This is a genomic window from Kitasatospora sp. NPDC058048, assembly GCF_042885555.1.
Taxonomy (GTDB): domain Bacteria; phylum Actinomycetota; class Actinomycetes; order Streptomycetales; family Streptomycetaceae; genus Kitasatospora; species Kitasatospora lactacystinica.
The window spans coordinates 1-54,607 of record NZ_JBHVRT010000048.1 but is presented as its reverse complement, the minus strand read 5'-3'; the positions used below and the strand labels follow the sequence as shown (position 1 = coordinate 54,607).

Here is a 54,607-nt window from a genome sequence, read left to right as displayed (position 1 = left end):
CGCGACCCGAAGAAGTACCCGGTCTGCCCCATGTGCAAGGAGATCTACGACGGCATCGGCAAGCCGCAGGGCGGCGACGGCGACAACAAGTAGTCCGCGGCGCCGCGCACAACGCCGTTTTGCATAGCACCAGGGTTTCCCCGGTGGTCTATGCCAATCGCCGGGGCGTGGGCAGGATGTCGGAATGGACCTCATTCCCGCACCGTCGAGTGCCGTTCGCCGCCCGGACGAGGACTACCCGCTCGACGCCGCCACCACGCTGACCGCACCCCCCGCGCTGGCCGACGCCGAGCGTTGGCTGCGGACCGCACTGTCCGCCGCCACCGGGCTGCCGCTCGGCCCGGGCCGGCCGGGTTCGGGCATCGAGCTGGCCGAGGACCGGGCGCTCGCCGCCGAGGCGTACCGGATCACGGTGCGCCCCGGCCACGCCCTGCTCGCCGCGGGCGGCCCGGCCGGAGCGCTGTGGGGCGCGCAGACCCTGCGGCAGCTGCTCGGGCCGGACGCCTACCGCCGCTCGCCGCTGCGCCGCGAGGGCTGGGTCCTGCCCGGCGCCGACATCGCGGACGCCCCCCGGTTCGGCTGGCGCGGCGCGCTGCTCGACGTCGCCCGGCACTTCCTGCCCAAGTCGGACGTGCTGCGCTTCGTCGACCTGCTGGCCGCACACAAGCTCAACGTGCTGCACCTGCACCTGACCGACGACCAGGGCTGGCGGGTGGAGATCAAGCGCTACCCGAGGCTGACCGGGCGCGGCGCCTGGCGGGAGCGCTCGATGGTCGGCTACCGGGCCGGGCAGCGCCGCGACGACCGCCCGCACGGCGGCTACTACACCCAGGACGACCTGCGCGAGATCGTCGCCTACGCGGCCGCCCGCGGGGTCACCGTCGTCCCGGAGATCGACCTGCCCGGCCACACCCAGGCCGCCGTGTCCGCCTACCCCGAGCTGGGCAACACCGATGTGGTGGACACCGCCGCGCTCGGGGTCTGGACCGACTGGGGGGTGAGCCACAACGTGCTCAACGCCTCCGAGGAGACCCTGCGCTTCTTCGAGGGCGTGCTGGAGGAGGTCCTGGAGCTCTTCCCGTCCGAGTTCATCCACCTGGGCGGCGACGAGTGCCCCAAGGAGCAGTGGAAGGACAGCGCCGCCGCGCAGGCCCGGATACGCGAACTGGGCCTGGCCAACGAGGACGAACTGCAGAGCCACCTCATCCGGCACTTCGACGGCTGGCTGGCCGACCGCGGCCGCCGGCTGATCGGCTGGGACGAGATCCTGGAGGGCGGGCTCGCGCCGGGCGCCGCCGTCTCCTCCTGGCGCGGCTTCGGCGGCGGGGTCGCCGCCGCGAAGGCCGGGCACGACGTGGTGATGTGTCCCGAGCAGCACGTCTACTTCGACCACCGGCAGGCGGACGGACCGGACGAGCCGATCCCGGTCGGATTCGTGCGCACGCTGGAGGACGTTTACCGGTTCGAGCCGGTCCCCGAGCAGCTGGACGAGGCCGCCGCCCGGCACGTGATCGGTACCCAGGCCAACCTGTGGACCGAGTTCATGGACAGTGCCCGGGACATCGACTACCGGGCCTTCCCCCGGCTGGTCGCCTTCGCCGAGGTCGCCTGGTCGGAGCTGCCCGCCGAGCCGGCCGAGCGGGACTTCGCCGGCTTCGAGCAGCGGCTGGCGACGCACCTGAGGGCGCTGGACGCGCTCGGCGTCGAGTACCGCCCGGCCGACGGTCCGCACCCGTGGCAGCGCCGCCCCGGGGTGCTCGGCCGGCCGATCGAGGGCCCGCCGCCGGTGCGGTAGGGGGTGTCCCGCGGGTCCTGCCGGACCCGGCGAAGACCCGCGGGAAACGCCCCGGTCCTACCCGTGGGGAACTTCTGAGCGGTCGTCCGACGTCAAGAACTGATGAACATCTGCCCTGGCCCGGAGCGGGTCGGGGCAGATACCGCCCGGTATCAGTCCCAATCGGGCAGTCCCGTTCACCGGTCCCGAAATGATCATCGAGCATTGTGTGCCAGAGTTGCCCAACCCGGCCCGATCGCCCGTACCCTACGGGCCAGGCCGGGCTGCTGACGCAGGACAGTACGGCCGAAGGCCGGCGGGCGGCAGGCGATCGATGAGCAAGTGGAGCACGGTGGGACCCAGGTGAACCGGACGATCATGCTGCCGGCCTCCCTCGACGAGGCCGTCGACGCGCTGGCCGCCGCCCCGGCCGCGGTACCGGTGGCCGGAGCCACCGACCTGATGGAGGCCGTCAACGCCGGCCGACTGCGCCCCGCCGCCCTGGTCGGCCTCGGCCGCATCACCGAACTGCGCGGCTGGCGCTACGAGGACGGCGGCACCGCCGTGCTCGGCGCCGGACTCACCCACGCCCGGATGGACCGCCCCGACTTCGCGGCGCTCATCCCCGCGCTCGCCGACGCCGCCCGCACCGCCGGCCCGCCGCAGGTCCGCAACGTCGGCACCCTCGGCGGGAACATCGTCACCGCCGCCCCGGCCGGCGACACCCTCCCGGTGCTCACCGCGCTGGAGGCCAGCGTCACCCTGGCCCGGGCCGGCGGCACCCGCGAGGTGCCGGTCAGTCACCTGCTCACCGGGCTCGACCCGGTGCGCCCCGGCGAACTGCTCACCTGGGTGCGCGTCCCGCTGCTGCACGCCCCGCAGGTCTTCCTCAAGGCCACCGGCCGCAGCGGACCGGCCCGCGCCACCGCCTCCGTCGCCCTGGTCCTCGACCCGGCCCGGCGCTCGGTGCGCTGCGCCGTCGGGGCCGTCGCGCCGGTGCCGCTGCGCCCGCTGGAGGCCGAGGCCTGGGTGGCCGGCTGCATCGACTGGGACGGCAGCCGGGAGATCGACCCGGCCGCGACCGCCGCCTTCGGCGAGTACGTGGCCGCCGCCTGCGTCCCCGACAACTACGGCGCCGAGGGCGCCTGGGAGGCCGTGACCGAGGGGCCGACCGCGGCCGCGGTTCGGTTGCGGCGTACCGTATCGGTGCTGGCCCGACGGGCACTGGGAAGGGCGCTGAAGTGACCACAGACCCCATCGAGACCCTGGACGCCGACCCGCTCGGCCTCTCCCCGCAGGTCAGCCGCGAGCTGCGCCCGTGCGCCTCGTACACGCTGCGGGTCAACGGTTTCGAACGGCCCGTCACCGACGCGTGGATCGGCGAGAGCCTGCTCTACGTGCTGCGCGAGCGGCTCGGCCTGGCCGGCGCCAAGGACGGCTGCGAACAGGGCGAGTGCGGGGCCTGCTCGGTGCAGGTGGACGGCCAGCTGGTGGCCGGCTGCCTGGTGCCCGCCGCCCTGGCCGCCGACAGCGAGATCAGCACCGTCGAGGGCCTGTCCGCCGCCGGCGGCGCGAGCGCCGTCCAGCAGGCGCTGGCCGCCTCCGGCGCCGTCCAGTGCGGCTACTGCACCCCCGGCATGGCGATGGCGGTGCACGACCTGCTCCAGCGCAACCACCGGCCCACCGAGGTGGAGGCCCGTCAGGCGCTGTGCGGCAACCTCTGCCGCTGCACCGGCTACCGGGGCGTGCTGGCCGCCGTCCAGACCGTCGCGGACGCCCGCGCGGCGGAGGCCGAGGAGGCGGAGGAGGCCGCCGCGCTCGCCGAGGCCGCCGCGCAGGCCGCCGGGCCCGCTCCCGCGGGGCCGGCCGAGCCGGTCGCCGAACCGCCCGCCGACGTGCCGGTGGACGCGCCGGTCGAACCCGGGCAGGCCGTCGAGCCGCCGGTCTACGCCGACGCCGACGCCTGGATCGAGCACGTCCCGCAGCAGCCCGTCGAGGCCCACCCGGTCGCCCACCCCGCGGAGCAGTACCACCCGGAGCAGCACGCCGCCGAGCAGCACCACCCGGCGCAGCCCGCCGTGGAACAGCACGCCATGGAACAGCACGCCGTCGGGCAGGCCCCGGCCGGGCTGCCGTACGGCGACCCCCAGGGCGGCTACGACACCGGCGTGTACGACACCACCGTGCTGGCCCCGATCCGGGACGACATCCCCGCCCGGATCCCCGCCCAGGCCGCCGACGACCAGGTGTACTACCCGCCGCAGGGCTACCCCGAGCAGCCGTACCAGGCCACCCCCGCGCACGGCACCTACGTGCCCTACCCGGACGGCCACCAGCAGCAGAACGGCTACGACACCGGGTACGACGCCCCGGTCTACGAGCCCACCCCCGCGCACGGGACCCCGCTGCCCGGCTCCGTCTACGACGGCACGCCGCCGCACGGCACCCCGTACGCCGCCCCGCACCCGCACGGTGCCCCGGCCGAGGGCGGCGCCCCGGCCGGTGTCCCGTACGGTGCCACCCCCGCCCACGGCATCCGGCTCCCCGAGGACGACCACGCATCATGACGTCGCCTACCGACATCGGCGCAGCACTCCAGCAGGACGGCGGCGAGGGCGGCGCACCGGAGCCGATCGGCCTGGGCAGCTCCCCGCTGCGCAGCGACGCGCTGCCCAAGGCGCTCGGCATCTACCCGTACGCGGCCGACCTGTGGGCCGAGGGGCTGCTGTGGGGCGCGGTGCTGCGCTCGCCGCACCCGCACGCCCGGATCCGGGGCATCGACACCTCGGCCGCGCTGGCGCTGCCCGGCGTGCACGCCGTGGTCACCGCCGCCGACCTGCCGCCCGGACCGGACGGCACCCCCGACGGCGCCCCGGCCGGGCCGATCGTCGCCGACCGGCCGGTGCTGGCCGCCGGCGTGGTGCGCCACCACGGCGAGCCGATCGCCGCGGTGGCCGCCGACCACCCCGACACCGCCCGGCTGGCCGTCGGCCTGATCGCGGTCGACTACGAGCCGCTGGAGGCCGTCACCGACCCGGAGCAGGCCTTCACCGCGCCGCCGCTGCACCCGGACGGCAACCTGTTCCGCCACCTGCCGCTGCGCACCGGGGACCCGGACGCGGTCGGCGAGATCGTCGTCGAGGGCCTCTACCAGGTCGGCCGGCAGGACCCGGCCCCGCTCGGCGCCGAGGCCGGGCTGGCCGTACCGCGCCCGGACGGCGGCGTCGAACTGCACCTGTCCTCCACCGACCCGCACGGCGACCGCGACCGCACCGCCGCCTGCCTGGGCCTGGAGCCGGACCGGGTCCGGCTGGTGGCCACCGGCGTGCCCGGCGCCACCACCGACCGCGAGGACCTCTCCTTCCAGGTCACCCTGGCCCTGCTGGCGCTGCGCACCGGCCGCCCGGTGAAGATGACGCTCACCCGCGAGGAGTCCTTTCACACCCACACCTCGCGCCACCCCGCGCTCCTGCGCTACCGCCACCACGCCGACGCCGAGGGCACGCTGGTGAAGGTCGAGGCACAGATCCTGCTGGACGGCGGCGCCTACGCGGACGTCTCCGCCGAGGCGCTGGCCGCCGCGACGGCCTTCTCGGCCGGTCCGTACGTCTGCCCGAACGTCTTCGTGGACGCCTGGGCGGTGCGCACCAACAACCCGCCGGCCGGCCGGATGCGCGGCGAGGGCGCCCTGCAGGCCTGCTTCGCGTACGAGTCGCAGCTGGACCAGCTGGCCGCCCGGATCGGCGTGGACCCGGTGGAGATCCGCCGCCGCAACGCGATGTCCACCGGCGACCCGCTGCCCACCGGTCAGGCCGTCACCTGCCCGGCGCCGGTGCGCGCCCTGCTGGACGCGGTCGCCGCCGAGCCGCTGCCGGCCCTGCCGGTGGACGACCCGGACGCCGAGTGGCTGCTGCCCGGCGGGCCCGGCGGCGCGGGCGACCCGGCGGCGGTGCGGCGCGGGATCGGCTACGCCGTCGGCATGGTGCACATGCTGGGCGCCGAGGGCGAGGACGAGGTCTCCACGGCGACCGTGCGGGTCAGCGGGGACCACGCCACGGTGATCTGCGCGGCGGTCGACGCCGGGCAGGGCTTCGCCACGCTGGCCCGGCAGATCGTGCAGACCGTGCTGGGCGTCAGCGAGGTCTACATCGCCCCGGCCGACAGCGACCAGTCGATCGCCGGGCCGTCCGCCCGCGGCCGGCACACCTGGGTCTCCGGAGGCGCCGTCGAGCGGGCCGCGCTGATGGTCCGCCACCAGCTGCTGCAGCCGATCGCGGCGAACTTCGGGATGTCGGCGGAGCTGCTCCAGATCGCCGACGGCAAGATCACCTCGTACGACGGGGTGCTCGGCATGCCCGTCGCCGAGGCGCTGGAGGGCAAGGAGCTCTGGGCCACCGCGCAGTGCCGCCCGCACCCCACCGAGCCGCTGGACGAGGCCGGGCAGGGCGACGCCTTCGTCTCCATCTCGTTCTGCGCGATGCGTGCGGTGGTGGACGTGGACATCGAGCTGGGCGCCGTGCGGGTGGTCGAGATGACGGTCGCCCAGGACGTCGGCCGGGCGCTGAACCCGCGCCAGATCGAGGACCGGATCGAGGCGGGGGTGGCCCAGGGCGTGGGCCTGGCACTGCTGGAGGACCTGCGGACGGAGGGCGGGGTGCTGCTGAACCCCTCGCTCACCGGCTACCGGCTGCCCACCGCGCTGGACACCCCGGAGGTGCGGATCGCCGCGCTGCTGGAGGAGCGCGACGTGGTGGCCCCGTTCGGCGCGAAGGCGGTCGGAGCCGTGCCCGCGGTGGTCGCCCCGGCGGCCGTCGCCGCGGCCGTGCGCGCCGCCACCGGCCTGCCGGTCGGCCGGCTGCCGATCCGGGCGGAGGACGCCGTCACCGCCTGACCGGGGACTCCCGGGAAAGACCGGGGGCTCCCGGGAAAGGCGTAACGCAGGGAAAGGAAATTGCCGGCCGACTTTCGGAGTCGACCGGCAATTTCCTTTTCCGGTGAGGCCATGGCGGGAATCGAACCCGCGTGCACCGCTTTGCAGACGGTTCCCTAAGCCACTCGGGCACACGGCCAGTGAATTCATAGTGGCCGATCCGGGGGAGAGGGGTCAATGCCCTTTTGTAAATTCTGTATGGCAAGGTGTGCTACCGTCGGGGACAGGTGGCGGTATTTCCGCCACCCCGGACGAGCGCGTCGTACCCGGTGACGACAAGACGGCGCAGTTCAGCGGCAATCCGGCCGCTGTGGACTGCGGAGGTAGCACCGTCATGGCCTGGCTCGTTCTGATCGTCTCGGGTGTCCTGGAGACCATTTGGGCGGTCGCCCTGGAATCGTCCAAGGGCTTCACCCGCCTCGTTCCCAGCCTCGTCTTCGGCATCGCACTGCTGTTCAGCATGGGCGGCCTGGCGTACGCGATGCGCACCATTCCGATCGGAACCGGCTACGCCGTCTGGGTGGGCATCGGAGCGGTCGGCACCGCGGTCTACGGCATGGCCGTCCTGGGGGATCCGGTGACCATGGCCCGGATCGCCTGCCTGCTGCTGATCGTCTCCGGCGTGGTGGGCCTCAAGGTGCTGCACTGACCTCCGCCGCGGTCCGGGCCGGGGGCCCGTCCTGGGTCCCGGGCCCGTCCTAGGGCCTGCGACCGAGGAGATCACCGACCGGGGTCAGGGGTCATCGGGGCAGACGGCTCTTACGATGTTACGTATGACCACTGCCTCCCCCACCTCGGTCGACCCCGTACCGATACCCCTTGACGACGACCCCGGTGGTGGGGTCCTCGGCGGCCGCTACCGTGCGCTGACGCTGGGGATCGTCTCGGTGGTCCTGGTGATCGCCTTCGAGGCGACGGCCGTCAACACCGCGATGCCGACCGCCGCTCGCCAGCTGAACGGGCTCGGGCTGTACGCGTTCGCCTTCTCCGGCTACTTCACCACCACCCTGTTCGCCCTGGTCGTCTCCGGCCAGTGGTGCGACCGGAGCGGCCCGCTGCGGCCGCTGTTCAGCGGCATCGCCGTGTTCGGCGTGGGGCTGGTGGTGTCCGGGACGGCACCCGGGATGTGGGTGTTCGTGGCCGGGCGGGCCGTCCAGGGCCTCGGTGGCGGGCTGGTGATCGTCGCCCTGTACGTGGTGGTCGGCCGGGCCTACCCGGAGCGGCTGCGGCCCGCGGTGTTCGCGGCCTTCTCCTCGGCCTGGGTACTGCCCTCGATCATCGGTCCGCTGGTCTCCGGGGCCGTCACCCAGCACCTGGGGTGGCGCTGGGTGTTCCTGGCCGTGCCGGTGCTGATCCTGCTGCCGCTGGCCGTGATGGGCCCGGCACTGGCCCGCTCCGAGCGCGAGCACCCGGTGGCCAGGGGCGCGGCCTTCGACCGCCGTCGCACCCTGCTGGCCGCGATGGCGGCGGTCGGCGCCGGCCTGCTGCAGTACGCGGGCCAGCGGCGCGACCTGATCGGGCTGGTCCCCGGGATCGCCGGGGCGGCGCTGCTGGTGCCGGCGGTCCTCGGCCTGCTGCCGGCGCGGACCCTGCGGGCCGGCCGGGGACTGCCGGCCGTGATCCTGCTGCGCGGGGTGGCCGCGGGGGCGTTCTTCGCGGCCGAGGCCTTCATCCCGCTGATGATGACCACCCAGCGCGAGCTCTCGCCGACGCTGGCCGGCCTGACCCTGACCAGCGGCGGCCTCACCTGGGCGCTCGGCTCCTGGCTCCAGGGCCGGCCCGGGGCGGAGCGCTACCGCACGGTGATGATCCGGGGCGGCTTCGTGCTGACCGCGGTGGCGATCTCGGGTGCCGCGCTGGTGCTGTTCCCGGCGGTGCCGGCCTGGGCCGCGTCGGTGGCCTGGGGCGTCGGCGGCGTCGGGATGGGGATGGCGATCGCGAGCGTCAGCGTGCTGATGATGAAGCTCTCCACGCCGGAGGACGCCGGGGCCAACTCGGCCGCGCTCCAGATGAGCGACGCGCTGGGCAATGTGCTGCTGACCGGTCTGGCCGGGGTGATGTTCGCGGCGCTGGGCGGCGGCTCGCTCGCCGCCGCCCACGGGGGCGGCGGGGAGGCCGGCTCGCCCGGCGCCTTCGCGGTGATCCTGCTGTCGATGGCCGGGGTGGCGCTGCTCGGCGCGGTGCTCTCCGGGCGGGTGCGGACGAAGGCCTGACGGTCAGCCGGCGGTGGCGCCGGCAGGGGCCGTGGCGGGGGGCGTGGCGGGGGGCGCGGCCCCCGCCGGGGCGCCGAGGAAGGCCTCCCAGCCGCCGGCCGGGGACTGCCCCGGGGCGAGGGTCTGGAGCTTGCGCAGCACCGCCGGGTCCTGGGCGTCCAGCCAGTCGACCAGCTGCCGGAAGGAGACCAGCCGGACCTCCGGCTTGTCCGCGATGGTCCTGAGGACGTCCTCGACGGCGTTCATGTAGATGCCGCCGTTCCACTCCTCGAAGTGGTTGCCGATGACGTACGGCGCCCGGTTGCCGTTGTAGGTGCGGTCGAACCCCATCAGGTAGGCGTCGCGGGCCTGGGTCTGGAAGCTGGGGTGGAGCGCCGGGTCGGCCTTGGTGTTGGGGCCGCACTGGTTGTACATGATGTTGTAGTCCATCGAGAGCACCTGGAAGGTGTGCCCGGGGAACGGGATGGACTGCAGCGGGAGGTCCCACAGCGCGCCGCCCTGGATCTTCTGCGGCCACACCTGGGTGCCGTTGCCGCTGCTGTCGTAGCGCCAGCCGCGCCTGACCGCGGTGGGCAGCAGGTTGCGCTGGCCCTCCAGGCAGGGGGTGCGGCTGCCGATCAGCTCCTTGCGGTAGTCGAAGGGCAGCGCGGGCAGGTCGGTGAAGCCGGTGTTGGTGCGCCAGTTCGTCACGAAGTCCATCGCCTGCTGGATCTCGCTGTCCCACTCCTCCGGGGACCACGCGCCGACGCCCGTGGAGCCGCAGAAGTGGCCGTTGAAGTGGGTCCCGATCTCGTGGCCCTCCAGCCAGGCCGCGTGCACGTTCTCCAGGGTGTCGCGGATGTGCTGGTCGCTGAGGTAGCCGATGTCGGAGGCGCCGGCCTTGTGCTGCGGCGGGCGGTAGAGGTCCTTCTTGGACTCGGGCAGCAGGTAGAGGCCGCTGAGGAAGAAGGTCATCTTCGCGTCGTGGTCCCGGGCCAGCCGGCGGAAGCGGGCGAACAGGCCGTTGTCGAGCTCGCCGGCGCCGTCCCAGGAGAAGACCACGAACTGCGGCGGGCGCTGGCCGGGCTGCAGCCGGTCGGGGACGGGCTGGTGCGGCTGGGCGCCGGTGTCCGAGGTGGAGCCGTCACCGATCAGGACCGGCTGCGGCCGGGGGAGCGGGGCCGGGGCCGGAGTGGCGCCCTGCTCGTCGGCCGCTGCGGTGGCCGGCGCGGCGCTGCCGGCCGCCCGCTCCTCGCCGGTGGCGTGGTTGCTGCCGCACCCGGCCGCCAGGGTGGCGGCGGTGGCGGCGCCGGCCGTCAGCAGGGTGCGGCGTGAGAGGGCTTCCATGGTCACTCCGTTCGTGGGGCGTGCGGGCGGCGTGCGGGAGTGCGGAGTCCGGTCGGACAAGTGGGTGATACAACCCGTAACCGGGTCAGCATGGCACGAGGGCGGGGCCGGTCGAAGAGGCGCAGCGCGAGCTCGTGAGTGATCGCTCGAACGACGCAACCGATCGGGTCCGTTGAACCGTCGGTAGCTCGTGTCGGGCCTGCACCCGCGGCGATCGTGCGCGGGGGGCGGTCGTCGCGCTCCGCGACCGGGCGCCCACGCGGCGCAGAAAAGAGGCCGTCCGCCCTGCCGATCGGCGGGTGCCGGTACGACCGTCGTATGGACGTGCCTTACAGTCCGTTCCGGTTGAATTGTTCCCAGGAAACTCCCAGGAAGAGGGGTTCCGTCGGCAGAGGGGAGCGCCCATGGGCGTCCAGCAGAGCAGGGGCCCGTGGCCGGGCACCCTGGCGGCCGGGGCCGCGCTGGTCCTCGGTGCCTGGCTGCTGCACGACGGAGGTTCGTCGCTGCCGCCCGCGCCGGGGGCCGGCCAGGCCCAGGCCGGGATCGCGCCGGTCTCGATCGTGCCGCCGCTCGGCCCGTCCGTGCCGACCAGGATCCGCATCCCGGCGGTGCGGCTGGACGCCCCGGTCACCGCGCTCGGGCTGGACGGCGCCGGACGTCTCCAGACCCCGCCCGAGGCGGACCGCAACCTGGCGGGCTGGTACCGCGGCGGGGCCAGCCCCGGTCAGCGCGGCACCGCGATCCTGGCAGGACACGTCGACAACAAGGCCGGCCCCGCGGTCTTCTATCATCTGGGCGCGCTCCGTCGCGGGGATCGGATCGAGATCGCCCGGGCGGACGGCGCCACCGCCGTCTACCAGCTCTACGCCATCGAAGTGCACGACCGAAAGGACTTCCCGGACGACCGGGTCTATCGTCAGGCCGCTGACGCACAGCTGCGGGTCATCACCTGCGGCGGTTCGTACAGTGAGGAACACGGCTACGACGGCAACGTCGTCGCCTACGGTTTCCTGGCCGACACCACCCCGCCGGGCAAAGCCGCATGACCACGCTGACCCTTGCCTCCCGCTGGAACCCGATCGACTGGCCGCTCACCGAGGGCCTGATCCCGCACGCCGTGCTGGCGGCAGGCTGGGCGGCGCTGTTCGCGCTAGCCATCGGCCGCGGCCGCAGCTGGTGGCGGGTCCGCCTACCCGCCGCGCTGTTCACCGCGGCCGCGCTCAGCTGGCTGCTGGACGTGGTCGTCGACGGCTGGTGGCACCCCTTCCCCGAGGGCACTCCCCGGTACGTCACCTGGTGGATAGCCGTCGCCCTGCTCGGGCTCTGCCTGGTCGGCTACCGGCTGCGCCGGCTCACCTGGCGGCGCCGGGGGCTCGCGCTGGGCCTGAGCGGCCTGGTGCTGCTGATGTCCTCCTCCGAGGTCAACATCGGCTTCGGCCAGTTCCCGAGCGGGCGCGTGATGCTGGCGCCCTGGCTGACCAGGACCGACGGGCTGGTCGCCACCAAGGCGGGCCAGATCATGAGCGCCCCGCCCGGCAAGTCGCTGGAGGAGGTCTGGAAGCCCCCGGCGGACCTGCCCGAGAAGGGCACCGTCTCGGTGGTGCCGATCCCCGGCACCAGGTCGGGCTTCAAGGCCCGCGACGCGTACGTCTACCTCCCGCCCGCCTACCAGGCCACCCCGCGGCCGCTGCTGCCGGTGGTCGTGATGATCACCGGCCAGCCCGGCGTCCCGGGGGACTGGGTGCTCTCCGCGCAGATCAATGAGGCGCTGGACGCCTTCGCCGCGGACCACGGCGGCCTCGCGCCGATCGTGGTGATGCCCGATCAGCTCGGCTCCACCTGGGCCAACACGCTCTGCCTCGACTCCAAGATCGCCAAGACCCAGACGTACCTGGCCGTGGACGTGCCGGACTGGGTCCACCAGAACCTCCAGGCCGCGACCGGCCGCACCGCGTGGGCGATCGGGGGCGCCTCGATGGGCGGCACCTGCGCCCTCCAGCTCGGCGTCAACGCGCCCGACGTGTACGGCACCGTCCTCGACATGTCCGGGCAGGAGGAACCGACCCTGGGCAGCCGGGAACAGACCGTCAAGGCCGCCTTCGGCGGTGACGAGAAGAAGTTCGACGCGGTCGATCCGCTCCAGGTGATGGCCCGCAGGAAATTCCCGGACACCAACGTCGCGTTGGTCGTCGGCGAGACCGACGAGGAGTTCAGACCGCAGATGGAGAAGGTCTACCGGGCCGCGCAGGCGGCCGGAATGAAGTCCAAGTTCGACCTGATGCCGGGTGGCCACGGCTGGGTCGTCTTCCGCCCCGGCATCGTCCAGCAGCTCCCGTGGCTCGCCCAGCAGACCGGGCTGACGCGGTGACCGGGGCGGGGACCGCGCTGGCCACCGTCGGCGAGCAGCGCAAGCCGGGGCCGGACGCGGAGCGCACGGCCGAGCGCGGTACCGACCGGGCCCCGGTCACCCGCACCGCGGAGCCGCGCCCGCAGCGGGTCCGGCGGGCGGCCAGGGCGCTCGGCTCCCGGCTGCGCTCGGCGCCGCTGACGCTGACCCTGCTGGCCGGGCTCTGGCTGCTCGGCGCGGCCACCGGGAGCCTGGGCCACGGCCCGTCCGACCGGCTGCTGGACCGGGCCGGGATCGGCCTGCCCACGCTGGCCGAGGGCCACTGGTGGACGCCGGTCACCTCGATGTTCTGGTGCTCCGGCAGCGGCTCGTACGTGTTCACCAGCTTGCTGCTGCTCCTGGTCGGCCCGGCCGCCGAGCACCGGCTCGGGCGGCCGCGCACCCTCGCGGTGCTGGTCGGCGGGCAGGTCGTCGGCACCCTGCTGGGCACCGCGCTGGTCGCCTTCGGCTCCTCGGCGGGGGAGCAGTGGACCGCCTCGGTGGCCGACCAGATCTCGGTCGGCCCCGGCGTCGGCGTGTTCGCGCTGGCGGGGGTGCTCGGGTACCGGCTCACCGTGCTCTGGCGCCGCCGGCTGCACCTGCTGGTGCTGCTCGTCCCGTTGGTGATGACGCTGTACGTGGGCCACCTGCAGAGCGTCCAGCGGTGCGCCGCCGCGCTGGCCGGGCTCGGCCTGGGCGCGCTGGTCAGCCGGGGCCGCCCGCACCTGCGCACGCACCGCTCCTCGCACTCCGAGACCCGGGTGCTGGTCGCGCTCTGCCTGGTCGCCGCCGCCTTCGGGCCGCTGCTCGCCTCGCTGTACGACAACGCCAGCGGACCGTTCAACACCTTCTCCGAGCTGTACTTCTCGCACCGGCTCAGCCCGGACGAGGTCGCCGACTTCTGCGCGCTGTCGGCGCACGACTGCGCCCGCGCGCACGCCGTCGTGCGGATCTTCGACACCCCGGGCCGGATGATGGCCGCGCTCTTCCCGGCGCTGCTGCTGGTGCTCGCCGAGGGGCTGCGCCGGGGGCTGCGGCTGGCCTGGCTGGTCACCGTGGCCACCGAGCTGCTCTGGGCGGCGCTGCTGTGCTGGCTGTACCTGGACGCCGGGCCGGTGAGCCGGGACGTGGTGCAGTACTTCGTCGAGGCGCTGCTGCTGCCGCTGCTGACCACCGCCCTGCTGGTGGCCACCCGCAAGCGCTTCCCGCTGCGGCTGTCCGGCAGCTCGGTGCGCCGGCTGGCCCTGGTGCTCGGCGGCGCGGCGTTCGCCTCCGCGGCCACCTACGTGGGGGTCGGGCGGCTGGCGGCCGGGGAGTTCGAGCCGGGGGCGACCGCCCGCCGGCTGGTGGCCGGGCTGCCGGCCCAGTTCCTGCCGCCCGCGTACAACGACCTGCTGCCGGACTACCCGATCGCGGTCGGGCCGGTGGCGCGTTTCCTGGAGACGTACTGCGGGCTGGCGTTCTGGGCGGTCGCGCTGGCCGTGCTGCTCTCCGTCTTCCGCCGTCCGGTGCTGCACACCGACGCGGCGGCGGCCGGCCGGGCGAGGGCGCTGCTGACCGAGCACGGCGGCGGGACGCTCTCGTTCATCGCCACCTGGGACGGCAACCACTACTGGTTCGACGAGCAGGGCCGGGCGGCCGTCGCCTACCGGGTGGTGGGCACCGTCGCGCTGACCACCGGCGACCCGTTCGGCGCGCCGGAGGACCGCGCCGGGGCGGTGGCCGGCTTCGCCCGGTACTGCGACGCGCGCGGCTGGACGCCGTGCTTCTACAGCGTCTGCGGCGAGACCAGGGACGCCGCCGCGCAGCTCGGCTGGCGCTCGCTGCAGGTCGCCGAGGACACCGTGGTGCCGCTGCCCGAGCTGGCCTTCACCGGCCGCAAGTGGCAGGACATCCGCACCGCCCTCAACAAGGCCGGCAAGCAGGGCATCTCCGCGGAGTGGTGGGCGTACCACGAGGCGCCGCTCGCCCTGCGGGAGCAGATCCGGGCGATCTCCGAGGAGTGGGTCTCCGAGAAGGGCCTGCCGGAGATGGGCTTCACGCTCGGCGGCCTGGCGGAGCTGGACGACCCGGACGTGCGGGTGCTGATCGCGGTGGACGAGCAGCGGGTGGTGCACGGGCTGACCAGCTGGATGCCGGTGTACGAGGACGGCGTGCCGGTCGGCTGGACGCTGGACTTCATGCGCCGGCGCTCGGACGGCTTCCGCGGCGTCAGCGAGTTCCTGATCGCCTCGGCCGCGCTCGGCTTCAAGGAGGAGGGCGCGCGCTTCCTGTCGCTGTCGGGCGCGCCGCTGGCCCGCACCGGGCAGGACGAGGAGCCCACCGGGCTGCAGCGGATGCTGGACTGGATGGGCAAGGTGCTGGAGCCGGTGTACGGCTTCCGCTCGCTGCTGGCCTTCAAGGCGAAGTTCCAGCCGGAGTACCGGCCGATGTACATGGCGTACCCCGACCCGGCCGCGCTGCCCGGCATCACCCGGGCGATCGGCAAGGCGTACCTGCCGCACCTGACGGCGGCCCAGGGCGTCCGGCTGATGCGCAAGCTCTCGAGCTGATCCGCCCCGAGGCGGGCGGGCGACCGCACGGGCTTCCCGGGCCCCGGACCCGGGTTGCCGCCGACGGACGCGGGTGGCCGGAAGCGCGGGGGCGCTTCCGGACGCCACCGCCCGTCAGCCGAGCAGCTGGGCGAGCGCGCGGTCGGCGTCCAGGTGCAGGTGCTCCTCGCCCTCGGGGACGAGCAGCCGGCTGCGCCACAGGAAGCGGCGCAGGTCGGTCGTGTCGAACTGGAGCAGCGCGGTGCCCTCGGGGGCCCGCAGCTCGACCATGGTGCGCCGGCCGACCGCGGGCCGGACGTGGACGTCGCCGACGCCGGCCGGCAGCTCGATGCCGGCCGAGAGCAGCTGGCGCGCGAAGATCCAGACGATGTCCTCGGAGTCCCGGCGTTCGGCGGGCTCGTCCAGCGAGAACTCGGCGGGGAAGGCCATCCGGACGGCCAGCGGGTCCTCCGGCAGGTAGGAGAGCACCACCCGCAGCCGGACCGAGCGGTGGGGGGAGAGGATCAGACGGGCCTGGACGGGCTCTTCGACGGTGCGCACGGGTGGGTCCCTTCGGTTCGGTGCGAGGCCGCGGTGCGGCAGGTGGGGTCGGTGCGGCCTCACCCTGGTGAGAGTCCCGGGACGGGTGGCGATTACCGGGTTTCACGAGATATCGGATGTGATCCGGGTCACATCGATTTCCGGCCGTGCGGGCCGGGCGCGGCGCCTCGCCCGGAGGCCCGAACGGCGTCGGACCCGGTACGCTGGGCGGGTTGCCCGATCGCCGCCCGACCGCGGGGCGAGGCCGCTAAACCGCCTCTGACCTGCGATGATCCCCCCTCGGAGACCGTGAGTACTGCCGCCGCCTCCTCGATGCCGCTGTTCTCCGACGCACCGGAGTCGCAGGCGCCCGCCCGATCCGCCGGCCATGGCGCGCCCGCCGGTTCGCACCACCTCTCCCCGGCCTTCCCCGGCCGCGCCCCGTGGGGCACCGCGGGCAAGCTGCGGGCCTGGCAGCAGGGCGCGCTGGACAAGTACATCGAGACGCAGCCGCGCGACTTCCTCGCGGTCGCCACCCCGGGCGCAGGCAAGACCACCTTCGCGCTCACCCTGGCCTCGTACCTGCTGCACAACCACCTGGTGCAGCAGGTGACCGTCGTCGCGCCGACCGAGCACCTGAAGAAGCAGTGGGCCGAGGCCGCCGCGCGGATAGGCATCAAGCTGGACCCGGCGTACTCCTCCGGGCCGCTGTCCCGGGAGTATCACGGCATCGTGGTCACCTACGCGGGCGTCGGGGTCAACCCGATGCTGCACCGCAACCGCACCGAGGCCCGCAAGACCCTCGTGATCATGGACGAGATCCACCACGCCGGTGACTCCAAGTCCTGGGGCGAGGCCTGCTTCGAGGCCTTCGAGCCGGCCACCCGCCGACTGGCGCTGACCGGTACGCCGTTCCGCTCCGACACCAACCCGATCCCGTTCGTGGCGTACGAGGCGGGCGGCGACGGCATCCGCAAGTCCGTCGCCGACTACACCTACGGCTACGGGCACGCGCTGGCCGACCACGTCGTCCGCCCGGTCATCTTCCTCAGCTACAGCGGCAACATGCGCTGGCGCACCAAGTCCGGCGACGAGCTGGAGGCCCGGCTCGGCGAGCCGATGACCAAGGACCTGATCGCCCAGGCCTGGCGCACCGCGCTGTCCCCGCAGGGCGAGTGGATCCCGGCCGTGCTCCAGGCCGCCGACCGGCGCCTCACCGAGGTCCGCAAGGCGATCCCGGACGCCGGCGGGCTGGTCATCGCCACCGATCAGAACGTGGCCCGGGCCTACGCCAAGATGCTGCGCGAGATCAGCGGCGAGAAGGTCACCCTGGTGCTCTCGGACGAGGCCGAGGCGTCCAAGCGGATCTCCGACTTCGCGGAGGGGACCTCGCGCTGGATGGTCGCCGTCCGCATGGTGTCCGAGGGCGTCGACGTGCCCCGGCTCAGCGTCGGGGTGTACGCGACCTCGATCTCCACCCCGCTGTTCTTCGCCCAGGCCGTCGGCCGCTTCGTGCGCGCCCGCAAGCGCGGCGAGACCGCCTCCGTGTTCCTGCCGACCATCCCGCTGCTGCTGGGCTTCGCCAACGAGATGGAGCTCCAGCGCGACCACGTGCTGGACCGGCCGAAGAAGGAGGGCGAGGGCCTCTTCGACGAGGAGGACCGGCTGCTCGCCGAGGCCGAACGGGCCAACGACGGCCCGGACGGCGCCGGCGGCGAGGAGTTCTCCTACGAGGCGCTGGGCTCCGACGCGGTCTTCGACCGGGTGCTGTACAACGCCATGGAGTTCGGCATGCAGGCCCACCCGGGGAGCGAGGAGGAGGAGGACTACCTCGGCATCCCGGGCCTGCTGGAGCCGGACCAGGTGCAGATGCTGCTCCAGAAGCGCCAGCACCGGCAGATCCAGCGCAGCAAGACCAAGCCCGCCGAGGAGGCCGACCTGCTGGAGCTGCCGGCCGAGCAGCGGCCGGTGGTCACCCACCAGGAACTGCGGGAGCTGCGCAAGGAGCTGAACGCGCTGGTCGCCGCCTGGCACCACCGCACCAGCCAGCCGCACGGCACCATCCACAACGAGCTGCGCCGCCAGTGCGGCGGGCCGCTCACCGCGCAGGCCACCGTCAACCAGCTGAACGCGCGGATCGCGAAGATCCGGGAGTGGGCCAAGTAGCGGAGCCGCGGGCGCGCCCGGCCGTCGGAGCGGGGGCGCGTCCGCTCATCGGACCGGGGGCGCTCCCGTGCCCCGGCGCACCCGGCGAATCGCGGGGGTTTGTCCGGAATTCGAGCCAGTGTTGAAGTTGATCACGCCCGAATTTTGGACAACCACTTCCGTCGCGTCATTTCCTTCACTACCTTTCCCCCACGCTCTTCCGCCGGGCAACCCCCGCGGGACGGCGTCGCGGGGCCGTGCGCGTCAAGGACGACGCCGTGCGGCCCGAGCGCGGCCACCCCCACCTGCGCGCGACACCGACCTTGGAACGGCGCCGCCCGCCCCGCGAGCGCCGCGGAAAGGATTGCCCCGTCGTGACTGCCGAGACCTCCCAGACCCTGGACCGCGGCGTCCGGGTCCTCAAGCTCCTCGCCGACTCCGAGCGAGGGCTCACCGTGACCGAGCTGGCCGCCCGGCTGGCCGTCAACCGGACGGTGGTCTACCGGCTGCTGGCCACCCTGGAACAGCACGGCCTGGTCCGCCGGGACATCGGCGGGCGCGCCCGGGTGGGCCTCGGCGTGCTGCGCCTCGCGCACCGGGTGCACCCGTTGCTGCGCGAGGCCGCGCTGCCGGCCCTGCGCAGCCTCGCCGAGGACCTCGGCGCCACCGCCCACCTGACCCTGGTGGACGGCAACGAGGCGCTGGCCGTCGCCGTGGTCGAGCCCAGCTGGACCGACTTCCACGTCGCCTACCGGACGGGCCTGCGCCACCCGCTCACCGAGAGCGCGGCCGGCCGGGCGATCCTGGAGGCGCGCACCTTCCCCAGCCAGCGCCGGCCCGAGCAGGGCTTCGTCATCACCCGTGCGGAGGAGCAGTCCGGGGCGAGCGGGGCGGCCGCCGCACTGGTCGGGCTGAGCGGCATCGAGGGCAGCGTCGGCGTGGTGATGCTGAACGGCATGGTGCCCGAGCGGGTCGGCCCCCGGGTGGTGGAGGCGGCGACCGAGGTGGCCGACGCCCTGAGGTAGCGCCCGCACACGGTGTCGGGTGTGTTTGGATTCCCCTTGTGTCCGACACCAAGCTCCCCAAGGCCCTCACCACCCCGCGGACCCGCGCGCTCGCGCTGTGCGGGGTGCTGGTCACCGCGCTGTTCGGCGTGGCCGCCTTCGTTCCGCTGCCGTACACCCTCACCTGGCCGGGCCTGACCGCGGACACGCTGGGCTCGTACCAGGGCAAGCCGGTGCTCACCATCACCGGGGCGCCGCTGCGCACCACCGAGGGCGAGCTGCGGATGGTCACCATCACGGCGACCAACCCGGGGCAGAAGAACACCTTCTGGCGCTCTCTGCAGGCGTGGTTCGACCCCAAGGAGGCGGTGCGCCCGACCGAGACGGTCTACCCGGAGAGCAACCCGGTGAAGGCCGACGAGGCGACCGCCCAGCAGATGGCCGAGTCGCAGGACGCCGCCACCGCGGCCGCGCTGGGCTACCTCCACCTGTCGCCGGACCAGGTGAAGGTCAAGGTCGACCTGGGTGAGGTCGGCGGGCCGAGCGCCGGCCAGATGCTGGCGCTGGGCATCGTCGACAAGCTGGCCGGCGACGGCAAGGGCGGCGACCTCACCGGCGGGCTCACCGTCGCCGGCACCGGCACCATCGACAAGGACGGCACCGTCGGCCCGGTCGGCGGCGTCCCGCTGAAGACGCAGGCGGCCGCCCGGGACGGCGCGACGGTGTTCCTGCTGCCCAAGGACGAGTGCGCGGACGCCAAGGTGAACACCCCGGCGTCGCTGCGCCTGGTGCCGGTCGGCACCCTCGCCGAGTCGGTCTCGGCCCTCCAGGCGCTGAGGAGCGGCGGCAGCGTCCCCTCCTGCTGACCGGGCGCCGCCCCTCCCGCACGGGGCCGGCCCGGTCGGCGGGGTCAGATCCCGAAGGCCATCTCGGCGAAGTCCTCGCCCACCCGGGTGCTCAGCCGGGCGGCGATCCCGGCCAGCCGGTGGGCCTGGGCCATCGGCAGGGAGACCGAGATCGCGCCGATGCCGGTGCCCGCGACGACCGGTACCGCCGCACCCGCCGTGCCGAGCGCGTACTCCTGGAACTGGGTGATCGGGACGGCCCGCCGCGGGCCCTGGCGCGGCAGCAGCGGCAGGCAGGCCGGGTCCCGCAGGGTGTACGGGGTGAACGGCACCATCGGGTGGCGGGCCAGGTGGGCCCGGCGCTCCTCGGCCGTCATCAGGGCCAGCAGGGTCTTGCCGGCCGCGTGGGCGTGCGCGCCGGACCGGAAGTCGTGCCGGTCGACCAGCGGCGCGCCGGGGGCCTCGGCGGCCTCGACCAGTTCCACCTCGCCGTGCCGGTACCAGGTGAAGTAGACGGCGGCGGACAGTTCGTCGGCGAGCACGCCCAGCAGCGTCCGGAGCCGGGCCCGGCCGGTCGCCGGGCCGTCGTCCCGGATCAGCCCGGCGACCGCGGGGCCGGTCCGGTAGAGCCCGCTGCGGCGTTCCAGGTAGTGGTCGTGCACCAGGGTGCGCAGCAGGTGGTAGGCGGTGCCCAGGGCGAGGTCGGTGTCCCGGGCGAGCTGCTTGGCGGTGGCGCCCTTGGGGTAGCGGGCGGCCGCCTCCAGCAGGCGCAGGGCGCGCTGGGCGGAGGCGATGAGGGTGGGGGCGGTACCGACGGCCGCGACCGCGTTCGTCATGCCGGGGCCGACCCGGCGCGGGGCGCGGCTGCCGCGGGTATCAGCGGACCGGAGGGCGGCGCGAGAGGTAGTAGAACGTTCATACAGAAATCTTGCGGCCGTCGGCGCCTCACGCATATGCCCGAATCGGCGCGTCGGACCGATCCGATCCTCCTACTCGGCGGCGGCCTGGTCGACCAGCGGCAGGATCCGGTACGGCACCGGGTTCTCCAGCACGATCGCCGTGGACGAGCGGACGATCCCGTCGAAGCCCAGCACCCGGTCGATCACCCGCTGCAGATCGGCGTTGGACCGGGCCACGATCCGCACCAGCATGTCCCCGATCCCGGTGATGGTGTGCAGCTCCAGCACCTCCGGCACGCTCGCCAGGTGCGCCCGCACGTCCGCGCCCTGGCCCTGGGAGATCTCCAGCGTGGCGAAGGCCGTCACCGGGTAGCCGATCGCCGCCGGGTCCACCTCCGGGCCGAAACCGCCGATCACGCCCTTGGCCTGGAGCCGGTCCAGCCGGGCCTGCACGGTGCCCCGGGCGACCTGCAGCCGGCGCGAGCACTCCAGCACCCCGATCCGGGGCTCCTCGGCGAGCAGCCGGATCAGCCGGCCGTCCAGGATGTCGATGGTGTCGTTGGTGCTGCCCGCCGGGGCGGCGGAAGGGCCTTGCGGGGCGGCGGAAGATCCCTGCGGAGCGGCGGAGTTGGGCGAGCCGGGGGAGCTCGGGACGTGAGCGGGGGGCATCGACGGCACCGTCCTGTGGTGGGCATTCTGTACAGCGGCGCGGCCGATTCTCCCGTTCCGGGGCACAGCTTGACCAGGAGGAAACGGAACAGTTGCGCGCAGGTCGGACCGGCGCCACCCTCCAGCCACACCCCCGTGCGCAGGGCCCCACCCCCGGTGCCCGGGACGGCCAGGATGGTCCGTACGCCTACCGGGAGGGCAGTCATGACCGACACCGCCGCCGAACCCGTCCTGTTCGGGGCCGGCCTCGCACCGGACCCCGCGGAGGAGGGGCCGCTGCCGATGGGCCGCGCCGACGCGGTGGTCTTCGCGGTCGCCGACGCCGAGCGGGCGGCCCGCCGCTACTGCGCCGCGCTCGGGCTGCGCTGTACCGCGTACGCCGGGCCGATGACCGGGGACCCGGAGACCCTCTCGTACGTGCTCGCCGCGCCGGGGACGCGGATCGTGCTCACCTCCCCGGTGCGGACCACCGGCCCGCGCGGCCGGGAGCTGAGCGCGTACCTCGACCGGTACGGGGACGGGGTGCTGGACCTCACGGTGAGCGTGCCGGACGTCTACTACGCCTACGACTACGCGGTGGACCGGGGCGCGCTGTCGCTGGCCGAGCCCTACGAGGCGCGGGACGACTACGGCGCGGTGGTGCTGGCCACCATCGGCGTGCCGGGCGGGACCAGGCACACGCTGGTGGACCGGGCGGGGTACGTGGGGCCGTACCTGCCGGGGTACGTGCCGTGCGACGGCTTCTGACGGTGCCCGCCGTACGACCGTCCGCTGTCCGACCGCTTGCGGTGCCGCCGCGCGTCGCCTGACGGGGTGTCGGGGCGTCGGGGTCCGCGCGTCAGCGGACCACGGTCTCCACGATCGGCGCGTGGCCGTTCCAGGAGGCGAACACCGAGTTGGCCTCGTCGCCGCGGGTGAAGTCGACCCGCAGCCACTGGCCGTCGGTCCACACCTGCATCTGCCAGCCCGGGTCCGGGGCGGCGGACACCAGGGTGGCCCGGTCCGGCTTCAGGTCCAGCGCGACCTTGCCGCCGGGGATCGGGTAGCTCTTCACCGTGGACGTCGCGGCGGCGGTGGGGGCGGGCCGGCGGCCGGGCGACGCGGCGGTGCCGGCGGGAGCCGGGCCGTGCGGGGCGGTGGTGGTGGTCGGGGAGGCCGCCGGGGAAGGAGGCGTGGACGGTGCGGTGGAGCGCGGCTGGTCCGGCGTGGCGGGCGCGGAGTGCGGCGTGCCCTCGGCCTTCGGGGAGGGCAGCGCGATCGCCGTGGGCTGCTCGAACGCGGCGCCGGTCAGCACCGCGTGCACGCCGAGCCAGGACAGCGCCACCGCCGCCCCGGTGGCCGCCGCCCAGGCGCCGAGCTGTACCAGTCCGTTCCGCATCGTCCGCACATCCTGCCGTATTTCCAAACGGATGGAGACCGGCACCCCCGGTATTCGGCAGGGCAGTTGCACAATGTCCGGACCCACCCCCGAGGTACAGACCACTGACCGGCGATGGCGTACCGTGCAGGCCCATGGCAACAGTGCTCGTGGTCGAGGACGACCCCTTCGTACGCTCCGCCCTCATCCGCCACCTGACCGACACCGGTCACGCGGTCCGCAGCGTGGGCACGGCTCTGGAGGCGCTGCGGGAGGTCGCCCAGATCGGCTGCGACCTGGTGATCCTCGACCTCGGACTGCCCGACCTGGACGGCAGCGAGGCGCTCAAGATGATCCGGGGCCTGACCAATGTGCCGGTGATCGTCTCCACCGCCCGGGACGACGAGGCCGAGATCATCCGGCTGCTCAACGACGGCGCCGACGACTACTTGGTGAAACCTTTCTCCGGGGAGCACCTCAGCGCCCGGATGACCGCCGTGCTGCGCCGCTTCGGCAGCGGCGCGGCGCCCGTCGCCCAGGTGCTGCGGGTCGGCGGACTGGCCATCGACCTCCAGCGGCGGGAGGCCGCGCTGGACGGGAGCCCGCTCGACCTGACCCGCCGTGAGTTCGACCTGCTGGCCTTCCTGGCGGCCCGGCCCGGCGTGGTGGTGCCCCGCAAGGAGATCCTCGCCGAGGTCTGGCAGCAGACCTACGGCGGCGACCAGACCATCGACGTCCACCTCTCCTGGCTGCGCCGCAAGCTCGGCGAGACCGCCTCCAACCCCCGCTACCTGCACACCGTCCGGGGCGTCGGGGTCCGGCTGGAAGCCGTCGGGGGCGCGGCGGAGCACCGGACATGAGGCGGTTCGGGCGCTCGCTGCGCTGGGCCCTGATCAAGGCCGCCGTCGCCGGGACCACCATGGTCGCGCTGGCCTTCCTGATCCCGCTCGGGCTGATGGTCCAGCAGACCGCACGGGACCGGGCCTTCACCGCCGCCGAGCGGCAGGCCGCGGCGCTCGGGCCGGCCCTGGCGATCACCACCGACGAGGACGCGATCACCCGGGCGCTGGCCAGTACGGACGCCGGCGGGCAGGGGCGGATGGCGGTGCACCTTCCGGCGGCCGGGCAGCCCGCCGGGGCGGGCGGCGGCGGCGCGGCAGCCGGTGGCGGGAGTGGAGCCGGCGGCGGGAGCGGCGGGGGCGGAGGCGGCGGCGACGCGGCCCACGCCGTCGAGGGCGACGGAGGCGGCCCCGGGACGGCGGCCGCCGGGACCGGCGAGCCCGGGGGCCCGATGCTGGGGGAGGGGCGCGCCACCACGGCCGACGTGGCCACGGCCGGCGGGCAGGGCCGCTCCTTCACCGTGAAGGTGCCCGGCGGGTACGCCCTGCTCCAGCCCGTCGCGGTGGACACCGGGCGGACCGCGGTGGTCGAGGTGTTCGTGGCCGAGAGCGACCTCACCCGCGGCGTCGCCACGGCCTGGCAGGTGCTCTCCGCCGTGGCACTCGGCCTGGTCGCCATCTCGGTGCTGGTCGCCGACCGGATGGGCAGCCGCATCGTCGCCTCCGCGCGCAAGCTCGCCGCCGCCGCCCGCTCGCTCGGCGCCGGGAACCTCTCCGTGCGGGTCCCGGTGGAGGGCAAGCAGGTCGAGGGCAGCCCCGAGGAACTGCGCGAGGCCGGCCACGCGTTCAACACCATGGCCGACCGGGTGGTCCAACTCCTCGCTGCGGAACGGGAACTGGCCGCCGACCTGTCGCACCGGCTGCGCACCCCGCTGACCGTGCTGCGGCTCAACGCCGCCTCGCTCGGCGAGGGAGACGCGGCCGACGCCACCCGGCACGCGGTCGCCCAACTGGAGCGCGAGGTCGACCAGATCATCCGCTCGGCTCGCCGCGCCCCCGAGGACGCGCCCGCCGTCGCCGTCGGCTGCGACGCCGCCGAGGTGATCCGGGAACGGGTCGCCTTCTGGTCGGCGCTCGCCGAGGACGAGGGGCGCCGCTGGCAGCTGGCCGGCGCCGAGCGGGCGGCGCCGGTGCCCGTCCAGCGCGGGGACCTCGCGGCCGCCGTCGACGCGCTGCTCGGCAACGTCTTCCGGCACACCTCCGTCGGGACCGCCTTCTCGGTGGACGTGCTTGCCAGCGACTGCTCGGTGATCGTGCTGGTCGGCGACGCCGGGCCGGGGTACAGCGACCCGGCCGCCGCCCTCAAGCGCGGCGAGGGGCACGGCGGCGAGGGCTCCACCGGCCTCGGCCTGGACATCGTCCGCAAGCTCGCCGAGTCCACCGGCGGGGACGTCGCGCTCGGCCGCTCCGCGGTGCTCGGCGGCGCCGAGACCCGGCTGCGGCTGCGCACCGGGCCCCAGGAGGCGGAGCCCGCGCGGGGCGGACGGCGGCGGAGCCGGGGTGCGCTGTTCCAGAGGTGAGGGGGCGACCGCCGTCCGGGTTCCCGCCGTCAGGGTTCAGGCCGTCCGGGTTCCCGCGGTCCCGGTTCAGGCCGTTCGGGTTCCGGCCGTTCGCGCTCCGCCCGCGCCGGAGTGCGGCCGGTCAGAGCCGCTTTGTCACACTGAGTAGTTGATCGTGTCCGGTTTCGTTCGGACGGCATCCGGTATCGTCGCTGGTTGGCCGAGCCGTGGACGGAGTGGACAGTGACAGCGGTGCAAGACGAGCGCAGCCCGGTGCGGACCGCACCCGACCCCTCGCCCGCCCCCCTGTCGGACCGGCTGCGCCGGGCCCTCGGCGCCCCCGTCCGGGCGTTGCGCGAGGCTCCCCGGCGTCCGCTGCTGGCGGCCTCCGCCGTGGCGCTGCTGTCCCTGCTGGTGTACGCGGTGGTCCGCCACTTCGTCCACACCTCGATGGTGGACATGATCGTCTACCGGGCCGAGGGCGCCGCCGTGGCCAACGGCACCGACCTGTACGCGCTGCGCGTCACCGAGTGGAACCTGCCCGCGACGTACCCGCCGTTCGCGGCGATGCTGTTCGTCCCGACCACCTGGTTCCCGGTGCCCTTCCTCCGGGTCGCGATCACTCTCGGCAACGTCGGGCTGCTCGCCCTGCTGACCCACCTGTCCTTCAAGCTGGTCGGCTGGCCGCGCCGCGAGCTGCGGCCGATCGGCGTGATCCTGGCGACCGGCCTGGGGGTCTGGCTCGAACCGGTCTTCACCACGCTCCGCTACGGCCAGATCAACCTCGCGCTGGCCTGCCTGATCCTCTGGGACCTCACCCGTGCGGACGGGCGGCGGAGCAAGGGCGTGGCGATCGGCATCGCCGCCGGCATCAAGCTCACCCCCGGCCTGTTCGCGGTCTACCTGCTGATCACCGGTCGGATCCGGGCCGCCTTCGTGGCGGGCCTCACCTTCCTCGGCACCTTCCTGCTCGGCGCGCTGGTCCTGCCGGACGCCACCTGGGGCTTCTGGACCAAGTACCTCTACGACTCCTCCCGGGTCGGCAAGACCTGGATCGTCGACAACCAGTCGATGCGCGGCGCCTTCGCCCGCCTGCTGCACAGCGCCGATCCCGGCACCGTCGCCACCCTCGGGGCCGGCCTGATCGCGCTGGCGGGCCTCGCGGTCTCCGCCTGGGCCGCGCGCAGCGGCCGCTGGCTGCCCCGGGCCGAGGCCTGGGGCGTCTGCTGTGCGGCCGTCACCGCCGTCCTGATCTCGCCGATCAGCTGGACCCACCACTGGGTCTGGTGCGTGCCGATGCTCGTCCTGCTCGCCGCCGAGGCCTCGGTCGAGCACGCCCGCCCGGCCGGCGTCCGCCGGCTGCGCTGGCGGGTCGTCTTCTGGGCCACGCTGGTCGCGTTCCTGTCCTTCGCGATGTGGGCCGCGAAGCCGGTCGGCCTGGCCGTCCTCGACATGTCACCGTGGCGCCAGCTGCCGACCTCGGTCTATCCGTGGGTCGGACTCTGCTTCCTGCTCGCCGCCGCCGTCCGGATAAGGGCCCGACGGCGTTCGGCTGGCGCGCCGCTGGTCCGGCTGCCCGGACAGCGGGACGCCGGAGGGCCGGACACCGCCCGCGGTCGTCAGCAGGCCCCCGCGGCCCGCTGAGCCGGCGGGGGCGCCGCTCCTGCTTCCCGGCTCCCGTTGCCGCCGTTCGTCCTTGCGGGCGTGGTCGCGTTCCTGGGGGTGTTCGTCCGGGTGCTGGTGCTGGTGCTGGTTCGGGCGCTGGCGCTGGTTCGGGTGCTGATGCTGATGCCGGTGTACGAGCCGGTGCACGCTGCGGCGCATGCCTAGGCGAGCAGTTCGGCGAGCGAGCCGTCCATGTCCAGCGCGGCCAGCTCGCTGCCCGGCGGAACCAGCCGGTGCGCCCGCTCCAGCCAGGCCGCGACGGCCGGCAGCGGGGCCTCCAGCAGGGCGTCCCCGGCGGGTGAGCTCAGTGCCAGACAGAGCACGCTGCGCCGGCCCGAACGGGTCGGCCAGATCCGCACGTCACCCTGGCCGCACGGGCGGAAGGTGCCCTCGACCAGCAGCTCGCGGGCGAACACCCAGGTCACCGGCGAACCGGTGTCCAGGTGGAAGGTGATGTACACCGCGTACGGGTCGTGGCTGCCGTAGGACAGCCGGGCCGGGACGGGGACGCTGTGCTCCGGCGAGAGCACCAGGTTGAGCTCCAGCTCGTGCTCGACGACGCTGACGGGACGCTCCATGATCGTCTTCCTCTCTGCCTTCGGGCGGTGCCCGGTTCCGGGCCCCTGTGACCTTTGAGAGGGCGGTCCGCACCGGCTCTTACACACGTTTCCGGGATTTCTTCGGGAAGTTTGGTGAGGGTGGTGAACAGCGGGTGGCACGGCGCGCGAGCAAACGTCGTGCGCTGGGTTCCCTACCTTGAGCTACCCCCCGCTGTCCGGGGAATCGCGAACTTTCCGTCACGGCTTCGGTGAGGTACTACCCTTTGTGACTGTCCGGCGACTGTCCGCCCATCGGTGGCGCCCCCACGCGCGCCGAGCGCAGGGCGCGCGCCGGGTCGTGCGCGCGCGTGGACGCGTCTGCGGTGGTCGGGCCCGGTCGGTCCGCGCCGTCCTCGTCAGGACCTGCCAGGAAAGAAGACCCCCATGACGGACCGCCCCTTCGCCGCCGACGGCGACCCGGCCGTCGCACCCGAGCCCGGCTACTACCCCGACCCCTCCATCCCCGGCTTCGTCCGGTACTGGGGCGGCTCGGCCTGGGTGCCCGGCACCAGCCGGCCGGCGCCCGCCGGGGGCGAGGTGCTGCAGCCGCCCCGGTACGCGACGCGGCGGTCCGCCCCGGGCGGCGCGGCGGTGCGGCCGGCGCGGCCGCTGGTGGTGCCGGAGCCGGCCGGGGTCCCGGAGGTGGCAGCGACTCCGGAGCCGGTGGCCCCGGAGCGGATGGCCCCGGAGTCGGTGGTGTCGGGGGCGGTGGCGGAGGTCCGGGTCGGGCCGCCCGCGGGTGGGGGTGACACCGGGCCGGTGTACTTCGACCAGACCTCGGGCGGGGCGTCCTTCGTGCTCGGGCCGCGGGTGGCGGAGGTGATCGGCGGGCCGGTGTTCCGGACGGTCGACGGGCCGGGGGTTTCGTCGGGCGTTTCGTCGGGGGTTTCGCCGGTGGCGCCGTCGGGCTTCGTTGGCGCCGGGCTGCCAGGCCCCCTGGAGGGGCCGGTGGCCGTCGGTGCGGTGCCCGAGGCGGTCCAGGGGATGGGCGCGGCCCTGGGTCGGGATTCGGGTTCGGCCCCGGCGCCCGTGGTCGGGGAGTCCGGGTGGCAGGCCGATCCCCGGGCGCAGCCGGGCCTGATGGAGACGGGCGACGCCCCGCGTTGGGTCTCCTGGGGGGTGCTTCCGGAGGCGCTCGATGCGAAGGAGGGGGGTGCGGAGCCCGAGCGCGCTCCGGTTGCCGTCGAACTGGCCGCGGCCGGCGCTCCCGCCGCGGCGGTGACCGTGCGGGAGACGCCGGTGCCGGCCGTCCTGGCCTCGGGCCCGGTGCCGGTGGTCGGGGAGAAGGCGATGCCGGCCCCAGTCCAGTCCCCGGCTGCGGCCCCGGCTGCGGTCGCCTCGAAGCCGGTGGCTGCGGTCGCCGCGACCGCCGGGACCACGGCCGCCGCCGCCCCGCTGCCCGCCGTACGGACGGTGCGGGAGACCGCCGTCCAGCCCCGCCCGTCCGCCGCCGCCCCCGCTGTCACCGCCGCCACCGCTGCCACCGCGTTCTCCCGGGCGGCCGGCGTCGCCCGTACCGCCCGGACGGCCCGGACCGCCCGAGTCGCCGTGCCGGCCGGCCTCGGCCGCCGCCTGGCGGCGCGGACGGTGGACACCGCCGTGCTGCTGGTGGTCGCGGTCGCCGCCGGGATTCCGCTCGGCCGCTCGGTGACCGACCACCTCCAGCAGAAGGTCGACCAGGCCCGGATGGCCAGCGCCCTCAGCCGGCGTCAGATCCAGGTCTGGCTGGTGGACGACGTGGTGCTGGGCAAGATCGCCGTCCTGATCGGCATCCTGCTCTTCGTCAGCCTGCTCTACGAGGTGCTGCCGGTCGCCCGTACCGGTCAGACCTTCGGCAAGCGGCTGGCCCGGATCCGCGTGGTGGACACCGCCGCCCCGGCCGGCCGGACCAGACTGAGCCTCGGCCGCTCGCTCCTCCGGTGGGCGGTGCGGCAACTCGGCACGGTGCTGCTGCTCGGCCTGGTCTGGCCGGTGTTCGACCGGACGGCGCGGCGGGGGTGGCAGGACCGCGCGGCCCGCACCCGGGTGGTGCGCGGCTGAGGGCCGGTAGGGGCCAGTGCAAAACAGGCAAAATGTCCCAAACATCGAGAATGTGTGATGTTCTACTCGGGGTCATGAGCACCCACGACCCCTCAGGCCCCCAGCCGGAGGGGGGCGGCAAGCCCTCCTTCGACAAGCAGCCCCCGCAGTCGGGCGGCGGCACGCCGGAAGGCGAGCCGTCGGGCCCGACCCCGTCCAACGAGCCGCCCCACGAGCCGCCCCACGAGCCGCCCCACGAGCCGTCCCACGAGCCGTCCGGCGGCCCCGGCGCCTACCAGGGCAGCTACGGCGGAAGCCCGTACGGCGAGCCGACCCCAGGTCAGAGCCCGTACGGCCAACCCCCGTACGACCGGACGCCGCCCGGGTACGGCCACGGCTACGGCCCCGGCGCGTACGGCACCCCCGGCGCCGGCCCCATCCCCGGCATGCCGCCGCTCGGCACCTGGCCCAAACGGATCCTCGCCCGACTGATCGACTACCTCCTGGTGCAGGCCGTCGCCGTGATCATTGTGGGGCCCTTCGTCGACCTCGGCACGCGCAACGGCTCCACCGAGGCGTTCTGGCTCGGCTGCGCCATCTACCTCGTCTACGAGGCCCTGATGCTCAGCCGGGACGGCCAGACCCTCGGCAAGAAGGCGACGAAGGTCCGCGTCGCCATGCTCGTCGACGGGAACAAACCGACCCCGGCCGCCGCCTGGACCCGCGCAGCCGTCTTCATCCTCCCGGCCGTGCTCTGCTGCGCCGCGCTCTGGTGGATCATCGACGGGTTCTTCGGCGTCTTCGACAAGCCCTACCGGCAATGCCTGCACGACAAGGCCGCGAAGACCGTGGTGGTCACCACGGAGGTCTGAGCGGCGGCGCAGGACGCACCGGCGCCCGGCGGCGGATCAGCGCTGCCGGGCGTACGCGTGCCCGGTGGCGGCCGCAGCGGGGCGGGGCGCCCGCGCCGGGTCCGCGGCGCCCGCCTCCACGGTCGCGTCCTCCACGGTCGCGGCCCCCGCGGTGGCGGCCCTCGCGGTGGCGGCGGACATCGAAAGCACCGTCACCACGGTGCCGAGCACCAGCGCGAACCCCACCAGCACCGCGACCGCCAGGACGCCCGAAGCACCCGAAACGGCCAGCAGCACCACCGTGGTGGCGACGACGGTGAACGAGCCGAGGCAGACCTGGGCGACGGAGGGGCGCGGCATGGCGGAGGTCCTTCGCACGTCGGGGGAAACGGGCGGGAATGGAGCCGGGTTCCAGCAGTCCTACCCCGCGGGGAGACGGGTACGTCCAGGCTAGCCCCCGAACGCGGGGGCACAGGGGGCGCACGGGCTCACCCCGGGGTCGTCCGGCCCGGTCGGTACGGTGAGGCGAAACCCGTCGACACCACGCACCGCCGCACACCACCGCACCCGGGGGAACCGACCATGCCCATCCCCGCCGACTGGCCCACCACCGAGGCCGAGGCACTCGCCGAACAGGAGCGGCTGCGCCCGCTCGTCCAGGCCCACGACGACAAGGGCCCCGGCAACCCGGGCCCCGACGCGCTCGTCGCCGGCGTGGACGTCGCCTACGACGACGACCACGACCTCGTCGCCGCCGCGGCCGTCCTGCTCGACCGCGACACCCTCGCCGTCGTCGAACAGACCACCGCCGTCGGCCGGATCGCCTTCCCGTACATCCCCGGACTCCTCGCCTTCCGCGAACTCCCCGCCGTCCTCGACGCACTGGCCGCACTCACCCGCACCCCCGACCTCGTCGTCTGCGACGGCTACGGCCTCGCCCACCCCCGCCGCCTCGGCCTCGCCAGCCACCTCGGCGTCCTCACCGGACTGCGCACCCTCGGCGTCGCCAAGACCCCCTTCACCTTCGACCACCACGAACCCGACGCGCCCCGCGGCTCCTGGACCCCGCTCACCGACCCCGCCACCGGCGAGGAGGTCGGCCGCGCCGTCCGCACCAGAGAAGGCGTGAAACCCGTCTTCGTCTCCGTCGGCCACCGCACCGGCCTCGACACCGCCGTCCGCACCACCCTCCAACTCGCCCGCCACTACCGCCTCCCCGAAACCACCCGGCACGCCGACTCGCTCTGCCGACGCGCCCTCGCCGACGCCCAACAGGCCGGGACGACCGCGAACTGACCAAGCCCCGGGCGGGATTCGGGCCCGGTGTGTTAGACATGGGACACCGGGGCCCGGCCCCGACCGCCAGGGACGGACGCACGGGGGAGGCGCCGAAATGGGATCAGGGACCACCGGTACCGGATCGACCGGCGGAGCCGGACAGGGCTACCGCATCGAAGTCGAACAACTCCGCGCCTTCGCCGGCCAAGTACGGCTGCTGCTCGCCGACTTCCAGAAACACGCCGACGGCAGCGACACCCACGGCCGCAGCGGCATCGGCAAGAGCGCCTTCGGCACCTTCGCCGAAGCCACCGAGATCCACGGCCGCTACGGCACCATGCGGGACGCGCTGCGCGACGTCCTCAACCAGCTCCAGGAAGCCGTGAACGAGGCCCAGCAGAAGGCCGACCTCACCGCCACCAACTACGAGGAGCAGGACCAGCACGCCGCCGCGAAACTCAAACTCGGCGACGACGGCTGGTCCGTCGCCCACCCCTCCGTCGGCAGCCAGGCCGCGGCCCAGCAGAACCTCACCCCGTCCACCCGCGGCAACGCCACCATCTGACCGCCGCCCGCCCGGACCGAACGGAGGCCGACCGCCCGTGGTCTACACCGACTTCACCAAATACAGCCACGCCCAGCTCCGCACGATGGCACAGGCCCTCGACCCCGGCGCGGTGATGGCCGCCGGAGACCCCTGGCGCAAGGCCGCCGACACCCTCAAACAGATCCGCCAGACCCTCACCAAAGCCAGCACCGAAGCCGCCACCTCCTGGGAAGGCACCACCAGCGACGCCTTCCACACCCGCATGCTCACCCTGGCCGCCAGCATCAACAACGCCGCCGCCTACGCCAACGACGCCGCCAACATCCTCCACACCGCCTCCGAAGCCATGGCCAAGGCCAAGCGCGACATGCCCGAGGAACCCGGCAACTGGGACAAGGTCAAGGACACCGTCGGCGACGCCCTCTTCGGCGACGACGACGAACACCTCCCCCTCGCCGACCGCAAGAAGGCCGAAGCGGCCGCCATCATGCAAACCCTCGCCATGCACTACCGCATCGCCACCCCGGCCCTGAAGCCCCCGCCGCCATTGGATCTGAGACCACGACAGCCGATCCGAGACGACCCGACAGACGGGGCTCAAGGCGATCCGAGCGGGGCTGCGGCGACAGCGGCTGCGATGGTGTCGGGCACCTCGGTGGGGGCGGCGGGAGCATCGACAGGGGCAAGGACTGCTCCGCCTCCTCAGCGCAAGTCCTCCCAGCCGCCAATGACGGCTCGATTGGTGGCGAGGAGCGCCCCGGCTCCGACGGACTCGGGGATCAAGGGCGGTACGGCGCAAGCTCCTCCGAAGCCGGTGGCCTCTCCGAGTCGCGGTTCCGGAGACGGCATCTCTGGCAGGCCGGTGGTCCCTACAGGTGGAAGCATGCCGAATCCTGCGCTTGCCGGGACACAGACATCCGGAGTGGATCTCGTGCAGACCGGGGGTCCCGCCGCTGGGCCGTTCGGGGGTGGCAATGGTCCGGAGGTTCCTCGTGCGACCGGTCCGACGACCGCTTCCCCGGGTGGGCCGATCGTCGGTCCAGGGAAGCTCGGCGCCGGCGGTAGGGATATCTCGGGTGGTGCGACGCCGGTCGAGAGTTTCGGGCCGCGTGGCGCCCGGACTCTTGGCGGTTCCGGTGAGGCTTCCCCCGGCATCGGTGCCGGGGGCCGCGGAGCGCTTGGCGGAAAGCAGCCCGGGGGGTCATTGGCGCGACCCGGCGGGGCTGCCGGAGACACGGCGAAGCCTGGTGGGGTACAGGGCAAGCAGGCATTCACCGAGGGTGGGTCCGGCCTGGGAGCGCGAAGCCGACTCCGGGGGGAGTCGGGCGTTGCGAGCACGAGCGGTGTGTCTTCGGGTGTTCCGCTGAGTGGGGCGCAAGGACATAAGAAGGACCGGGGACGGGAAGGCAAGCGCCCCGACTACCTCGTTGAGGACGAGGAGACCTGGGCGTCGGACAAGCCCGCGAATCCGAACGTGGTGGAATGAAAACCGGTCCGTTAGCGGACAACGGTTCTGATCGCATCCCGCAGGTCGGCGACCTGCGGGATGCCGCGCTGAGTGGGGTGACCAGGCTTGACGAGCCGCCGGTTGACACGCGGTACGGCGGCCTTTGCTGCCGGAGCACTGATCTGGGGTGTCGCCGCGCCGGTGGCATCGGCCGATCAAATCAGGGATCAGCAATGGGCTCTGAAGTCGTTCGAGGCAGAGGCGAAAGTCTGGCCGACGAGCCAGGGCGATGGTGTGATTGTCGCGGTGATCGACACGGGAGTGAACCAGGGCCAGCCGGATCTGACCGGACAGGTGCTTCCCGGAGGCGACTTCTCCGGTGGCAATACGGACGGCCGGGTGGACAGCGACGGTCACGGCACCGGGATGGCGAGCCTGATCGCAGGGCACGGGCATGGTTCCCAAGAAGGGATCATGGGCCTTGCCCCAAAGGCGAAGATCCTTCCAGTAAAGATCAAGTCCGGTGGTGACGGCCCGGACTCCCAGGCCGCCCTGGACTCGCAGCCAACCCCTGATCCTCAGCAGAATGATTTGGCGGATGCGATTCGCTTCGCGGCGGACCACGATGCGAAGGTTGTCAACATCTCCCTCGGAGGCTATTCCCGCTACGATTCGAAGCTGCGGAAGGCGGTCAATTATGCGGTTTCCAAGGACATCGTGTTGGTCGCCAGTTCGGGTAACAGCGGGTCCGGCCTGGGCGTCGAGTACCCGGCTGCTTTCCCGGGCGTCGTAGCAGTGGGAGCCGTGGACTCCAACGGGATTGTGTGGGAGCGTTCCACGTCGGGCGTCGAGACAACGCTCACCGCGCCCGGCGTAGGGATCTACCGTTCCGCGCTGAAGTCCTCGACGGGCTACGAGCGGAGGAACGGCACTTCGGATTCCACTGCCTATGTCTCTGCGACTGCGGCGCTCATCCGTGCCAAGTACCCGAACCTGTCCGCTGGGCAGGTGATCAATCGAATGATCAAGTCGGCCACGCGCCCGGCCGATGGACTGGCGGTGCCCAACAACCAGTACGGCTACGGGCTCGTCTCGCCGGCGAAGGCCCTGGAGGCGAATCCGGCCGTGGACAACGGGTCTCGGGAGAATCCCCTGATCGGGCGAATGGAAGCGAAGGGAACGCCGCCTCCGGTGGCCGAGGAGACCGACGAGCCCTCCGTGGAGCCGATGGTCCCCGAGGGGGACCGCAGGAGCAGCGGGAGCGGGTTGGGGGTCGTGGTGGGCGTGACGGCCGGGGGTTTGGTGTTGGTGGTCGGTGGCGTCGTGGCGCTCGTGGTGCGGGCGCGGCGGCGGCGGGGGGCGGCTGGTGGGGGGTCGTATCAGTGAGTGGCGAGCCATTCGTCGCGTAGGGCGGCCATCTGGAGGATGTCCCAGTAGCGGTTGTCCCAGTGGTGGGCCTGGCGGGAGCGGCCTTCGAGGGTGAAGCCGGATTTGCGGTAGGCGTGGGCGGCGCGTTCGTTGTACTCGAAGACTTCGAGGTGGACGCGGTTGAGGCGGATGGTTTCGAAGGCGTGGCGCAGGACCAGGAGGGTGGTCTCGGTGCCGATGCCGCGGCCGGTGCTGTCCGGGGTGAGGGCGATCCGGAAGCCGGCGGAGGAGTTGTCGGGGTCGACGTCGGTGAGGGCGGTTTCGCCGAGGAAGCGGCCGGTGGTGGGGTCCTCGACGGCGAGGTCGAGGCGGTCGGGCTGGTCGGGGCGGGTGGCGCACCACTGGTGGATCCGGTCGCGGGTGAAGGTGGTGCGGGTGCCGGTGAGCCGGTTGGTCGTCTTGTCGGTGCAGAGTTCCCACATCGGGTCGGTGTGCCGTTCGTCGAGGGGGACGAGCCGGATGGTGGGGCCGTGCAGGGTGGGTTTCACGGCGAGGTCGGCGAGGTTGGTGGTGTCGGCGGTCATGGTGTCCAGGATGGCGGGCCGGTTTCTGGTTCGTCCACGTGTTTGATCCCGGTCGTGCGGGTGCGCACCGGGCTGGAGTGCGCGCGGGGATGGGGGCGCGTGATGGGGGAATGCGCCGGTGAGTACGCCGGGGGTGGCAGCATTTCGGCGATCGCTGGCGTCATTGCCACTGGTGGGGCCTGTCGGGTGGTGGAGATGCTGGGCCCATGAGCACTTCTGAGAGCACGCCGGTCGAGAGCACGTCGATCGCCGCCACCGACAGCACCGACGCCGGGATCGTCCCGGACACCAAGGACTGGACCTGGGTGTTGGAACGCCCGTGTCCCGACTGCGGGTTGGATACTCCGCGGGTGGTCCGGGAGGACGTTGCCGGGATGGTCCGGGCCAATGCGGAGGGCTGGCTGACGGTGCTGGCGGGGGAGGTGGACGGACTGCGCCGCAGGCCCGCCGCGGGGGTGTGGTCGGACCTGGAGTACGCGTGCCACGTCCGGGACGTCTTCCGGCTGTTCGAGGTCCGGCTGGGCCTGATGCTGGACCGGGAGGACCCGCTGTTCCCGAACTGGGACCAGGACGACACGGCCGTCGCAGAGCGCTACGGGGAGCAGGACCCGAAGGTGGTGGCCGGGGAGCTGGCGGAGGCCGCGGAGAGGCTTGCCGGGGCCTTCGAGAGGGTGGCCGGCGAGCAGTGGGGGCGGACCGGGAACCGCAGTGACGGGGCGCGGTTCACGGTCGAGTCGTTCGCCCGGTACCTGATCCACGACCCGGTGCACCATCTGTTCGACGTGACGGGCGAACGGGTCTGAGGCCGGACCGGGGGCGGCGGCGGGGGCGCGGGGTCACCAGCCGGAGGCCTCGCGCAGCATGGTGCGGCGCAGCCGTCCGGCCACGCTGGCGGCGTCGGTGCCGATGACGTCGGCGATCTCGGGGGCGGCGAGGCCGACGACGTAGTGCAGGATCGCCAGGTCGTCCTCGGCCGGGTGCCGGTCCGGGTCGGCGGTCACCCGGCGGGTGTGCTCGGCGACGGTGCCCCGCAGGATTTCCCAGGCGTGCGCGGTCGGGTTGGAGCTGCCCATCAACTCCCGCCAGTGCACCGCGATTTCCGCGAAGGCCTGCTGGACGGCGATGGCCGCGGCGGCGTGCTCGGTCAGCCACACGCGCGCATAGCTGAGGTACCGGGGGCGGTGGAGTTCGCAGAACGCGGTGAACTCCAGTGGTACGTCCGCCGGCTCGCCGGGCCCCGGGGGCGGCTCGGCGGAACTCTCGTGACGGTTGGTCATCTCGGCTTCTCGGAAAGGGAGATGGGTTTCTGACGGTCGATCATCTGTGCTCACTCTACGGTAGGCCCTCGGTGCGCTGGGTGACCAATCCGATGGAATGCCCGGAACCCGCCGCCGCCAGGCCGGTTCCGGTGGCGACCGAGTGCGGCGCGGCGGCGGGACGGCCGGGAAGGTGGCCGGCGAGGGCCGGCGGGGCAGTACTGCGCAGTGGCGGGGGACTCGTAGGTGCGAGCGTGTCGCAGCTGGTCAGAGCGTGTAGGACGGCTGTGGCTGCAAGGCAGTTGATGTGACACCGTAGGGCCTGAGGAGGCTGGCGTCCACGCTCAGGGCGCGAACCTGCGCCCGCACAACCACCCGCACAACCGCACTCACGATCGTCGCGGAGATCACCACGGACGGGGACACGGTCGTCATCACGGTGACGGTCGTGCGCGTGGTGTTGACGGCGTTGACGGCGTTGACGGCGTGCGCGGAGTGGGCGCGCTGCGGATGCGGAGGACGGCCGATGCGGCGGGCCGGGCACTCGGCCGCGCGTCGGGGCGGTTCCGCGGCGGCCGGGCGCCGTCGGGCACATCGACCGCGCCCCGGCGGCCTGAACGGGACCGGCCTGAACGGGACCGGTCCGAACGGAACCGGTCCGAACGGGGCCGGCCGGGGCGGGAGGGCGGGCGGGCGGAGCGACCGCCGGTCAGGAGGTCGTACGGGCCTCCGCGGGGGTGATCCGGTCGACGGCGGTGTCCCGCTCGACCTGGGTCGGGAAGGCTTCGACGGCCCGTCGCCGGGCCGCCTGTGCCACTGCTGCTGCCGCGGCCGCAGCCGCCGCGGCTGCTCCGGCGGCGGCCTCCTCGCGCTCGCGCCGGTGCGCGGCGCCTGCGGCGTGCGTCCCGGAGCCGTGCGTTGCGGAGGCGTGCGTCCCGGTGCCGTGCGTCCCCGGGGTGTGCGGCCCCGGGGCGCGCCCGCCGCCCGTGACGGCTCCGGGGGCGTGCTCCCCGGCGGGCTGGTCCGGGGCCCGTCGTCGGCGGCCGAGCGCGGCCCGGGCGGCGTGTTCCTCGGCAGCCTGTCTAGCGGCCAGGTAGGCCTGTACGGCGGCCATGCCGTAGACGGGCTGGATGAGCTGATGGCCCTTGAAGAAGGGCCTGGCCGGGGCGAACCCGGCGGCGACCACGAGGTCGCGGATCTCTGCTATCTCGGCTTCACTGCGGGCGGTGAAGCGGACCTCCCAGCCCTTCTTGTACGTATGGCCCTTTTCGCCGCTGCGGCGGGCGGGGTCCGGGCGGCGGACGTATCCGGGCAGGCGGCCGAGGCGGAGCTGGGCCGCGCGGAGGCCGGCGGTCTCGTCACGTGACATGACGTAAGCCTAGGCAATCCCCGGGGCGGGATTGACGCCTTGGGCATCCCTCGCCGTATGCCTTTGATCACTCTGGGTCAGGCGACCAGGTCGACGATCGTTTTCGATCACATATGACAACCTGATGAGCGTCAATTACTCCAAATGAGTGAGGGTATGAGGACTTTAGTGCGGGCTGATCCCGGTTTCGCGACGGTTGGGTAACAGTGCGTCAGGGGCCCGGTCGCGGGTCCCGGGGGTTGGGGATGGTGTCGGCATGAGCTACCGGATTCCGACGCCGCCGCCGTCCCTGGAGGAGCTGGCGAAGCGTCAGCAGAACGTCGTCACCGCGAGCCAGTTGCGCGCCCGGGGCGTGCCGGCCCGGATCATCACCGAGCACTGCCGCCGGGGCGGCCCCTGGCAGCGGGTGCTGCCCAGGGTCTACCTGCTGCAGGCCGCCGAGCCCACCCCCGAGCAGCGGATGTGGGCCGCGCTGCTGTACGCCGCGCAGAACGGTCGCGAGGAGGGTCGCGGGGAGGGTGCGGTGATCACCGGCACGGCCGCGCTGGCGCTGTACGGCTTCACTGTCGTGCCCCGGCTGCCCGCCGTGACGGGGGTGGACGTCCTGGTGCCTCGGCAGCGCCGGCTGAAGGACGTCGGTGAGGTCCGGATCCGGCGCACCGAACGGGAGTTGGTGGCCCGCTCGGTGCACGGGCTGGCCTGTGCGCCGGTGGCCCGGGCGGTGGCCGACGCGCTGGTCGAGTGGACGGCGGAGCCGTCGGGCGGCCCGGCTCCGGTGCGCGAGGTGCTGAGGGAGGCCCTCGCTCTGCCCGGGAACCACTGCACGGTGCGGGAGTTGGTGGCCGAGCTGACCGACTCCGGGTTGACCTGCGAGCCGCGCGTGCGTGCCGCGCTGGACGAACTGCTGGCCACCGAGCGGGATTTGGTGCTGGAGCGGCTGGGGAGCCTGGTGGACGAGTGGCTGCTGCCGGCGCCGCTGAGCGCCCCCGAGCTGCGGATGCGCGGCGGTACGTACATCGCCGTCCCGGACCTCTACTGGCCGGAGCGGGGCGTCGCGGTGGAGGTGGACTCGGAGCTGCGCTGCGTGAGCGAGGGCGAGGCCGCCTGGGTGCGCGGCGGCCAGCACCGGATGGAGTACCTGGGCGTCCGCGTGGTGTACGTCTGCGGGGCCCGGCTGGCCGCCGACCCGGACGCGGTCGGCGGCGAACTGCGCGAGGCGTACCGGGCCGGCGGGACGGACGTGGTGGAGCTGCTGGTGGTCTGAGCGGCCCGGGGAGCCGCTACGGACGGACCAGCGGTGTGCCGACCAGCTCGACCCCGGCCGCCCGCAGCTCCGCCAGCGCGGCGGCGGTGGTCTCCGCGGCGACCCCGGCGGTGAGGTCCAGCAGCACCCGGGTGGTGAAGCCCGCGCGGGCCGCGTCCAGCGCGGTCGCCCGGACGCAGTGGTCGGTGGCGATGCCGACCACGTCGACCTGGTCGACCTGCCGCTCGCGCAGCCACTCCACCGGACCGCGGTTGTTCTCGTCCAGCCCCTCGAAGCCGCTGTACGCCGCCGAGTGGGCGCCCTTGTCGAAGACCGCCTCGACCGCGCCGGAGATGACGGCGGGTGCGAAGTTGGGGTGGAAGCCCACGCCCTCGGTGCCGGCCACGCAGTGCGGCGGCCAGCTGTCGACGTAGTCCGGCTCGGCGGAGAAGTGGGCGCCCGGGTCGATGTGGTGGTCGCGGGTGGCGAGGATGTGGTGGTAGCCGGGGGAGGACTCGGCGATCAGGTCGGTGATGGCGGCGGCCACCTCGGCGCCGCCGGCGACGGCCAGGCTGCCGCCCTCGCAGAAGTCGTTCTGCACGTCGACGACGATCAGTGCCCGGTGCATGGCTCGCATCCTCGGATCTCGGGGGCCCGCGGGAGGCGGCGCCCCGGTGGGGGGAGTCCTCGGGAGTACGCGGCCCGGCCGCTGCGGGCGCGGGGGGTACTCGGGGAGCTCCGGGGGAACTCGGGGAACTCTACGGTCGACTGTAGGGAGTGGCGCGCGGGGGCGGAAGCCCCCGGGGCCGGTCCGGTGGGCCGGTCCGGCCCCGGGCTCCGGTCAGTGGGCCGGCCCGGCGGGCAGGACCAGTTCGGTCGGCAGCACCGGGTCGCCCTTGGACAGTTGGGTGGCCGACAGCGGCAGGGCGGCGCGGGCGCGCACGTGCCGTTCGCGGGCGGCGCTCAGCGGCTCCCGGCCGACGGTCTCGCCGTCGAGCACCAGCGGCACCTGCATCAGGTGCGGGCGCAGCCCGTCCGGGACGGGTCCGGTGCCGACCACCTCGGCCTCGGCGACGCCGTCGGCGTCGGGCCGGCGGGCCGCCCACTTGCGGCCGCCGATGCTGGTCTTGCCGCCGGCCGCGCGCTTGGCGACCGGCACCATCGGTCCGCCCTCGGTCTCGGCGCGGGCGACCAGCTTGTAGACCATCGCGCAGGTCGGGTGGCCGCTGCCGGTGACCAGGCTGGTGCCGACGCCGTAGCCGTCCACCGGTGCGGCGGCCAGGGCGGCGATCGCGTACTCGTCGAGGTCCGAGGTGACGATGATCCTGGTCCGGTCGGCGCCGAGCTCGTCCAGCTGGCGGCGGACCCGGTGGGCCAGCAGGGTGAGGTCGCCGGAGTCGATCCGGACGGCGCCCAGTTCGGGGCCGGCCACCTCGACGGCGGTGCGCACGGCCTCGCGCAGGTCGAAGGTGTCGACCAGCAGCGTGGTGCCCTTGCCCATGGAGGCGATCTGCGCCGTGAAGGCGTCCCGTTCGCTGTCGTGCACCAGGGTGAAGGCGTGGGCGGCGGTGCCGGTGGTCGGGATGCCGTGGGTGAAGCCGGCCTCCAGGTCGGAGGTGGCGGCGAAGCCGGCCACGTAGGCCGCTCGGGCGGCGGCGACGGCGGCGTGCTCGTGGGCGCGGCGGGCGCCCATCTCGATCACCGGGCGGCCGCCGGCGGCGGCGGTCATCCGGGACGCGGCGGCGGCGATGGCCGAGTCGTGGTTGAGGATCGAGAGGATCACCGTCTCCAGGATCACGGCCTCGGCGAAGCTGCCCTCGACGGTGAGCAGCGGCGAGCCGGGGAAGTAGACCTCGCCCTCGGGGTAGCCGTGGATGTCGCCGCGGAAGCGGTAGTCGGCGAGGAAGCGCAGGGTGGTCTCGTCGACCACGTCCTGGTCGGCGAGCCAGTCCAGCTGGGGGGTGGTGAAGCGGAAGTTCTCGACGGCGTCCAGGACCCGACCGGTGCCGGCCATGACGCCGTATCGGCGGCCGCTCGGCAGGCGGCGGGTGAAGACCTCGAAGACGGAGCGGCGGTGCGCGGCCCCGCTGCGCAGGGCGGCCTGCAGCATGGTGAGCTCATAGCGGTCGGTGAGCAGCGCGGTCGAGCCGGCCGCGCGCACGGAAGTGGCGTCCATACGGATGATGCTACTACCACTTAGCGTCAGAGTGACGATTTCTCGGCGAGCGTGCCGGGCCGGAATCGCCGGGGTGTCCCCCGGATGGCAGCATGGGGCATGAGGGGTTACGGACGACTGTGCAGCGAGGAGGACCCGGCTTGAGCGTCGCGCCCGTGGAGATCGAGCGCCCGGAGGTCGAGGGGGTGCCGGTGACCGAGCCGGACACGCCCTGGGTGACCATCGTGCACAACGACCCGGTCAATCTGATGAGCTACGTCCAGTACGTCTTCCAGGCCTACTTCGGCTATCCGAAGGACAAGGCCCGGAAGCTGATGATGGACGTCCACACCAAGGGCCGGGCGGTGGTCTCCAGCGGTTCCCGCGAGGAGATGGAGCGCGACGTCCAGGCGATGCACGGCTACGGCCTCTGGGCGACGCTGCAGCACGACTGACGCCGGACCGACCGGCGCCGGAGCGACCGGCGCACAGGCGGCCGGGGCCGGTCCGACGGGTGCCGGACCGCCGGCCGTACGACCGAAGACGACGAAGACGGGCTGACCGATACAGATGGCTGGGTTGTTCGAGAGTGCCGGCGGTGGCGGCGCGGCGATCGCGCTGGACGAGTGGGAGGCCTCCATCCTGCGCTCGCTGGAAGTGCAGTTGCTGGAGCTGATCGGCCCGGGCCCGGGCGGGGAGGGTGACGACCCCTTGGCCGCGCTGTTCGCCGAGGGCCCGACCGAGGCTCCCGCCGACCCGGCGCTGGCCCGGCTCTTCCCGGACGCCTACGGCGACCCGGGGAAGCCGGAGGACGAGGAGGCCAGGGTCGCGTCCGGCGAGTTCCGCCGCTTCACCGAGCTGGACCTGCGGGCCCGCAAGCGGGACGACGCGCTGTTCGTGGTCCGGGCGCTGGACGGCCTCGGCGACGGCGGGGTGCTCAAGCTGGCGGTGCCCGACTGTCAGCGCTGGCTGGGCGCGCTGAACGACCTGCGGCTGGCCGTCGGCGTCCGGCTGGAGGTCACCGAGGACGACGATGACGGCCTCTACGAGCTGCCGGACGGCGACGAGCGCAAGCCGCTGGTGATGGCGTACCTGTGGCTGGGGGCCCTGCAGGAGTCGCTGTTGGAGGCCATGGCGGACTGAGTCCGAGCGGATCCGTCCCTTGGGGGAGTGATCCTGCCCGATTCCGGGCAAGCCCCGGCCGTTTCGTCCAGAATGTGGACGATTGGCCGGGGCATTTCTTATGAAAATCGGGCAAACCATACCAGGTCATGCTCAAATAACGCTCAGATGGACACCGCTGTCCGAACTTCGCGTGGTACGACTTCTCCACCCCCGAGACCGACCAGGACGGTGCACAGTGGCCGAGAAGTTGTACGACGAAAGGGTCGACAGCGCGGCGGACGGCGAAGGCTACGAGCGTGGGCTCGGCAGCCGCCAGATCCAGATGATCGCGATCGGCGGAGCGATCGGCACCGGCCTGTTCCTCGGCGCCGGCACCGCGATCTCCCGCTCCGGCCCGAGCCTGATCCTCTCCTACGCCGTCGCCGGCCTGGTGATCTTCGTGATCATGCGGGCGCTCGGCGAACTGCTCACCTACCGACCGGTCTCCGGCAGCTTCGCCGAGTACGCCCGGGAGTTCCTCGGCCCCTTCGCCGGCTATGTGACCGGCTGGACGTACTGGCTGTTCTGGGTCGTCACCGGCATGGCGGAGACCACCGCCGCCGCCGTCTACGTGCGGTTCTGGGCGCCCGACATACCGCAGTGGGTCAGTGCGCTGACCTTCCTGGTCCTGCTCTACGCGGCCAACCTGATCTCGGTGAAGCTGTTCGGCGAGATCGAGTTCTGGTTCTCCATGGTCAAGGTCACCGCCATCATCGGCATGATCCTGATCGGTGTCGGGGTGCTGACCCTCGGCTTCAGCAAGGCCGGTGACACCGCGTCGCTCGGCCACCTCTGGCAGGACGGCGGCTTCTTCCCCCAGGGCATCGGCTCCACCGTGATGACCCTTCAGATCGTCATGTTCGCCTACCTGGGCGTCGAACTCGTCGGCGTCACCGCGGGCGAGAGCGAGAACCCCGAGAAGACCCTGCCGCGGGCCATCAACACCCTGCCCTGGCGGATCATGCTGTTCTACATCGGCGCGCTGGTGGTCATCCTCTCGCTCGTGCCGTGGACCGAATTCCGGCCCGGCGTCAGCCCGTTCGTCGCCGCCTTCGGCAAGATCGGCATCCCGGCGGCGGCCGGCATCATCAACTTCGTGGTGCTCACCGCCGCGCTCTCCTCCTGCAACTCCGGGATGTACTCCACCGGCCGCATGCTGCGCGACCTCGCGCTGCGCGGCCAGGCCCCGGGACGGCTCACCAGGCTCAACTCCCGCCGCACCCCGGCCTTCGCGATCACCGTCTCCTGTCTGCTGATGGGGATCGGCGTGGTGCTCAACGGCATCGTCCCGGCGCGGGCGTTCGAGTACATCACCTCGGTCGCCACGGTCTGCGGCCTGTGGACCTGGGCGATGATCCTGATCTCCCAGATCCGCTACCGCCGGGCCTGGCGGGCCGGCCACCTGCCGGGGCCCACCTTCAAGGCGCCCGGCGGCGCCTGGGTCAGCTGGGCCGCGCTCGCCTTCCTCGCCCTGGTCGTGGTGCTGATCGGCCTGGACCGGGACAACCGGATCTCGCTGTTCGTCTTCCCGTGCTGGGCCGTACTGCTGGTGGTCGGCTACCAGGTGCTCAAGCGCCGCGACCCGCGGGCCCTCCACGACGTCGCCGCGGACCGGCAGCCCGCCGGTGACGGCAACCTGCCCGCCGGCGACGGGAGCCTGGACGCCCGCTGACCGGGCCCGGACGCCGCGGACCGGCCCCGGCCCCGGTGCCACGGACCGGACGTGGACACCCGCCGGCCGGACGTGGACACCCACCGACCGCGCCTCGGACGCCCCGGCGGACAGCCGCCGGGGCGTGGCTATCCTGGCCCGCATGCTGACCATCACCCGAGAACTCCGCGACCGGATCGTGGCCCACGCCCGCGCCGACCACCCGGACGAGGCCTGCGGCGTGGTCGCCGGACCGGCCGGCAGCGGCCGGCCCGAGCGGTTCGTCCCGATGCTCAACGCCGCCCGCTCGCCCACCTTCTACGAGTTCGACTCGGGCGACCTGCTCAAGCTCTACCGCGAGATGGACGACCGGGACGAGGAGCCGGTGATCGTCTACCACTCGCACACCGCCACCGAGGCCTACCCCTCGCGCACCGACGTGAGCTACGCCTCCGAGCCGTTCGCCCACTACGTCCTGGTCTCCACCGCCGAGGGCGAGGGCGAGGACGACCCGTACCAGTTCCGCTCGTTCCGCATCGTGGACGGCGAGATCACAGAGGAAGACGTGCAGGTCGTCGAGGCCTACCCGGTCTGACCGGCACTTCCGCGGACGCGGCCCGCCGCCCCCTCCCGAAGGGGCGGCGGGCCGCTGCCGTCTCAGCCCTGGGAACGGGAACATCCGGATCCCGAGACAGCCATGTCGGAGCGGGCCCGGGAATCTATACGATGAGCCCATGCGTTCCGTCGATGTGAGCACTCAGGCCCCGGGCATCCGCCTCGTGGCGCGCCTGCACATCGACCTGTGCCGGCACGCCGGTGCGATCTGTCCCGGCACGCCCGCGCGCTCGCGCTGAGAGCCGCTTCACCACCTCCCCCGGGCCCGCCGCCCCCGGCGACGCCGAGCCCGGGGCGACCGCCCCGCCGCCTCCGCCGCGGCCCACTCACTCCACGACTCGCCCAGGAGCGCACTCATGGCCATCGAGGTCCGCATCCCGACCATCCTCCGCACCTACACCGACGGCGCCAAGGCCGTCGAGGGCAACGGCAGCAACCTCGGGGAACTCTTCACCGACCTCGACGCCCGCCACCCGGGCATCGCCGCCCGCCTGGTCGAGGGCGGCGAGCTGCGCCGCTTCGTCAACGTCTACCTGAACGACGAGGACGTCCGCTTCCTGGAGGGCATCTCCACCGCCCTCGCCGACGGCGACAGCGTCACCATCCTGCCCGCCGTGGCCGGCGGCGCCCGCTGACCTCCCGGTTCCCCCGCCCGCACGGCGGGGGAACCGCCCTCTCCACCCCACCGCCTTGGCCGGAGGCCCCCCTTGCGTTACGACAGTCCGCTCGAAGCCGTCGGCAACACCCCGCTGGTCCGTCTGCCGAGGCTGTCCGCCGCCGTCCCCGGCAACGCCGACGGCCTGGTGAGCCTCTGGGCCAAGCTGGAGGACCGCAACCCGACCGGCTCGATCAAGGACCGCCCGGCCCTGCACATGATCGAGCGCGCCGAGGCCGACGGCCGGCTCACCCCCGGCTGCACCGTCCTGGAGCCCACCAGCGGCAACACCGGCATCTCGCTGGCCATGGCCGCCAAGCTCAAGGGCTACCGGATGGTCTGCGTGATGCCGGAGAACACCAGCGAGGAGCGGCGCGAACTGCTCCGCATGTGGGGCGCCGAGATCATCCCCTCCCCGGCGGCCGGCGGCTCCAACACCGCCGTACGGATGGCCAAGGAGATCGCCGCCGAGCACCCCGACTGGGTGATGCTCTACCAGTACGGCAACCCCGACAACGCGGGCGCCCACTACACCGGCACCGGCCCCGAGATCCTCGCCGACCTGCCCACCGTCACCCACTTCGTGGCGGGCCTCGGCACCACCGGCACCCTGATGGGCGTCGGCCGCTACCTGCGCGAGAAGGTCCCCGGCGTGAGGATCGTCGCCGCCGAACCCCGCTACGACGACGTGGTGTACGGGCTGCGCAACCTCGACGAGGGCTTCGTCCCCGAGCTGTACGACGCCGAGGTGCTCACCACCCGCTTCTCGGTCGGCTCCGCGGACGCCGTCCGCCGCACCCGCGAACTCCTCCAGCAGGAGGGCATCTTCGCGGGCGTCTCGACCGGCGCCATCCTGCACGCGGCGATCGGCGTCGGGCGCAAGGCGGCGGCCGCGGGGGAGCGCGCGGACATCGTCTTCGTGGTCGCCGACGGCGGCTGGAAGTACCTGTCCACCGGCATCTACACCGCCGAGTCCACCGAGGCCGCGGTCGAGGCGCTGCAGGGCCAGCTCTGGGCGTAGGGCGCGTCCGACAATTCCCGCCGGGTGCGCCTCGAAGTGTCGGACACACCTGGGGCGCAGGGCCCGTCCCGTGGATCCTCGCCGGGCCCGCGACATCCGGGGGCAGGCCGCTAGCCGCGCGGCAGCGCCCGCTGCGCCCGGGCCCAGACCTGCCGGTCCACCGCGCCGGCCCGGCGGCGGAAGGCCGACAGCGGTACCTCGCGCAGCTCGTCGGTCTCCAGCCAGCTGGCCCGGCCCTCCCGGTCGCCCACCGTCCCGGGCGGCAGCGGCAGTACGCCCGGGCGTTCCGCGTGGTGCTTGCTGGTGATCTTGGCGACGGTGGCGGTCCGGCCGCGCACCCGCAGCACCAGGCACGGGCGGTCCTTGGACCCGGGCCCGTCCTCGAACGGCACCTGCGCCCACCAGATCTCCTGCGGCTCGGGGCCGGCCCCCGGCCGCGGCTTCGGGCCGGTCGGCCCGGCCGGGCGCGGGGCCGGGCGGGTGCGCCGCACCAGCGCCGCCGCGGCGGCGGCCAGCAGCGCGACGCCCAGCAGCGACAGGACGAGCCAGGTAGCGGTCATGCCGTTCATGCGGCGAACCGTACCGGGCCGGGGTGAACGCCACTACCGTGCCGGCCGTGACGGTCGGGCATTTGTCCGCGCATTGCTCCCGGTTCGTCACGGAACTGCCACAATGCCCGTTCTGCGCCCGGAGTCCCGGCCGGTCCGGCAAGGCTGCGTCACGAACGTCCGCCCCCGTCCCCGGAGGTGCCCCCGTGACCCGTGGCCCCGAGCTGTGGTCCTGCGCCGAGATCGCCCGCCACATCAACGTCCGGCCCGCGACCGTCCGCAGTTACCGGCGGCACCGGCTGCTGCCCGATCCGGACGTGATCGACGGCAGCGGCCGCCCGCGGTGGTACCCGTTCACCATCCGTACCTGGGCCCGCAACCGGCCCCGGCACCGCTGATCCCCGGCCCGTCAACCACCCCCGCTCCCGCTCCCGGCGTTCTGGTGATTCCGCCCACAGCCCGGCACGGGGACGGGGGCAAAGTGCCGCTCCGCCCTTACCCTCGACACACCAACGCAGTGCTACCGGCCGGTTCGCCGCGCCCGGCCTGCCGTTTTCCATGCCGTTTTCCATGCTGTCCGGTGGAGGACGGCGATGCCGTTTTCCAGCAGCAGCCAGGATGTGTCGGGGCGGAGGGGCTCGGATGAAACTGACCGTGGTGGGGTGTTCGGGGAGCTTCCCGGCCGCCGACTCGCCCTGCTCCAGCTACCTGGTCGAGGCCGAGGGCTACCGCGTCGTGCTCGACCTCGGCAACGGAGCCCTCGGCGCCCTCCAGAAGTACACCGGCCTCTACGACGTCGACGCCGTCCTGCTCAGCCACCTGCACGCCGACCACTGCGTCGACCTGTGCGCCTACTGGGTGGCCCGCAACTACCGCGCCGAGGGCTGCCCCGAACTGCTGCCCGTGTACGGCCCGGCCGGCACCGCCGAGCGGCTCGCCCGCGCCTACGACATGCCGGAGAACCCCGGGATGAAGGAGGTGTTCGAGTTCCGCACGCTCACCCCCGGCAGCTTCGAGCTCGGCCCGTTCCGGATCGTCGTCGCCCAGGTCAACCACCCCGTCGACGCCTTCGCCTTCCGGCTGGAGCACGACGGCCGCTCGCTGGTCTACAGCGGGGACACCGGCGAGAGCGCCGAACTCGTCGAACTCGCCCGCGACACCGACCTCTTCCTCTGCGAGGCGGCGTACATCGACGGGCGCGACACCTATCGGGCCGTCCACCTCAACGGCCGCGAGGCGGGCGAGCACGCCGCCGCGGCCGGCGCCCGCCGGCTCGTCCTCACCCACATCCCCCCGTGGACCGACGCCGAGCACAACCGGCGGGACGCCGCGGCCGCCTACCCGGGGCCGGTCGAGGTCGCCCGGGCCGGTGCGGTGTACGAGGTCTGAGCAGCTCGGCGGGGGTTGCGCGGAGGCCCGCGGAAGTCGCGGGAAAAAGCTCCGGCACGACCTGCAACCTCGCCGCCCCCCGTACGTCCTAGTAGGTGAGCGGCGGGAAACGCCGCCGGAACGGTCGGCCCGTCGGGCGCGGCCGCGGTCACACCACTCACCAGGCGTGCTTCGTGCTGCCCGGATCCGGCCGTGTCGGTCCGGAGCGGAAATCCAGGGGGACTCCCATGCGCAAGACCAACCGTGCCCTGAACCGGGCCCGCCGGCTCGTTCCGGCGGTCGCGCTGACCGCCGCGCTGGTCGCAGGCGGCGCCGTGACCGCGACCCCGGCGTTCGCCACCGCCGGGCCGCTCGGCCTGACCGTGCACGCCCCCGCGGTGGTCGGCTTCGCGGGCGGGCCGGTCGAGTTCACCGAGCACATCGGCAACCCGGGGGACCAGGGCACGTCCGTCGTGCTGGACTTCGAGATCGAGAGCGACCTCGGGACGCCGCCGAACGCCCTGAGCCTCGACTACTTCAGCGACACGACGGGTGGCTGGCTGCCGGTGGACCTGAAGGCGCGCTCCGAAGGGAACCGGATGGTCAACGCGGGGGGCACCGGCAAGGTGACGGTCCCGGCGGGCGGCACCGACGTCAGGCTCCGCCTCGGTGTCCCGATGGGCAAGCCGCACGACGGGGCCACCAACGGCGGCACCGGCCCGAACCTCGCCTTCCGCACCACCGTCAAGGGCTGGTGGCAGGACTCCCCGGTCGAGCCGCCGCTCAACGACACCCACGTGATCAACGTGGAGGGGATCACCAACGGCGTGTCCGGGGTCCCGGCCACCGCCGTCGCTGGCGGGGCGCCCATCGAGTTCGACGCGGTGCTCAGGAACCCGACGCCGTCCGCCTACAGCAACCTCGGCAACGTGCTGTTCACCGACCGGCACGCCAGGGTCGAGGTCCGCGGCGTCGACGGCACCTGGACCGTCCTGGCGCCGGTCACCACCGAGGCCGAGCCTCCGGCGGGCTTCTACCTGGACGGCCGCAACTCCTCGGCGGCCCCCGGGAGTTCGCAGACCAAGCGGGTCCGGGTCAGCTACCCGGCCGACATGCCGCCGGGCGCGACCGAGCTGAACCCCTGCGTGTTCGTCAACGAGGGCGACGGCATGCCCTTCCGCGGCACCACCATGTGCTCCCCCGGCGCCACCGTCCGGGTCGTCGCCCCGGAACCGAAGCCCACCACCACGCCCGCCCCGACCGGCACCCCGGAGAGCACCGGGACCCCGGCCCCGACCCCGTCCACCGGCTCGAACGGTTCGGACGGTTCGAAGCCGCAGCCGGGCGGCGACGCGCCCGCCGCCCAGCAGGCCGGCGACGTCACCAGGGCCCCGGCCGCCCCGGCCGCTTCGGTGCCCGCCGCGCCCGCGGGCGACGCCCCGGCGGCCGGTGACCGGCCGGTGGGCGGCCACCTGGCCTCCACCGGCGCCGACAGCGACCGGACCGGCCTGATCGCGGGCGTCGGAGCGCTGCTGGTGGGCGTCGGCGCGGGGGCCTTCTTCCTGGCCCGCCGCCGCCGCACCAGCTGACCGCCCGCCGTGCGCGGCCCGTCCGGGAGGCCCGGGCGGGCCGCGCACGGCCGTGTCACCGGCGTCGGTCACGGCGGCCCGGCGGGCCACCCGGCTGCGGGTGGCCGGCTGCGGGAGGCCGGCCGGGTGCCGGCCGACGGATCGTCAGCGCCGCCCGGGCGCCGGCAGTCCGAGGTGGTCCCGCAGGGTGGGGCCGGTGTAGTCGGTGCGGAACACCCCGCGCTCCTGGAGCAGCGGTACGACCCGGTCGACGAAGTCGTCCAGCCCGCCCGGGGTGAGGTGCGGGACGAGGATGAAGCCGTCGGCCGCGTCGTTCTGCACGAAGTGGTCGATCTGCGCGGCGACGGTGGCGGGCGAGCCGATGAAGGACTGCCGGCCGGTCAGCTCGATCACCAGTTCGCGGCTGGTCAGCTTCTTCTCCGCGGCCACCGCTCGCCACCGTTCGGCGAGGGCCACCGGGTCGGCGTGCCGGACCCGCCCCTGGACCAGACCGCTGTCCGGGTCGGGGTCGACGGTCGGCAGCGGTCCGTCGGGGTCGTGGTCGGACAGGTCGACGCCCCAGACCTGCTCCAGGAAGGCGATCGTGGTCTGCGGGCCGACCTGGGCCCGGCGGATCCCGTGGGCCCGTTCGGCCGCCTCGGCGTCGGTGTCGCCGAGGACGAAGGTGGCCCCGGGCATGATCTTCAGCTCGTCCGGCTTGCGCCCGTACGCGGCGAGCCGGCGTTTGACGTCGGTGTGGAAGGCCTGGCCGTCGGCGAGGGTGGAGTGCCGGGAGAAGACCACGTCGGCGGTGGCGGCGGCGAACTCGCGCCCCTCGTCGGAGTCCCCGGCCTGGATCACCACCGGGTGGCCCTGCGGCGGCCGCGGCAGCGAGAGCCGGCCCTCGACCTCGAACTGCGGGCCGCGGTGCCGGGCGGGTTCGTCCCCGGCGTCCCAGAACTCCCGTGCCAGCTGGACGAATTCGGCGGCGCGGGTGTAGCGGTCGGCGCGGTCCAGGTAGCCGCCGCGGCGGAAGTTCTCCCCGGTGAAGGCGTCCGAGGAGGTCACCACGTTCCAGGCCGCGCGGCCGCCGGAGAGGTGGTCCAGCGAGGCGAAGCGGCGGGCCAGTTCGTACGGCTCGTTGAAGGTCGCGTTGACCGTGGCGGCCAGGCCGAGCCGTTCGGTGACGGCGGCGAGCGCGTTCAGCACGGTGATCGACTCGGGGCGGCCGACCACGTCGAGGTCGTGGATGAGGCCCTTGGTCTCGCGCAGCCGCAGGCCCTCGGCGAGGAAGAAGAAGTCGAACTTCCCGCGTTCGGCGGTCTGCGCGAGGTGGCGGAACGAGGAGAACTCGATGTGGCTGCCGGAGGCCGGGTCGCTCCACACCGTGGTGTTGTTGACGCCGGGGAAGTGCGCGGCCAGGTGGATCTGCTTGAGCGGTCGGTCCGTCATCGGGTCACCTCGGCGAGGGCAGGGGAAGCGGTGGGGGCGCCGGCGGGGCGGGCGGCGTAGCGGCTGGCCGGGCGGGCCAGGCCGAGGTGGTCGCGCAGGGTGCGGCCGGTGTACTCGGCGCGCAGCAGGCCCGCGGCGCGCAGGGCGGGGGCGATCCGGTCGGCCAGTGCCGCCAGGTCGCGCGGCGGGTCGGCGGGGGAGAGGTGGAAGCCGTCCACGCCGGTGCCGGTCGCGGTGAGTTCGGCGAGCAGCCGCTCGTCGGCGGCCCGGTCGGGCAGGGCGGACAGGGCGGTGTCGAGCCGGGCGAGGATGCGCAGGCCCTCCCCGGCGCGCAGCCGCAGTTCGGTGGCGGCGGTCAGCCTGGTGGCGCGGTCGGGGGCGTCGAGCAGCACGACGTCGGCGTGCCGGATCGCGGCGGCGGTCCGGGCCCGCCCGCCCGGGGAGGCGTCCGGCGCGAGGTCGGCGGCGGCGACCGGCACCGCGACCACCGGTCGGCCCTGCGGCGGGCGCGGGGTGATGGACGGGCCGCGGACCGAGAAGTGCGGGCCCTCGAAGTCGATGTAGTGCAGTTTGTCGCGGTCGATGAACCGCCCGGTCGCGGTGTCGCGGATCTCCGCGTCGTCCTCCCAGCTGTCCCAGAGCCGGGCGGCCACCTCGACGGCGTCGGCGGCCTCGGCCCACAGCTCGTCCTCGGCGGCGACCGGGCGGCGGCCGAAGGCCCGGGCCTCGGCCTCGGTCGTGGAGACGCCGACCAGCCAGCCGGCCCGGCCCTCGCTCGCCCAGTCCAGGGTGTTGACCGAGATCGACGTGTGGAAGGGCTCGGTGTGGGTGGTGGTGACGGTCGGCACCAGTCCGACCCGGTCGGTCAGCGGGGCGATCCGGGCGAGGGCGGCGAGCGCGTCGGGGCGGCTCGGTGCGGCGGCGAAGGAGTCGTCGAGGGTGACGAAGTCCAGGGTGGCCCGCTCGGCGAGGCGGGCGAGGTAGGCGTAGTGCCCGGCGTCGAAGCGGCCGGGGCTGTCGAGGGCGGCGGACAGGTGCAACTGGCGGGGCATGGTGAGCCTGACTTCCTCGTGCGGACGCGTGCGGGCGCCGGCGCGGCCGTGCGGGGACACGGGAGCGCGGGGGCACGCCGGAGCGCGGTGGCGGCCCGCGGGCGGAGCCCGTACGGGCGGGGGGAAGGTCCGGCGCCGGGCGGGACGTCAGCCGGGCGGCGGCGGGGGAACGGTCAGCTCAGCCGCGACACGCCGCGGACCACACGCGACCGAAGTCGATGTGGCTGCGGGTGACCAGCGGGCACGAGGCGTTCACCGCTTCAGTTGACCAGGGCGTCCGTCGGTTCGTCAACCGCCGTTTCCGTCGGCCCGCGGTGCCCGGGCACGCGGAAGGCCCCGCCCCGCCGCTGGGGGAGCAGCGGCGGGTCGGGGCCTTCGTGGCGGGGCGGTGACGCGGGCGTCAGGCCTTGGTGACGTCCTCGATCTCGTCGTCGTCCTCGCGACCGGGGGTCTTGAGGTCGAACTTGGTGATCGCGAAGCGGAAGAGGAAGTAGTAGACCGCGGCGAAGACCAGGCCGATCGGGATGATCATCCACGGGTCGGTGGCCTTGTTCCAGGCCAGCGCGTAGTCGATCAGGCCGCCGGAGAAGGTGAAGCCGTCGTGCACGCCGAGCGCCCAGGTGACGGTCATCGAGACGGCGGTGAGCAGCGCGTGGATGACGTACAGGACCGGGGCGATGAAGACGAAGGCGAACTCGATCGGCTCGGTGACACCGGTGACGAAGGAGGTCAGGGCCAGCGAGACCATCATGCCGGTGACGGCCTTGCGGCGGTGCGGCTTGGCGGCGTGGGCGATGGCCAGCGCGGCGGCGGGCAGCGCGAACATCATGATCGGGTAGAAGCCCGACATGAACTGTCCGGCGGTCGGGTCGCCGGCGAAGAAGCGGGTCAGGTCGCCGTGCACGACGGTGCCGTCGGCCTTGGTGAAGTCACCGGTCTGGAACCAGGCGAAGGAGTTCACGAACTGGTGCATGCCGACCGGCAGCAGACCGCGGTTGACCAGGCCGAAGGCGCCCGCGCCGAGCGCGCCGGCGCCGATCAGACTGTCGTTCAGGCTCTTGACGGCGTCGCCGATCGGGCCCCAGGCCAGACCGAAGAAGACGCCGACGGCGGTGCCGACGAAGGCCATCATGATCGGGACCAGGCGGCGGCCGTTGAAGAAGCCGAGCCAGTCGACCAGCTTGGTGCGGTGGTACTTCTGCCACAGCACCGCGGCCAGCAGACCGATCACGATGCCGCCGAGCACGCCCGGGTCCTGGTAGACCGGCTTGATCCACTTGTCGCCGTCGACGTGGCCCTCGGAGACCGGGAACGCGGTGAGGACGTTCTTGTAGACCAGGAAGCCCACCAGTGCGGCGAGGGCCGTGGAGCCGTCCGCCTTCTTGGCGAAGCCGATCGCGATGCCCACCGCGAAGAGCAGTGCCAGGTTGGAGAAGACGCCGTCACCGGCGGTGGCGAAGACCGAGGCGACCTTGTTCCAGCCGAGGCCGTCCTTGCCGAACACGTCGTCCTGGCCGAGACGCATCAGCAGACCGGCGGCGGGGAGCACCGCGATGGGCAGCTGGAGGCTGCGGCCGATCTTCTGCAGACCCTGGAGGAGGTTCTGGCCGAACTTCTTGGCGGGGCTTGGCGTGGCCGGAGCCGTAGCGGGCGCCGGTGCCTGCTCAGACTGACTCATGGGGGTGGGTTCCTAACGGCATGGCGGTCGGTCGGGGGACGGCACAGGGGGCCAACCGCGAACTGGTCTACACCACACGTGGTGTAGACCAGTTTTGTAGCACGGGCGGAGAAGCCGAGGAACCCCGGAAAGCGGTGTCGCCGGGAAGCGCTATGAAATCGAAACCTACTTACCGAATGGCGATCATGGTATCCGCCGCGATCGGCATTTTGGCCGACTGCGCAACAAAATCGATTTTGGCTAATCGCGCAACAAAAGCACAGCGTGCCCTACCGGTCACTGCCAGGGGAGTTGGGTGCCGTCGACGGGCCTTTCGGAAAAGCCGAAGGCCCCCGGACCGTCCTTAGGTTCTAGGGATCGTTGCAACACCCCAGTTCAAGGGGTGCAATGTTCGAGATCCGGGAGAACCGGATAGCGGCTCAGGGTCGCAGGACCCT

The 54,607-nt window shown here is 73.5% G+C and carries 52 protein-coding genes, 1 tRNA gene and 1 riboswitch (1 of these 54 cut by a window edge); of the genes, 36 read left to right on the top strand and 17 right to left on the bottom strand.

From position 1 onward, the window contains the following. From ACFVVA_RS35800 to ACFVVA_RS35780, 5 genes are all read left to right on the top strand, one after another. Positions 1–93 carry the final stretch of a DUF3039 domain-containing protein gene (locus ACFVVA_RS35800; protein ID WP_359904233.1) on the top strand. Its footprint begins 186 nt before the window's first position, so only the last 93 of its 279 coding nucleotides appear in the window; its start codon lies beyond the left edge, outside the window; it ends in the stop codon at positions 91–93. Positions 94–184: 91 nt separating this feature from the next. Continuing rightward, on the top strand, positions 185–1,795 hold the full coding sequence (locus tag ACFVVA_RS35795; protein WP_387694886.1) for a beta-N-acetylhexosaminidase: 1,611 nt from the start codon (positions 185–187) through the stop codon (positions 1,793–1,795). A gap of 357 nt (positions 1,796–2,152) precedes the next feature. Then, positions 2,153–3,019: an FAD binding domain-containing protein gene (locus tag ACFVVA_RS35790; protein ID WP_355265826.1), complete on the top strand. Its 867-nt coding sequence runs from the start codon at positions 2,153–2,155 to the stop codon at positions 3,017–3,019. Then, on the top strand, positions 3,016–4,341 hold the full coding sequence (locus tag ACFVVA_RS35785) for a 2Fe-2S iron-sulfur cluster-binding protein (RefSeq protein ID WP_387694885.1): 1,326 nt from the start codon (positions 3,016–3,018) through the stop codon (positions 4,339–4,341). The genes ACFVVA_RS35790 and ACFVVA_RS35785 overlap by 4 nt, the downstream gene beginning before the upstream one ends. Then, a complete protein-coding gene (locus tag ACFVVA_RS35780; protein WP_387694884.1) occupies positions 4,338–6,665 on the top strand; it encodes a xanthine dehydrogenase family protein molybdopterin-binding subunit in 2,328 nt (775 codons plus the stop codon). The genes ACFVVA_RS35785 and ACFVVA_RS35780 overlap by 4 nt, the downstream gene beginning before the upstream one ends. Before the next feature lie 106 nt (positions 6,666–6,771). Here ACFVVA_RS35780 and ACFVVA_RS35775 read toward each other — a convergent pair. Next, positions 6,772–6,843: transfer RNA gene (locus tag ACFVVA_RS35775), tRNA-Cys, on the bottom strand. A gap of 85 nt (positions 6,844–6,928) precedes the next feature. Continuing rightward, positions 6,929–6,994: riboswitch (guanidine-III (ykkC-III) riboswitch) on the top strand. A 44-nt stretch (positions 6,995–7,038) separates the two neighbouring features. Between ACFVVA_RS35775 and ACFVVA_RS35770 the strand changes: the two genes are divergently transcribed. Then, a complete protein-coding gene (locus ACFVVA_RS35770; RefSeq protein WP_380545568.1) occupies positions 7,039–7,353 on the top strand; it encodes a DMT family transporter in 315 nt (104 codons plus the stop codon). Positions 7,354–7,477: 124 nt separating this feature from the next. Then, positions 7,478–8,917 carry an MFS transporter gene (locus ACFVVA_RS35765; protein WP_387694883.1) on the top strand — a complete coding sequence of 480 codons (1,440 nt, stop codon included), beginning with the start codon at positions 7,478–7,480 and terminating at the stop codon, positions 8,915–8,917. Positions 8,918–8,920: 3 nt separating this feature from the next. Here the strand turns inward: ACFVVA_RS35765 and ACFVVA_RS35760 are convergent, their stop codons facing one another. Continuing rightward, a complete protein-coding gene (locus tag ACFVVA_RS35760) occupies positions 8,921–10,243 on the bottom strand; it encodes a hypothetical protein (protein ID WP_387694882.1) in 1,323 nt (440 codons plus the stop codon). Positions 10,244–10,647: 404 nt separating this feature from the next. Between ACFVVA_RS35760 and ACFVVA_RS35755 the strand changes: the two genes are divergently transcribed. From ACFVVA_RS35755 to ACFVVA_RS35745, 3 genes are read left to right on the top strand one after another with little or no spacing between them, the layout of a single operon-like run. Then, positions 10,648–11,289 carry a class F sortase gene (locus ACFVVA_RS35755; protein ID WP_387694881.1) on the top strand — a complete coding sequence of 214 codons (642 nt, stop codon included), beginning with the start codon at positions 10,648–10,650 and terminating at the stop codon, positions 11,287–11,289. Further along, entirely contained in the window at positions 11,286–12,611 is a 1,326-nt protein-coding gene (locus ACFVVA_RS35750; protein ID WP_387694880.1) for an alpha/beta hydrolase, read from the top strand. Before ACFVVA_RS35755 ends, ACFVVA_RS35750 begins: the two co-directional genes overlap by 4 nt. Continuing rightward, positions 12,578–15,181 (top strand): rhomboid family intramembrane serine protease, encoded by a 2,604-nt coding sequence (locus tag ACFVVA_RS35745; protein ID WP_387694879.1) that lies wholly within the window; start codon positions 12,578–12,580, stop codon positions 15,179–15,181. The genes ACFVVA_RS35750 and ACFVVA_RS35745 overlap by 34 nt, the downstream gene beginning before the upstream one ends. Before the next feature lie 114 nt (positions 15,182–15,295). Here the strand turns inward: ACFVVA_RS35745 and ACFVVA_RS35740 are convergent, their stop codons facing one another. Then, positions 15,296–15,721, bottom strand: a complete 426-nt coding sequence (locus ACFVVA_RS35740) for an SsgA family sporulation/cell division regulator (RefSeq protein WP_359904206.1) — start codon at positions 15,719–15,721, stop codon at positions 15,296–15,298. Positions 15,722–16,033: 312 nt separating this feature from the next. On the opposite strand from ACFVVA_RS35740, the gene ACFVVA_RS35735 reads away from it, so the two are divergent. The 3 genes from ACFVVA_RS35735 (at position 16,034) to ACFVVA_RS35725 (ending at position 19,715) form a co-directional block, all read left to right on the top strand. Then, positions 16,034–17,866, top strand: coding sequence for a DEAD/DEAH box helicase (locus ACFVVA_RS35735; RefSeq protein WP_387694897.1), 1,833 nt, complete (start codon positions 16,034–16,036; stop codon positions 17,864–17,866). A 353-nt stretch (positions 17,867–18,219) separates the two neighbouring features. Next, entirely contained in the window at positions 18,220–18,870 is a 651-nt protein-coding gene (locus ACFVVA_RS35730) for an IclR family transcriptional regulator (protein WP_049654777.1), read from the top strand. A 38-nt stretch (positions 18,871–18,908) separates the two neighbouring features. Continuing rightward, the gene (locus ACFVVA_RS35725; protein ID WP_387694878.1) at positions 18,909–19,715 is read left to right on the top strand and encodes a S16 family serine protease; all 807 of its coding nucleotides are present in this window, start codon (positions 18,909–18,911) and stop codon (positions 19,713–19,715) included. 44 nt (positions 19,716–19,759) lie between these two features. Here the strand turns inward: ACFVVA_RS35725 and ACFVVA_RS35720 are convergent, their stop codons facing one another. Beyond that, a complete protein-coding gene (locus ACFVVA_RS35720) occupies positions 19,760–20,530 on the bottom strand; it encodes an IclR family transcriptional regulator (protein WP_387694877.1) in 771 nt (256 codons plus the stop codon). A 153-nt stretch (positions 20,531–20,683) separates the two neighbouring features. Next, positions 20,684–21,262 carry an Lrp/AsnC family transcriptional regulator gene (locus ACFVVA_RS35715; RefSeq protein WP_387694876.1) on the bottom strand — a complete coding sequence of 193 codons (579 nt, stop codon included), beginning with the start codon at positions 21,260–21,262 and terminating at the stop codon, positions 20,684–20,686. Between the two features lie 204 nt (positions 21,263–21,466). Here ACFVVA_RS35715 and ACFVVA_RS35710 point away from each other — a divergent pair, with 204 nt between their 5' ends. Beyond that, positions 21,467–22,009: a VOC family protein gene (locus ACFVVA_RS35710; protein WP_387694875.1), complete on the top strand. Its 543-nt coding sequence runs from the start codon at positions 21,467–21,469 to the stop codon at positions 22,007–22,009. A gap of 91 nt (positions 22,010–22,100) precedes the next feature. Here ACFVVA_RS35710 and ACFVVA_RS35705 read toward each other — a convergent pair whose 3' ends face one another. Beyond that, positions 22,101–22,640: a hypothetical protein gene (locus ACFVVA_RS35705; RefSeq protein ID WP_387694874.1), complete on the bottom strand. Its 540-nt coding sequence runs from the start codon at positions 22,638–22,640 to the stop codon at positions 22,101–22,103. Between the two features lie 134 nt (positions 22,641–22,774). Between ACFVVA_RS35705 and ACFVVA_RS35700 the strand changes: the two genes are divergently transcribed. From ACFVVA_RS35700 to ACFVVA_RS35685, 4 genes are all read left to right on the top strand, one after another. Continuing rightward, on the top strand, positions 22,775–23,479 hold the full coding sequence (locus ACFVVA_RS35700) for a response regulator transcription factor (RefSeq protein ID WP_387694873.1): 705 nt from the start codon (positions 22,775–22,777) through the stop codon (positions 23,477–23,479). Then, entirely contained in the window at positions 23,476–25,038 is a 1,563-nt protein-coding gene (locus ACFVVA_RS35695) for a sensor histidine kinase (RefSeq protein ID WP_387694872.1), read from the top strand. The genes ACFVVA_RS35700 and ACFVVA_RS35695 overlap by 4 nt, the downstream gene beginning before the upstream one ends. 222 nt (positions 25,039–25,260) lie before the next feature. Continuing rightward, entirely contained in the window at positions 25,261–26,661 is a 1,401-nt protein-coding gene (locus ACFVVA_RS35690; RefSeq protein WP_387694871.1) for a glycosyltransferase 87 family protein, read from the top strand. A gap of 60 nt (positions 26,662–26,721) precedes the next feature. Further along, positions 26,722–26,847, top strand: a complete 126-nt coding sequence (locus ACFVVA_RS35685; RefSeq protein WP_387694870.1) for a hypothetical protein — start codon at positions 26,722–26,724, stop codon at positions 26,845–26,847. Here ACFVVA_RS35685 and ACFVVA_RS35680 read toward each other — a convergent pair. Further along, positions 26,844–27,260, bottom strand: coding sequence for an SsgA family sporulation/cell division regulator (locus ACFVVA_RS35680; RefSeq protein ID WP_097237712.1), 417 nt, complete (start codon positions 27,258–27,260; stop codon positions 26,844–26,846). The genes ACFVVA_RS35685 and ACFVVA_RS35680 overlap by 4 nt on opposite strands. A gap of 405 nt (positions 27,261–27,665) precedes the next feature. Between ACFVVA_RS35680 and ACFVVA_RS35675 the strand changes: the two genes are divergently transcribed. After that, positions 27,666–29,321, top strand: a complete 1,656-nt coding sequence (locus ACFVVA_RS35675) for an RDD family protein (protein ID WP_387694869.1) — start codon at positions 27,666–27,668, stop codon at positions 29,319–29,321. A gap of 74 nt (positions 29,322–29,395) precedes the next feature. Then, positions 29,396–30,172 carry an RDD family protein gene (locus ACFVVA_RS35670; RefSeq protein ID WP_387694868.1) on the top strand — a complete coding sequence of 259 codons (777 nt, stop codon included), beginning with the start codon at positions 29,396–29,398 and terminating at the stop codon, positions 30,170–30,172. Between the two features lie 36 nt (positions 30,173–30,208). Here the strand turns inward: ACFVVA_RS35670 and ACFVVA_RS35665 are convergent, their stop codons facing one another. Further along, complete coding sequence (locus ACFVVA_RS35665) at positions 30,209–30,511, bottom strand: hypothetical protein (protein WP_387694867.1); 303 nt, start codon at positions 30,509–30,511, stop codon at positions 30,209–30,211. Between the two features lie 222 nt (positions 30,512–30,733). Here ACFVVA_RS35665 and ACFVVA_RS35660 point away from each other — a divergent pair, with 222 nt between their 5' ends. The 4 genes from ACFVVA_RS35660 (at position 30,734) to mycP (ending at position 34,809) form a co-directional block, all read left to right on the top strand. After that, a complete protein-coding gene (locus ACFVVA_RS35660) occupies positions 30,734–31,447 on the top strand; it encodes an endonuclease V (RefSeq protein ID WP_387694866.1) in 714 nt (237 codons plus the stop codon). Between the two features lie 97 nt (positions 31,448–31,544). Further along, the gene (locus tag ACFVVA_RS35655; RefSeq protein WP_387694865.1) at positions 31,545–31,994 is read left to right on the top strand and encodes a hypothetical protein; all 450 of its coding nucleotides are present in this window, start codon (positions 31,545–31,547) and stop codon (positions 31,992–31,994) included. Positions 31,995–32,031: 37 nt separating this feature from the next. Continuing rightward, complete coding sequence (locus tag ACFVVA_RS35650; protein ID WP_387694864.1) at positions 32,032–33,462, top strand: WXG100 family type VII secretion target; 1,431 nt, start codon at positions 32,032–32,034, stop codon at positions 33,460–33,462. 87 nt (positions 33,463–33,549) lie between these two features. Continuing rightward, entirely contained in the window at positions 33,550–34,809 is a 1,260-nt protein-coding gene (mycP, locus tag ACFVVA_RS35645; protein ID WP_387694863.1) for a type VII secretion-associated serine protease mycosin, read from the top strand. On the opposite strand, the gene ACFVVA_RS35640 is transcribed toward mycP, so the two are convergent. Continuing rightward, a complete protein-coding gene (locus ACFVVA_RS35640) occupies positions 34,803–35,375 on the bottom strand; it encodes a GNAT family N-acetyltransferase (RefSeq protein ID WP_387694862.1) in 573 nt (190 codons plus the stop codon). The two genes, mycP and ACFVVA_RS35640, sit on opposite strands and share 7 nt — an antisense overlap. Positions 35,376–35,581: 206 nt before the next feature. On the opposite strand from ACFVVA_RS35640, the gene ACFVVA_RS35635 reads away from it, so the two are divergent. Next, positions 35,582–36,178, top strand: a complete 597-nt coding sequence (locus ACFVVA_RS35635) for a DinB family protein (protein ID WP_387694861.1) — start codon at positions 35,582–35,584, stop codon at positions 36,176–36,178. A gap of 33 nt (positions 36,179–36,211) precedes the next feature. Here ACFVVA_RS35635 and ACFVVA_RS35630 read toward each other — a convergent pair whose 3' ends face one another. Then, positions 36,212–36,652, bottom strand: coding sequence for a hypothetical protein (locus tag ACFVVA_RS35630; protein ID WP_380545607.1), 441 nt, complete (start codon positions 36,650–36,652; stop codon positions 36,212–36,214). A gap of 688 nt (positions 36,653–37,340) precedes the next feature. Then, entirely contained in the window at positions 37,341–38,000 is a 660-nt protein-coding gene (locus tag ACFVVA_RS35625) for a hypothetical protein (RefSeq protein WP_387694860.1), read from the bottom strand. 256 nt (positions 38,001–38,256) lie between these two features. On the opposite strand from ACFVVA_RS35625, the gene ACFVVA_RS35620 reads away from it, so the two are divergent. After that, the gene (locus ACFVVA_RS35620) at positions 38,257–39,264 is read left to right on the top strand and encodes a hypothetical protein (protein WP_387694859.1); all 1,008 of its coding nucleotides are present in this window, start codon (positions 38,257–38,259) and stop codon (positions 39,262–39,264) included. Positions 39,265–39,280: 16 nt separating this feature from the next. Here ACFVVA_RS35620 and ACFVVA_RS35615 read toward each other — a convergent pair whose 3' ends face one another. Together ACFVVA_RS35615 and ACFVVA_RS35610 are read right to left on the bottom strand one after the other, a co-directional pair. Continuing rightward, on the bottom strand, positions 39,281–39,871 hold the full coding sequence (locus tag ACFVVA_RS35615) for an isochorismatase family protein (RefSeq protein WP_387694858.1): 591 nt from the start codon (positions 39,869–39,871) through the stop codon (positions 39,281–39,283). Positions 39,872–40,084: 213 nt separating this feature from the next. Continuing rightward, the gene (locus ACFVVA_RS35610; RefSeq protein WP_387694857.1) at positions 40,085–41,419 is read right to left on the bottom strand and encodes a nicotinate phosphoribosyltransferase; all 1,335 of its coding nucleotides are present in this window, start codon (positions 41,417–41,419) and stop codon (positions 40,085–40,087) included. A gap of 140 nt (positions 41,420–41,559) precedes the next feature. On the opposite strand from ACFVVA_RS35610, the gene clpS reads away from it, so the two are divergent. The 7 genes from clpS (at position 41,560) to ACFVVA_RS35575 (ending at position 46,504) form a co-directional block, all read left to right on the top strand. Beyond that, positions 41,560–41,853 (top strand): ATP-dependent Clp protease adapter ClpS, encoded by a 294-nt coding sequence (gene clpS, locus ACFVVA_RS35605; RefSeq protein WP_049654313.1) that lies wholly within the window; start codon positions 41,560–41,562, stop codon positions 41,851–41,853. 115 nt (positions 41,854–41,968) lie between these two features. Further along, positions 41,969–42,541: a DUF2017 domain-containing protein gene (locus tag ACFVVA_RS35600; protein ID WP_387694856.1), complete on the top strand. Its 573-nt coding sequence runs from the start codon at positions 41,969–41,971 to the stop codon at positions 42,539–42,541. 304 nt (positions 42,542–42,845) lie between these two features. Continuing rightward, entirely contained in the window at positions 42,846–44,234 is a 1,389-nt protein-coding gene (locus ACFVVA_RS35595; RefSeq protein WP_387694896.1) for an amino acid permease, read from the top strand. 142 nt (positions 44,235–44,376) lie between these two features. Continuing rightward, positions 44,377–44,808 carry a M67 family metallopeptidase gene (locus tag ACFVVA_RS35590; RefSeq protein ID WP_359904141.1) on the top strand — a complete coding sequence of 144 codons (432 nt, stop codon included), beginning with the start codon at positions 44,377–44,379 and terminating at the stop codon, positions 44,806–44,808. 139 nt (positions 44,809–44,947) lie between these two features. Then, the gene (locus ACFVVA_RS35585; RefSeq protein ID WP_387694855.1) at positions 44,948–45,067 is read left to right on the top strand and encodes a putative leader peptide; all 120 of its coding nucleotides are present in this window, start codon (positions 44,948–44,950) and stop codon (positions 45,065–45,067) included. A gap of 117 nt (positions 45,068–45,184) precedes the next feature. After that, positions 45,185–45,463, top strand: coding sequence for a MoaD/ThiS family protein (locus ACFVVA_RS35580; protein ID WP_030242903.1), 279 nt, complete (start codon positions 45,185–45,187; stop codon positions 45,461–45,463). Between the two features lie 72 nt (positions 45,464–45,535). Continuing rightward, positions 45,536–46,504, top strand: a complete 969-nt coding sequence (locus tag ACFVVA_RS35575) for a cysteine synthase (RefSeq protein ID WP_359904138.1) — start codon at positions 45,536–45,538, stop codon at positions 46,502–46,504. 110 nt (positions 46,505–46,614) lie between these two features. Here ACFVVA_RS35575 and ACFVVA_RS35570 read toward each other — a convergent pair whose 3' ends face one another. Continuing rightward, positions 46,615–47,073, bottom strand: coding sequence for a type II toxin-antitoxin system PemK/MazF family toxin (locus tag ACFVVA_RS35570; RefSeq protein WP_380545619.1), 459 nt, complete (start codon positions 47,071–47,073; stop codon positions 46,615–46,617). Positions 47,074–47,258: 185 nt separating this feature from the next. On the opposite strand from ACFVVA_RS35570, the gene ACFVVA_RS35565 reads away from it, so the two are divergent. From ACFVVA_RS35565 to ACFVVA_RS35555, 3 genes are all read left to right on the top strand, one after another. Beyond that, positions 47,259–47,450 carry a MarR family transcriptional regulator gene (locus ACFVVA_RS35565; protein ID WP_387694854.1) on the top strand — a complete coding sequence of 64 codons (192 nt, stop codon included), beginning with the start codon at positions 47,259–47,261 and terminating at the stop codon, positions 47,448–47,450. Between the two features lie 244 nt (positions 47,451–47,694). Beyond that, positions 47,695–48,441 carry an MBL fold metallo-hydrolase gene (locus tag ACFVVA_RS35560; protein WP_387694853.1) on the top strand — a complete coding sequence of 249 codons (747 nt, stop codon included), beginning with the start codon at positions 47,695–47,697 and terminating at the stop codon, positions 48,439–48,441. A 227-nt stretch (positions 48,442–48,668) separates the two neighbouring features. After that, positions 48,669–50,009 (top strand): LAETG motif-containing sortase-dependent surface protein, encoded by a 1,341-nt coding sequence (locus ACFVVA_RS35555; protein WP_387694852.1) that lies wholly within the window; start codon positions 48,669–48,671, stop codon positions 50,007–50,009. 144 nt (positions 50,010–50,153) lie between these two features. On the opposite strand, the gene ACFVVA_RS35550 is transcribed toward ACFVVA_RS35555, so the two are convergent. From ACFVVA_RS35550 to ACFVVA_RS35540, 3 genes are all read right to left on the bottom strand, one after another. Next, the gene (locus tag ACFVVA_RS35550) at positions 50,154–51,440 is read right to left on the bottom strand and encodes an LLM class flavin-dependent oxidoreductase (protein ID WP_387694851.1); all 1,287 of its coding nucleotides are present in this window, start codon (positions 51,438–51,440) and stop codon (positions 50,154–50,156) included. Then, positions 51,437–52,492, bottom strand: coding sequence for an LLM class flavin-dependent oxidoreductase (locus ACFVVA_RS35545; RefSeq protein ID WP_387694850.1), 1,056 nt, complete (start codon positions 52,490–52,492; stop codon positions 51,437–51,439). Before ACFVVA_RS35545 ends, ACFVVA_RS35550 begins: the two co-directional genes overlap by 4 nt. A 400-nt stretch (positions 52,493–52,892) precedes the next feature. Continuing rightward, positions 52,893–54,170: a PTS transporter subunit EIIC gene (locus tag ACFVVA_RS35540; protein ID WP_387694849.1), complete on the bottom strand. Its 1,278-nt coding sequence runs from the start codon at positions 54,168–54,170 to the stop codon at positions 52,893–52,895. Positions 54,171–54,607: the final 437 nt, after the last annotated feature.

What these genes read in the sequence shown, in the direction of transcription:
- ACFVVA_RS35580 (WP_030242903.1), top strand. Translation starts at nt 45,185, where the DNA reads ATGGCCATCGAGGTCCGCATCCCGACCATCCTCCGCACCTACACCGAC.
- ACFVVA_RS35660 (WP_387694866.1), top strand. Translation starts at nt 30,734, where the DNA reads ATGCCCATCCCCGCCGACTGGCCCACCACCGAGGCCGAGGCACTCGCC.
- ACFVVA_RS35790 (WP_355265826.1), top strand. Translation starts at nt 2,153, where the DNA reads ATGCTGCCGGCCTCCCTCGACGAGGCCGTCGACGCGCTGGCCGCCGCC.
- ACFVVA_RS35555 (WP_387694852.1), top strand. Translation starts at nt 48,669, where the DNA reads ATGCGCAAGACCAACCGTGCCCTGAACCGGGCCCGCCGGCTCGTTCCG.
- ACFVVA_RS35625 (WP_387694860.1), bottom strand. Translation starts at nt 38,000, where the DNA reads ATGTCACGTGACGAGACCGCCGGCCTCCGCGCGGCCCAGCTCCGCCTC.
- ACFVVA_RS35550 (WP_387694851.1), bottom strand. Translation starts at nt 51,440, where the DNA reads ATGACGGACCGACCGCTCAAGCAGATCCACCTGGCCGCGCACTTCCCC.
- ACFVVA_RS35700 (WP_387694873.1), top strand. Translation starts at nt 22,775, where the DNA reads ATGGCAACAGTGCTCGTGGTCGAGGACGACCCCTTCGTACGCTCCGCC.
- ACFVVA_RS35765 (WP_387694883.1), top strand. Translation starts at nt 7,478, where the DNA reads ATGACCACTGCCTCCCCCACCTCGGTCGACCCCGTACCGATACCCCTT.
- ACFVVA_RS35655 (WP_387694865.1), top strand. Translation starts at nt 31,545, where the DNA reads ATGGGATCAGGGACCACCGGTACCGGATCGACCGGCGGAGCCGGACAG.
- ACFVVA_RS35590 (WP_359904141.1), top strand. Translation starts at nt 44,377, where the DNA reads ATGCTGACCATCACCCGAGAACTCCGCGACCGGATCGTGGCCCACGCC.
- ACFVVA_RS35665 (WP_387694867.1), bottom strand. Translation starts at nt 30,511, where the DNA reads ATGCCGCGCCCCTCCGTCGCCCAGGTCTGCCTCGGCTCGTTCACCGTC.
- ACFVVA_RS35630 (WP_380545607.1), bottom strand. Translation starts at nt 36,652, where the DNA reads ATGACCAACCGTCACGAGAGTTCCGCCGAGCCGCCCCCGGGGCCCGGC.
- ACFVVA_RS35585 (WP_387694855.1), top strand. Translation starts at nt 44,948, where the DNA reads ATGCGTTCCGTCGATGTGAGCACTCAGGCCCCGGGCATCCGCCTCGTG.
- ACFVVA_RS35710 (WP_387694875.1), top strand. Translation starts at nt 21,467, where the DNA reads ATGACCGACACCGCCGCCGAACCCGTCCTGTTCGGGGCCGGCCTCGCA.
- ACFVVA_RS35695 (WP_387694872.1), top strand. Translation starts at nt 23,476, where the DNA reads ATGAGGCGGTTCGGGCGCTCGCTGCGCTGGGCCCTGATCAAGGCCGCC.
- ACFVVA_RS35600 (WP_387694856.1), top strand. Translation starts at nt 41,969, where the DNA reads ATGGCTGGGTTGTTCGAGAGTGCCGGCGGTGGCGGCGCGGCGATCGCG.
- ACFVVA_RS35675 (WP_387694869.1), top strand. Translation starts at nt 27,666, where the DNA reads ATGACGGACCGCCCCTTCGCCGCCGACGGCGACCCGGCCGTCGCACCC.
- ACFVVA_RS35570 (WP_380545619.1), bottom strand. Translation starts at nt 47,073, where the DNA reads ATGAACGGCATGACCGCTACCTGGCTCGTCCTGTCGCTGCTGGGCGTC.
- ACFVVA_RS35560 (WP_387694853.1), top strand. Translation starts at nt 47,695, where the DNA reads ATGAAACTGACCGTGGTGGGGTGTTCGGGGAGCTTCCCGGCCGCCGAC.
- ACFVVA_RS35615 (WP_387694858.1), bottom strand. Translation starts at nt 39,871, where the DNA reads ATGCACCGGGCACTGATCGTCGTCGACGTGCAGAACGACTTCTGCGAG.
- ACFVVA_RS35705 (WP_387694874.1), bottom strand. Translation starts at nt 22,640, where the DNA reads ATGCGGAACGGACTGGTACAGCTCGGCGCCTGGGCGGCGGCCACCGGG.
- ACFVVA_RS35635 (WP_387694861.1), top strand. Translation starts at nt 35,582, where the DNA reads ATGAGCACTTCTGAGAGCACGCCGGTCGAGAGCACGTCGATCGCCGCC.
- ACFVVA_RS35540 (WP_387694849.1), bottom strand. Translation starts at nt 54,170, where the DNA reads ATGAGTCAGTCTGAGCAGGCACCGGCGCCCGCTACGGCTCCGGCCACG.
- ACFVVA_RS35680 (WP_097237712.1), bottom strand. Translation starts at nt 27,260, where the DNA reads ATGGAGCGTCCCGTCAGCGTCGTCGAGCACGAGCTGGAGCTCAACCTG.
- ACFVVA_RS35735 (WP_387694897.1), top strand. Translation starts at nt 16,034, where the DNA reads ATGCCGCTGTTCTCCGACGCACCGGAGTCGCAGGCGCCCGCCCGATCC.
- ACFVVA_RS35715 (WP_387694876.1), bottom strand. Translation starts at nt 21,262, where the DNA reads ATGCCCCCCGCTCACGTCCCGAGCTCCCCCGGCTCGCCCAACTCCGCC.
- ACFVVA_RS35760 (WP_387694882.1), bottom strand. Translation starts at nt 10,243, where the DNA reads ATGGAAGCCCTCTCACGCCGCACCCTGCTGACGGCCGGCGCCGCCACC.
- ACFVVA_RS35755 (WP_387694881.1), top strand. Translation starts at nt 10,648, where the DNA reads ATGGGCGTCCAGCAGAGCAGGGGCCCGTGGCCGGGCACCCTGGCGGCC.
- ACFVVA_RS35670 (WP_387694868.1), top strand. Translation starts at nt 29,396, where the DNA reads ATGAGCACCCACGACCCCTCAGGCCCCCAGCCGGAGGGGGGCGGCAAG.
- ACFVVA_RS35545 (WP_387694850.1), bottom strand. Translation starts at nt 52,492, where the DNA reads ATGCCCCGCCAGTTGCACCTGTCCGCCGCCCTCGACAGCCCCGGCCGC.
- ACFVVA_RS35640 (WP_387694862.1), bottom strand. Translation starts at nt 35,375, where the DNA reads ATGACCGCCGACACCACCAACCTCGCCGACCTCGCCGTGAAACCCACC.
- ACFVVA_RS35610 (WP_387694857.1), bottom strand. Translation starts at nt 41,419, where the DNA reads ATGGACGCCACTTCCGTGCGCGCGGCCGGCTCGACCGCGCTGCTCACC.
- ACFVVA_RS35720 (WP_387694877.1), bottom strand. Translation starts at nt 20,530, where the DNA reads ATGACGAACGCGGTCGCGGCCGTCGGTACCGCCCCCACCCTCATCGCC.
- ACFVVA_RS35780 (WP_387694884.1), top strand. Translation starts at nt 4,338, where the DNA reads ATGACGTCGCCTACCGACATCGGCGCAGCACTCCAGCAGGACGGCGGC.
- ACFVVA_RS35750 (WP_387694880.1), top strand. Translation starts at nt 11,286, where the DNA reads ATGACCACGCTGACCCTTGCCTCCCGCTGGAACCCGATCGACTGGCCG.
- ACFVVA_RS35795 (WP_387694886.1), top strand. Translation starts at nt 185, where the DNA reads ATGGACCTCATTCCCGCACCGTCGAGTGCCGTTCGCCGCCCGGACGAG.
- ACFVVA_RS35595 (WP_387694896.1), top strand. Translation starts at nt 42,846, where the DNA reads ATGATCGCGATCGGCGGAGCGATCGGCACCGGCCTGTTCCTCGGCGCC.
- ACFVVA_RS35620 (WP_387694859.1), top strand. Translation starts at nt 38,257, where the DNA reads ATGAGCTACCGGATTCCGACGCCGCCGCCGTCCCTGGAGGAGCTGGCG.
- ACFVVA_RS35770 (WP_380545568.1), top strand. Translation starts at nt 7,039, where the DNA reads ATGGCCTGGCTCGTTCTGATCGTCTCGGGTGTCCTGGAGACCATTTGG.